Annotated in this window: 53 protein-coding genes (1 of these 53 running past the window's edge); 26 read left to right on the top strand and 27 right to left on the bottom strand. The window is 70.3% G+C overall.

Annotated features, from left to right (window positions below):
• The 4 genes from infB to truB form a co-directional block, all read left to right on the top strand.
• A partial coding sequence (gene infB / locus ACYVD1_RS04720; protein WP_460768253.1) for a translation initiation factor IF-2 occupies window positions 1-2,031 on the top strand: 2,031 nt, incomplete at its 5' end.
• 90 nt (window positions 2,032-2,121) lie between these two features.
• A complete protein-coding gene (locus ACYVD1_RS04725; RefSeq protein ID WP_460768255.1) occupies window positions 2,122-2,418 on the top strand; it encodes a DUF503 domain-containing protein in 297 nt (98 codons plus the stop codon).
• Window positions 2,419-2,420: 2 nt separating this feature from the next.
• Entirely contained in the window at window positions 2,421-2,861 is a 441-nt protein-coding gene (rbfA, locus tag ACYVD1_RS04730) for a 30S ribosome-binding factor RbfA (RefSeq protein ID WP_460750045.1), read from the top strand.
• A 66-nt stretch (window positions 2,862-2,927) separates the two neighbouring features.
• The gene (gene truB / locus ACYVD1_RS04735) at window positions 2,928-3,815 is read left to right on the top strand and encodes a tRNA pseudouridine(55) synthase TruB (RefSeq protein WP_460768257.1); all 888 of its coding nucleotides are present in this window, start codon (window positions 2,928-2,930) and stop codon (window positions 3,813-3,815) included.
• Window positions 3,816-3,888: 73 nt separating this feature from the next.
• Here the strand turns inward: truB and ACYVD1_RS04740 are convergent, their stop codons facing one another.
• From ACYVD1_RS04740 to ACYVD1_RS04755, 4 genes are all read right to left on the bottom strand, one after another.
• Entirely contained in the window at window positions 3,889-4,020 is a 132-nt protein-coding gene (locus tag ACYVD1_RS04740) for a hypothetical protein (protein WP_460768260.1), read from the bottom strand.
• Between the two features lie 45 nt (window positions 4,021-4,065).
• Entirely contained in the window at window positions 4,066-4,479 is a 414-nt protein-coding gene (locus ACYVD1_RS04745; protein ID WP_460768263.1) for a PIN domain-containing protein, read from the bottom strand.
• Entirely contained in the window at window positions 4,476-4,766 is a 291-nt protein-coding gene (locus ACYVD1_RS04750; RefSeq protein WP_460768265.1) for a hypothetical protein, read from the bottom strand. Before ACYVD1_RS04750 ends, ACYVD1_RS04745 begins: the two co-directional genes overlap by 4 nt.
• Before the next feature lie 166 nt (window positions 4,767-4,932).
• Entirely contained in the window at window positions 4,933-5,793 is an 861-nt protein-coding gene (locus ACYVD1_RS04755) for an alpha/beta fold hydrolase (RefSeq protein ID WP_460768269.1), read from the bottom strand.
• A gap of 167 nt (window positions 5,794-5,960) precedes the next feature.
• Between ACYVD1_RS04755 and ACYVD1_RS04760 the strand changes: the two genes are divergently transcribed.
• The 4 genes from ACYVD1_RS04760 (at window position 5,961) to ACYVD1_RS04775 (ending at window position 11,482) form a co-directional block, all read left to right on the top strand.
• Complete coding sequence (locus ACYVD1_RS04760; protein WP_460768273.1) at window positions 5,961-6,905, top strand: bifunctional riboflavin kinase/FAD synthetase; 945 nt, start codon at window positions 5,961-5,963, stop codon at window positions 6,903-6,905.
• Window positions 6,906-7,156: 251 nt separating this feature from the next.
• Window positions 7,157-7,426 carry a 30S ribosomal protein S15 gene (gene rpsO / locus ACYVD1_RS04765; RefSeq protein ID WP_460750078.1) on the top strand — a complete coding sequence of 90 codons (270 nt, stop codon included), beginning with the start codon at window positions 7,157-7,159 and terminating at the stop codon, window positions 7,424-7,426.
• 299 nt (window positions 7,427-7,725) lie between these two features.
• Entirely contained in the window at window positions 7,726-10,035 is a 2,310-nt protein-coding gene (locus tag ACYVD1_RS04770; protein WP_460768275.1) for a polyribonucleotide nucleotidyltransferase, read from the top strand.
• A gap of 112 nt (window positions 10,036-10,147) precedes the next feature.
• Window positions 10,148-11,482, top strand: coding sequence for a M16 family metallopeptidase (locus tag ACYVD1_RS04775; protein ID WP_460768278.1), 1,335 nt, complete (start codon window positions 10,148-10,150; stop codon window positions 11,480-11,482).
• 106 nt (window positions 11,483-11,588) lie between these two features.
• Here the strand turns inward: ACYVD1_RS04775 and ACYVD1_RS04780 are convergent, their stop codons facing one another.
• The 3 genes from ACYVD1_RS04780 to ACYVD1_RS04790 all read right to left on the bottom strand — a co-directional run bounded on the left by ACYVD1_RS04780 (window position 11,589) and on the right by ACYVD1_RS04790 (window position 14,438).
• Entirely contained in the window at window positions 11,589-12,056 is a 468-nt protein-coding gene (locus ACYVD1_RS04780; protein ID WP_460768281.1) for an Hsp20/alpha crystallin family protein, read from the bottom strand.
• 43 nt (window positions 12,057-12,099) lie between these two features.
• Window positions 12,100-13,671: a BCCT family transporter gene (locus ACYVD1_RS04785; protein ID WP_460768283.1), complete on the bottom strand. Its 1,572-nt coding sequence runs from the start codon at window positions 13,669-13,671 to the stop codon at window positions 12,100-12,102.
• A gap of 257 nt (window positions 13,672-13,928) precedes the next feature.
• Complete coding sequence (locus ACYVD1_RS04790; RefSeq protein WP_460768287.1) at window positions 13,929-14,438, bottom strand: MarR family winged helix-turn-helix transcriptional regulator; 510 nt, start codon at window positions 14,436-14,438, stop codon at window positions 13,929-13,931.
• Between the two features lie 228 nt (window positions 14,439-14,666).
• Here ACYVD1_RS04790 and ACYVD1_RS04795 point away from each other — a divergent pair, with 228 nt between their 5' ends.
• Genes ACYVD1_RS04795 through ACYVD1_RS04810 form a run of 4 tightly spaced genes read left to right on the top strand, consistent with a single transcriptional unit; the run spans window position 14,667 to window position 19,237 of the window.
• On the top strand, window positions 14,667-15,722 hold the full coding sequence (locus ACYVD1_RS04795) for a polyprenyl synthetase family protein (RefSeq protein ID WP_460768289.1): 1,056 nt from the start codon (window positions 14,667-14,669) through the stop codon (window positions 15,720-15,722).
• Window positions 15,723-15,748: 26 nt separating this feature from the next.
• The gene (gene crtI, locus ACYVD1_RS04800) at window positions 15,749-17,242 is read left to right on the top strand and encodes a phytoene desaturase family protein (protein WP_460768291.1); all 1,494 of its coding nucleotides are present in this window, start codon (window positions 15,749-15,751) and stop codon (window positions 17,240-17,242) included.
• Window positions 17,239-18,192 (top strand): phytoene/squalene synthase family protein, encoded by a 954-nt coding sequence (locus ACYVD1_RS04805; protein WP_460768293.1) that lies wholly within the window; start codon window positions 17,239-17,241, stop codon window positions 18,190-18,192. The genes crtI and ACYVD1_RS04805 overlap by 4 nt, the downstream gene beginning before the upstream one ends.
• A gap of 37 nt (window positions 18,193-18,229) precedes the next feature.
• The gene (locus tag ACYVD1_RS04810; RefSeq protein WP_460768295.1) at window positions 18,230-19,237 is read left to right on the top strand and encodes a DUF5914 domain-containing protein; all 1,008 of its coding nucleotides are present in this window, start codon (window positions 18,230-18,232) and stop codon (window positions 19,235-19,237) included.
• A gap of 7 nt (window positions 19,238-19,244) precedes the next feature.
• Here ACYVD1_RS04810 and ACYVD1_RS04815 read toward each other — a convergent pair whose 3' ends face one another.
• Both ACYVD1_RS04815 and ACYVD1_RS04820 read right to left on the bottom strand, forming a co-directional pair.
• The gene (locus ACYVD1_RS04815) at window positions 19,245-20,792 is read right to left on the bottom strand and encodes an FAD-dependent oxidoreductase (RefSeq protein WP_460768297.1); all 1,548 of its coding nucleotides are present in this window, start codon (window positions 20,790-20,792) and stop codon (window positions 19,245-19,247) included.
• Window positions 20,782-21,543 (bottom strand): class I SAM-dependent methyltransferase, encoded by a 762-nt coding sequence (locus ACYVD1_RS04820; RefSeq protein WP_460768299.1) that lies wholly within the window; start codon window positions 21,541-21,543, stop codon window positions 20,782-20,784. Before ACYVD1_RS04820 ends, ACYVD1_RS04815 begins: the two co-directional genes overlap by 11 nt.
• A gap of 61 nt (window positions 21,544-21,604) precedes the next feature.
• Here ACYVD1_RS04820 and ACYVD1_RS04825 point away from each other — a divergent pair, with 61 nt between their 5' ends.
• Window positions 21,605-22,816 (top strand): lycopene cyclase family protein, encoded by a 1,212-nt coding sequence (locus ACYVD1_RS04825; RefSeq protein ID WP_460768301.1) that lies wholly within the window; start codon window positions 21,605-21,607, stop codon window positions 22,814-22,816.
• A gap of 14 nt (window positions 22,817-22,830) precedes the next feature.
• Here ACYVD1_RS04825 and ACYVD1_RS04830 read toward each other — a convergent pair whose 3' ends face one another.
• Window positions 22,831-23,811 (bottom strand): MerR family transcriptional regulator, encoded by a 981-nt coding sequence (locus tag ACYVD1_RS04830; protein ID WP_460768303.1) that lies wholly within the window; start codon window positions 23,809-23,811, stop codon window positions 22,831-22,833.
• 92 nt (window positions 23,812-23,903) lie between these two features.
• Between ACYVD1_RS04830 and ACYVD1_RS04835 the strand changes: the two genes are divergently transcribed.
• Window positions 23,904-24,431, top strand: a complete 528-nt coding sequence (locus ACYVD1_RS04835) for a DUF4383 domain-containing protein (protein WP_460768307.1) — start codon at window positions 23,904-23,906, stop codon at window positions 24,429-24,431.
• Window positions 24,428-25,918 (top strand): SDR family oxidoreductase, encoded by a 1,491-nt coding sequence (locus ACYVD1_RS04840; RefSeq protein WP_460768309.1) that lies wholly within the window; start codon window positions 24,428-24,430, stop codon window positions 25,916-25,918. Before ACYVD1_RS04835 ends, ACYVD1_RS04840 begins: the two co-directional genes overlap by 4 nt.
• 37 nt (window positions 25,919-25,955) lie before the next feature.
• Here the strand turns inward: ACYVD1_RS04840 and ACYVD1_RS04845 are convergent, their stop codons facing one another.
• The 5 genes from ACYVD1_RS04845 to ACYVD1_RS04865 form a co-directional block, all read right to left on the bottom strand.
• Window positions 25,956-26,741 (bottom strand): aminotransferase class IV family protein, encoded by a 786-nt coding sequence (locus ACYVD1_RS04845; RefSeq protein WP_460768311.1) that lies wholly within the window; start codon window positions 26,739-26,741, stop codon window positions 25,956-25,958.
• 192 nt (window positions 26,742-26,933) lie between these two features.
• On the bottom strand, window positions 26,934-29,072 hold the full coding sequence (locus tag ACYVD1_RS04850) for a UvrD-helicase domain-containing protein (RefSeq protein WP_460768313.1): 2,139 nt from the start codon (window positions 29,070-29,072) through the stop codon (window positions 26,934-26,936).
• A 95-nt stretch (window positions 29,073-29,167) separates the two neighbouring features.
• The gene (locus ACYVD1_RS04855) at window positions 29,168-30,754 is read right to left on the bottom strand and encodes a serine/threonine-protein kinase (RefSeq protein WP_460768315.1); all 1,587 of its coding nucleotides are present in this window, start codon (window positions 30,752-30,754) and stop codon (window positions 29,168-29,170) included.
• 239 nt (window positions 30,755-30,993) lie between these two features.
• A complete protein-coding gene (locus tag ACYVD1_RS04860) occupies window positions 30,994-31,476 on the bottom strand; it encodes a hypothetical protein (protein ID WP_460768318.1) in 483 nt (160 codons plus the stop codon).
• On the bottom strand, window positions 31,473-32,015 hold the full coding sequence (locus ACYVD1_RS04865) for an ATP-binding protein (RefSeq protein WP_460768320.1): 543 nt from the start codon (window positions 32,013-32,015) through the stop codon (window positions 31,473-31,475). The genes ACYVD1_RS04860 and ACYVD1_RS04865 overlap by 4 nt, the downstream gene beginning before the upstream one ends.
• 353 nt (window positions 32,016-32,368) lie before the next feature.
• Between ACYVD1_RS04865 and ACYVD1_RS04870 the strand changes: the two genes are divergently transcribed.
• Together ACYVD1_RS04870 and ACYVD1_RS04875 are read left to right on the top strand one after the other, a co-directional pair.
• The gene (locus ACYVD1_RS04870; protein WP_460768322.1) at window positions 32,369-33,217 is read left to right on the top strand and encodes a helix-turn-helix domain-containing protein; all 849 of its coding nucleotides are present in this window, start codon (window positions 32,369-32,371) and stop codon (window positions 33,215-33,217) included.
• Window positions 33,214-33,456 carry a DUF397 domain-containing protein gene (locus ACYVD1_RS04875; protein WP_460768324.1) on the top strand — a complete coding sequence of 81 codons (243 nt, stop codon included), beginning with the start codon at window positions 33,214-33,216 and terminating at the stop codon, window positions 33,454-33,456. The genes ACYVD1_RS04870 and ACYVD1_RS04875 overlap by 4 nt, the downstream gene beginning before the upstream one ends.
• A gap of 58 nt (window positions 33,457-33,514) precedes the next feature.
• On the opposite strand, the gene ACYVD1_RS04880 is transcribed toward ACYVD1_RS04875, so the two are convergent.
• The 7 genes from ACYVD1_RS04880 to ACYVD1_RS04910 form a co-directional block, all read right to left on the bottom strand.
• Window positions 33,515-36,700, bottom strand: a complete 3,186-nt coding sequence (locus ACYVD1_RS04880) for a type I restriction endonuclease subunit R (protein ID WP_460768326.1) — start codon at window positions 36,698-36,700, stop codon at window positions 33,515-33,517.
• On the bottom strand, window positions 36,697-37,995 hold the full coding sequence (locus ACYVD1_RS04885) for a restriction endonuclease subunit S (protein WP_460768328.1): 1,299 nt from the start codon (window positions 37,993-37,995) through the stop codon (window positions 36,697-36,699). The genes ACYVD1_RS04880 and ACYVD1_RS04885 overlap by 4 nt, the downstream gene beginning before the upstream one ends.
• The gene (locus tag ACYVD1_RS04890) at window positions 37,992-38,435 is read right to left on the bottom strand and encodes a hypothetical protein (RefSeq protein ID WP_460768330.1); all 444 of its coding nucleotides are present in this window, start codon (window positions 38,433-38,435) and stop codon (window positions 37,992-37,994) included. Before ACYVD1_RS04890 ends, ACYVD1_RS04885 begins: the two co-directional genes overlap by 4 nt.
• Window positions 38,350-39,999, bottom strand: a complete 1,650-nt coding sequence (locus tag ACYVD1_RS04895; RefSeq protein ID WP_460768332.1) for a type I restriction-modification system subunit M — start codon at window positions 39,997-39,999, stop codon at window positions 38,350-38,352. The genes ACYVD1_RS04890 and ACYVD1_RS04895 overlap by 86 nt, the downstream gene beginning before the upstream one ends.
• Window positions 40,000-40,124: 125 nt before the next feature.
• On the bottom strand, window positions 40,125-41,012 hold the full coding sequence (locus ACYVD1_RS04900) for a nucleotidyl transferase AbiEii/AbiGii toxin family protein (RefSeq protein ID WP_460768334.1): 888 nt from the start codon (window positions 41,010-41,012) through the stop codon (window positions 40,125-40,127).
• Window positions 41,009-41,557 (bottom strand): type IV toxin-antitoxin system AbiEi family antitoxin domain-containing protein, encoded by a 549-nt coding sequence (locus tag ACYVD1_RS04905; protein WP_460768588.1) that lies wholly within the window; start codon window positions 41,555-41,557, stop codon window positions 41,009-41,011. Before ACYVD1_RS04905 ends, ACYVD1_RS04900 begins: the two co-directional genes overlap by 4 nt.
• A 413-nt stretch (window positions 41,558-41,970) precedes the next feature.
• Window positions 41,971-42,678 (bottom strand): GntR family transcriptional regulator, encoded by a 708-nt coding sequence (locus tag ACYVD1_RS04910; RefSeq protein ID WP_460768337.1) that lies wholly within the window; start codon window positions 42,676-42,678, stop codon window positions 41,971-41,973.
• A gap of 182 nt (window positions 42,679-42,860) precedes the next feature.
• Here ACYVD1_RS04910 and ACYVD1_RS04915 point away from each other — a divergent pair, with 182 nt between their 5' ends.
• The 5 genes from ACYVD1_RS04915 (at window position 42,861) to ACYVD1_RS04935 (ending at window position 47,390) form a co-directional block, all read left to right on the top strand.
• Complete coding sequence (locus ACYVD1_RS04915) at window positions 42,861-44,111, top strand: NRAMP family divalent metal transporter (protein ID WP_460768339.1); 1,251 nt, start codon at window positions 42,861-42,863, stop codon at window positions 44,109-44,111.
• 77 nt (window positions 44,112-44,188) lie between these two features.
• Window positions 44,189-44,965 (top strand): LamB/YcsF family protein, encoded by a 777-nt coding sequence (locus ACYVD1_RS04920; protein ID WP_460768341.1) that lies wholly within the window; start codon window positions 44,189-44,191, stop codon window positions 44,963-44,965.
• A 65-nt stretch (window positions 44,966-45,030) separates the two neighbouring features.
• Complete coding sequence (locus ACYVD1_RS04925) at window positions 45,031-45,642, top strand: 5-oxoprolinase subunit B family protein (protein WP_460768344.1); 612 nt, start codon at window positions 45,031-45,033, stop codon at window positions 45,640-45,642.
• Window positions 45,570-46,535 (top strand): 5-oxoprolinase subunit C family protein, encoded by a 966-nt coding sequence (locus ACYVD1_RS04930; protein ID WP_460768346.1) that lies wholly within the window; start codon window positions 45,570-45,572, stop codon window positions 46,533-46,535. Before ACYVD1_RS04925 ends, ACYVD1_RS04930 begins: the two co-directional genes overlap by 73 nt.
• Window positions 46,536-46,583: 48 nt before the next feature.
• The gene (locus ACYVD1_RS04935; protein ID WP_460768348.1) at window positions 46,584-47,390 is read left to right on the top strand and encodes a putative hydro-lyase; all 807 of its coding nucleotides are present in this window, start codon (window positions 46,584-46,586) and stop codon (window positions 47,388-47,390) included.
• Between the two features lie 49 nt (window positions 47,391-47,439).
• Here ACYVD1_RS04935 and ACYVD1_RS04940 read toward each other — a convergent pair whose 3' ends face one another.
• Genes ACYVD1_RS04940 through ACYVD1_RS04950 form a run of 3 tightly spaced genes read right to left on the bottom strand, consistent with a single transcriptional unit; the run spans window position 47,440 to window position 49,528 of the window.
• The gene (locus tag ACYVD1_RS04940; protein WP_460768351.1) at window positions 47,440-47,739 is read right to left on the bottom strand and encodes a hypothetical protein; all 300 of its coding nucleotides are present in this window, start codon (window positions 47,737-47,739) and stop codon (window positions 47,440-47,442) included.
• 29 nt (window positions 47,740-47,768) lie between these two features.
• Entirely contained in the window at window positions 47,769-48,434 is a 666-nt protein-coding gene (locus ACYVD1_RS04945) for an ABC transporter ATP-binding protein (protein ID WP_460768353.1), read from the bottom strand.
• Window positions 48,431-49,528 (bottom strand): ABC transporter permease, encoded by a 1,098-nt coding sequence (locus ACYVD1_RS04950; protein ID WP_460768355.1) that lies wholly within the window; start codon window positions 49,526-49,528, stop codon window positions 48,431-48,433. The genes ACYVD1_RS04945 and ACYVD1_RS04950 overlap by 4 nt, the downstream gene beginning before the upstream one ends.
• A gap of 166 nt (window positions 49,529-49,694) precedes the next feature.
• Here ACYVD1_RS04950 and ACYVD1_RS04955 point away from each other — a divergent pair, with 166 nt between their 5' ends.
• Together ACYVD1_RS04955 and ACYVD1_RS04960 are read left to right on the top strand one after the other, a co-directional pair.
• Entirely contained in the window at window positions 49,695-50,981 is a 1,287-nt protein-coding gene (locus ACYVD1_RS04955; RefSeq protein WP_460768357.1) for a sensor histidine kinase, read from the top strand.
• The gene (locus ACYVD1_RS04960) at window positions 50,978-51,619 is read left to right on the top strand and encodes a response regulator (RefSeq protein WP_460768360.1); all 642 of its coding nucleotides are present in this window, start codon (window positions 50,978-50,980) and stop codon (window positions 51,617-51,619) included. Before ACYVD1_RS04955 ends, ACYVD1_RS04960 begins: the two co-directional genes overlap by 4 nt.
• Before the next feature lie 43 nt (window positions 51,620-51,662).
• On the opposite strand, the gene ACYVD1_RS04965 is transcribed toward ACYVD1_RS04960, so the two are convergent.
• Complete coding sequence (locus ACYVD1_RS04965; RefSeq protein WP_460768363.1) at window positions 51,663-52,298, bottom strand: hypothetical protein; 636 nt, start codon at window positions 52,296-52,298, stop codon at window positions 51,663-51,665.
• A gap of 238 nt (window positions 52,299-52,536) precedes the next feature.
• Here ACYVD1_RS04965 and ACYVD1_RS04970 point away from each other — a divergent pair, with 238 nt between their 5' ends.
• Both ACYVD1_RS04970 and ACYVD1_RS04975 read left to right on the top strand, forming a co-directional pair.
• Entirely contained in the window at window positions 52,537-53,241 is a 705-nt protein-coding gene (locus tag ACYVD1_RS04970) for an ABC transporter ATP-binding protein (RefSeq protein WP_460768367.1), read from the top strand.
• Complete coding sequence (locus ACYVD1_RS04975; RefSeq protein ID WP_460768370.1) at window positions 53,238-55,835, top strand: ABC transporter permease; 2,598 nt, start codon at window positions 53,238-53,240, stop codon at window positions 55,833-55,835. Before ACYVD1_RS04970 ends, ACYVD1_RS04975 begins: the two co-directional genes overlap by 4 nt.
• On the opposite strand, the gene ACYVD1_RS04980 is transcribed toward ACYVD1_RS04975, so the two are convergent.
• Window positions 55,774-56,690 carry the 3' portion of an FAD-dependent monooxygenase gene (locus tag ACYVD1_RS04980; RefSeq protein WP_460768373.1) on the bottom strand. The gene runs 343 nt beyond the window's last position, so 917 of the gene's 1,260 nt are visible here — the last part of the coding sequence; the start codon falls outside the window, past its right edge; its stop codon occupies window positions 55,774-55,776. The genes ACYVD1_RS04975 and ACYVD1_RS04980 overlap by 62 nt on opposite strands.

Genomic DNA, 56,690 nt, shown 5'->3' on the forward strand with positions numbered 1-56,690 from the left:
GGCCGTGGCGGCGCTCCCGCTGGTGCGGGTCCGCGCCCCGGTGGCGTCGGTCGTCCCGGTGGTTTCGGTGGCCGTCCCGGCGGTGGCCGTGGCCGCGGTGGCGGAACGGCCGGTGCGTTCGGCCGTCCCGGTGGTCGTCCCGGACGCGCCCGCAAGTCCAAGAAGCAGCGGCGTCAGGAGTTCAACGATCTCCAGGCCCCGTCCTTCGGCGGCGTGAAGATCCCCAGCGGCAACAACCAGACGATCCGTCTGTCGCGTGGTGCCTCGCTGTCGGACTTCGGCGACAAGATCGACGTCAACCCGGCGTCGCTCGTCCAGGTCATGATGCACCTGGGTGAGATGGTCACCGCGACCCAGTCGCTGCCCGACGAGACGCTGCAGCTGCTCGGCGAGGAGCTCACCTACAGGGTCGAGGTCGTCAGCCCCGAGGACGAGGACCGCGAGCTCCTGGAGTCCTTCTCCATCGAGTTCGGCGAGAACGAGGGCGGCGACGCCGACCTCCGTCCGCGCCCGCCGGTGGTCACCGTCATGGGTCACGTCGACCACGGTAAGACCCGACTGCTGGACACCATCCGCAAGGCCAACGTCGTCAGCGGCGAGGCCGGCGGGATCACCCAGCACATCGGTGCGTACCAGGTCGCGACCGAGGTGGACGACGAAGAGCGCAGGATCACCTTCATCGACACCCCCGGTCACGAGGCGTTCACCGCCATGCGTGCCCGTGGTGCGAAGGTCACCGACGTCGCGGTTCTGGTCGTGGCGGCCGACGACGGCGTGAAGCCGCAGACGGCCGAAGCCATCGACCACGCCAAGGCGGCCGAAGTCCCGATCGTCGTAGCGGTCAACAAGATCGACGTCGAGGGCGCCGACACGCAGCGGGTGCGTGCCCAGATGACCGAGTACGGCCTGGTGGCCGAGGAGTTCGGTGGCGACGTCCAGTTCGTGGACATCTCCGCTCTCCGCGGCGACAACATCGACTCGCTCCTGGAGTCGATCGTGCTGACCTCCGACGCGGCCTTGGACCTCCAGGCCAACCCGGACATGTCGGCGCAGGGTCTGGCCATCGAGGCTTACCTGGACCGCGGTCGCGGTTCCATGGCCACGGTGCTGGTCCAGCGCGGCACGCTCCACGTCGGGGACTCCATCGTCTGCGGCGACGCCTACGGACGCGTCCGCGCCATGCTCGACGAGCACGGCGAGAACGTCCAGAGCGCCGAGCCGTCCCGTCCGGTCCAGGTACTGGGTCTGACCAACGTGCCCAGCGCCGGTGACAGCTTCCTGGTCGTCAAGGACGACCGTGTGGCCCGTCAGATCGCCAACCAGCGTGAGGCGCGCGAGCGTTTCGCGCAGCAGGCGAAGTCGGCCCGCCGGGTCACCCTCGACAACTGGCAGTCCGCCATCAAGGAGGGCGAGCGCTCCGAGCTGCTCCTCCTCATCAAGGGCGACATGTCCGGTTCGGTCGAGGCGCTCGAGGAGTCGCTGCTCAAGATCGATGCCGGTGGCGAGGAAGTCAGCATCCGGATCATCGGCCGCGGTGTCGGTGCGATCACGCAGAACGACATCAACCTGGCGTCGTCCGCCGAGGCGATCATCGTCGGCTTCAACGTTCGGCCCGAGGGCAAGAACAGCCAGCTGGCCGACCGCATGGGCGTCGACATCCGGTACTACTCGGTCATCTACCAGGCCATCGACGAGGTCGAAGCCGCCGTCAAGGGTCTCCTCAAGCCCATCTACGAGGAGGTCCAGCTCGGCAGCGCCGAGATCCGCGAGGTCTTCAAGGTGCCGAAGATCGGCAACATCGCCGGTTCGATCGTCCGCGACGGGATCATCCGCCGCAACAGCAAGGCGCGTCTCATCCGCGAGGGCCGGGTTATCTCGGAGAACCTCAACGTCGACTCGCTGCGCCGTTTCAAGGACGACGCGACCGAGGTCCGCGACGGCTTCGAGTGCGGTATCGGCGTCGGATACAACGACATCCGGGTCGAGGACGTCATCGAGACCTACGAGATGCGGGAGAAGCCCCGCGACTAGCTAGTCGCGCGGACTGATCCACCTGGGGCCCCGGACGAGCGTGTCCGGGGCCCCGCCTTTGACGGCTCACACAACACCACAGGTGATCACTTGTACGTTGGGGCGCTGACTCTGGACGTCCTCCTCGGAGACGTCCACTCGCTCAAACAGAAGCGTTCGATGGTCCGGCCCGTCATCGCCGAACTGCGCCGGAAGTTCTCGGTGTCGGTCTCGGAGGTCGGGGATCACGACCTCTACCGTCGGGCGAAGATCGGTGTGGCGGTGGTCGCGCCGACCGCCGCCCACGCACGGGACCTGATGGACACCTGCGAGCGTTTCGTCGCGGGCCGTCCCGAACTGGAGCTGCTCTCCGCCAGGCAGCGGCTCTTCAACGAAGAGGAAGACTGACGATGGTTGACGCCGCACGCGCGCGCAAGATCGCGGACCGTATCCAGCGGATCGTCGCTGAGATGCTGGACCGGCGTATCAAGGATCCGCGCCTGGGATTCGTCACCGTGACCGACGCCCGCATCACCGCGGACCTTCGGGACGCGAAGGTGTACTACACGGTGTTCGGTTCCGAGGAGGAGAAGGCGGCCAGCTCGGCCGCCTTGGAGAGCGCCAAGGGTGTGATCCGAACGGAGGTCGGTCGGCAGACCGGTATCCGGCACACCCCGAGCCTGACCTTCATCATCGATGAGGTCCAGGAGAACGCCCAGCACATCGAGAAGCTGCTGGTCGACGCGCGCAAGTCCGACGAGGAAGTGGCCCAGCGGGCCACCGGAGCCGAGCCCGCGGGTGAGGCGGACCCGTACAAGGTCCCCCGCGAGGTCGAGGACGAAGACCAGTAACACCCCTTCGGGTGGCGGTGCGACCAGCACCGCCACCCTTCCCTTTCCACATCCCTGAGGAGTCCCATGGCCGAGAGCGGTGTCCTGGTCGTCGACAAGCCCGCCGACTGGACGTCACACGACGTGGTCGCCAAGACCAGGGGTCTGGCGCGCACCCGACGCGTGGGGCACGCGGGCACCTTGGACCCGATGGCCACCGGGGTCCTGGTCCTGGGGATCGAGAAGGGCACCAAGCTGCTCGGTCACCTGACCCTGACGGAGAAGACCTACGAGGCCACGATCCGGCTCGGCCTGGTGACCAACACCGACGACGCCGAGGGCGAGCCCGGTACCCGAGCGGACGCCTCCGGGGTGTCCGACGAGGACGTCCACGCGGCCGTCGCCAAGCTCACCGGCCCCATCCAGCAGGTCCCGCCGCAGGTCAGCGCGATCAAGGTGGATGGCAAGCGGGCCTATAAGTCGGCCCGTGAGGGCAAGGAAGTGGCGCTGAAGTCCCGCGAGGTCACCGTCACCGGGTTCGAGGTGACCGGCATCCGCCGCACCCCGGACCCCGAGGGTGCCTTCGTGGACGTGGACGCGGTCATCAGCTGTACCAGCGGTACCTACATCCGCTCGCTCGCCCGTGACATGGGTGAGGATCTGGCGGTGGGCGGCCACCTCACCGCGCTGCGCCGCACCCGGGTGGGCCCCTACGACCTGTCGCAGGCGCGTACCCTCGACCAGCTCGCCGAGGAGTTCACCCAGGTCCCGCTGGCCCAGGCCGTCGCGGTGGCCTTTCCGGTGCGCACCATGGACGAGGACGAGACCCGCGCCATCCGGCACGGCAACCGCATCGGGGCGAGCTCGCTCGGAGAGGGGCCGATCGGCCTCTTCGCCCCGGACGGGACCGTGGTGGCCTTGGGCGAGAACCGCCCCGGCCACATGAAACCCGTAGTGGTCTTCGCCCCGGCCTGAGCCCTGGGGGCCGGGGTGTGCGGCGCGAGGCCAGTTCAACCGCCTTCCTGACCACACTGGAGATGACCGGTGGCTACTGGTCCAGCTTGTCAGCGTCTGGTTCTGTGGGCTCTTCCCACTTCTTCAGGTCGGCGGTCGCGATCTCCGCACTGATGTCACGGGTGTCGTAGTACTCGGCCAGCTCCTCAAGCTTCTTCTCATCCACTCTCAACAACACCTCCGCTGATGACACCCCATATGCGTAGCGGCGTCATAACTTGATGATCGCGGCTCTACCCGCGCACAGGGCCCGAAGGTCGTCTGGATCAGATGTCAGGATGACGGCGGGGGCCTCAGCGTTGAGCGCGGTTGCGCACAGCATGGCGTCGATCGCGTGCTTGTGCCCATGCTGACCGGCCCCGGAGAGCAGGGCACACGCCGTTCGTGCAACTTGGTCGGTGACCGGTTCCACGACGATCCGGGAGAGTGTCCACTCCAACGCGGGGCGCTTGATCTTGGGATGCACCACCTCCACGAGCGTGGCCGCGCTGGTCGAAACAGTCATGTCATTTCGATGAGCGGTGGCGATCCACTCGCTGATCAGGCGGTCTCTCCGGACCGCCCCGGCGAGACCCTCGCTGTCCAGTACCAGGGACCTGGCCGGTGTACGGGGGGTGGCGTTCACGCGGCCTCGTTCTCTTTTCGTTCCCGAGCGGGGTCCGGTGGGATGACGCCCTGCGCCAACAGCGCTTGGTGCATCTCGTCGCGAATCTCGCTCATCCGCTTGTCACTAACAGGCCCGTTCTCTGCCTCCATCGCCTCGACCAGCTCAGCTAGCTGGTCGCGCTGTAGCTGGCGTCTGACCGCGTTGGTGACGTAGGCGGAAAGGCCGGATCCACCGCTACGGTCGCGCGCGTCCTCGGCGAGGTCCTCGGGCAGCGTGACTGAGTACTTCTTGGTGTTACCACTCATGACACTTATGCTACCTGGCATGCCACCATTATGCGGAGGTGGCTGGAAGGTCACTTCTTCGAGCTCTGATGTCTGTGTACTGCTCACATGGGTGAAGTTAGCGGGATGTCACCGGCTGTGTGCGGACCTTGCGGAAGTTCAGCAACCTCAAGGTCGTACCTGCACGTCAAGGGTGCCGGGGAGGTTCCTTGAGGAACTCGGACAGGGCGGCGGTGAGTTCGCCGGGGCGCTCGATGGACGGGAGGTGGCCGGTGTCGGGCATCTCCAGCAGCCGGGACCCCCGAATGCCCTTCGCGTAGCGGTCGGCGACCTCCTGGACCTGGGGGACCTCGGACAGGCCCTTGACCACGAGGGTGGGGACGCCGATCTCGGCCAGGCGGTCCGCCGCCGGGTGTTCGGGCCACTCGGTGTGGTTGGCCGGGCTCGCCCAGCGGCGCGTGTACATCTCGCGGAGCATCAGCAGCGACAGGTCCCAGGTTTCGGCGGGCATCTCCTCGTCGAGGCGCCCCGGGCCCAGCACCATGAACCGGGCCTGCGCCTCGGCCATGGCCGCCACGTCGGCCTGGTCGGGTGTCGCGTTCCCCGCTTGGTAGGCGGCCAAGCGATCCTGCGCCACGGCGGACAGCGCCATCTCCTGGCCGGCCCGTACGAAAGCCTCCGGCCACACGTGCCCCGACATCCCCGGGCACACCAGCGCCAGGCGGTTGACCCGCTCGGGGGCCTGCAAGGCCGCATCGACCGCGTAGGCGCCGCCGTAGGACGCGCCGACCAGGGCCGCCTCGCCGATGTCCAGCGCGTCCATCAGTGCCAGCAGGTCCTCGTGGTGGCGGACACCGCCCTCGTGGTCGGCCGAGTCCCCGTAGCCGCGCCAGTCGTAGCGCACCACCCGGTGGTCCTTGGAGAACTCCGCGAACTGGTGGTCCCACATCCGGCGGTCGGCCACACCCGCGTGCACGAAAACGATCGCGGGCCCGGTCCCGGACTCGTCGTAGGCCAGCCTCGTCGTACCGGTGTCGATCATCGCCATCCGGGCACGGTAAACCGGGTGTCCACGCAACGCCAACCCTTCTTTGCCTACGGCAGAGCGGTGGCCGAGTGCGGTGGGCCACACCGGGTGCGTGTCGGATGCGCGGTCTCCGACGTGGCAGGCTTGAGGCGGACGAATATCACGACCACGAACAAGGGGAGCCGAACGTGCGGCGATGGGACGGGCTGGAGGACATTCCCGCCGACTGGGGGCGGTCCGTGGTGGCGGTCGGTGTCTTCGACGGTGTGCACCGCGGACATCAGGCCATCCTCGCCACCGCGGTGGCCCGCGGGCGCGAACTGGGGCTCCCGGTGGTGGTGGTCACCTTCGATCCCCACCCGCAGAGTGTGCTGCGCGGGGCCACACCCCCGGTCCTGACCCAGGTCGAGTGGCGCATCGAGCTACTGGGTTCGTACGAGGCAGACGCCGTGTGCGTCCTGCCCTTCACCAAGGAACTGTCCTCGCTCAGCGCCGAGGAGTTCGCCCAGCGGGTGCTGGTCGACCGCCTCCACACCGCGGCAGTGGTGGTCGGTGAGGACTTCCGCTTCGGCCACCGCGCGGCCGGGAACGTCGCCGCCCTGGCCGAGCTGGGGGAGAAGTACGACTTCACGGCGGACGGGGTGCGCCTCGTCGTCGAAGGGGACACCATTACCTCCACCCGGGTCCGCGCCCTCCTCGAGGGCGGCGACGTGGCGACCGCCGCCGGCCTGCTGGGCCGCCCGCACCGCGTGGCCGGCGAGATCGTGCACGGTGCGGCCCGCGGGCGCGAACTCCTGGGCTTCCCCACGGCCAACATGGACCTGGCCCCGGACACGGCCGTTCCGGGCGACGGGGTCTACGCCGGTTGGCTGAGCCGGCTGGACCGGCCGGAGGGGCACGAGACCAAGTGGCCCGCGGCCATCTCGGTGGGCACCAACCCAACGTTCGACGGCGCGGAGCGAACGGTCGAGGCCTACGCCTTGGACCGCGACGACCTGGAGCTCTACGGGCTGCGCATGGCCGTGGACTTCACCGCGCGTATCCGCGGGCAGGAGCGGTTCGACAGTATCGACGAGCTCATCGTGGCGATGCGCCGCGACGTCGACCGCTGCCGGGACACCCTGGGCGTCTGAGTCCGCCGTCACCCTGTACACAGGCGTGCCACCTCCCGGTTTGCGGTAGGGTTGGTCTGTCCACGTGTGCCCGCTGTCGGCCGCGCCCCTCGGTGCGCGGATCCTGCGGGAGCGCGGTGCACCCACGCCATCGGCGGCGGGCCGCGCACGCCACACGCGACGGTGACTGTTCGTACGCGCGGTCACCGCGTCTGAACCCTGTCATGTACCGGGGTTCGCCCTGCGTACCGACTCTCATGTGAAGGAGCGCCGTGTCGATCGACACCGCCACCAAGGAAAAGATCATCGCCGAGTACGGCAACTCGGAGGGTGACACCGGCTCCCCCGAGGTCCAGGTCGCGCTGCTGACGCACCGGATCACGGAGCTCACCGAGCACCTGAAGGACCACAAGCACGACCACCACAGCCGTCGTGGCCTGCTCCTGATGGTCGGCCGCCGCCGCCGTCTGCTCAAGTACGTCGCCAAGCAGGACATCACCCGCTACCGCTCGCTGATCGAGCGCCTGGGTCTGCGCCGCTAGGTTGATCGGAGGGAGTGGCTTCGGCCGCTCCCTCTTTGTTAGTAAGGTGTAACCGGAGTGGAGTCCGACACCGGACGTCACCCGCGCACCACCCGCGCCGCTTCCCCGGTCCACGGGGTCGGTCCTCGGTAGTGGTCTCCGGAATACCGCCCGTACCAGTACGGGCGGTGCCGTGGGCTTCGATCGATGACCGGCCGTCATCAACTCCGGGGCACGACGCGGGAGTAAGAATGCGCCGCGCCTTCGGCACAGCTGTGTCCGGCGCGTCGAACCCGAATACGTGTAGTAGGAGGTCGCCCATGGAGGGCGTTTACTCAGCCGAAGCCGTCATCGACAACGGCAAGTTCGGTACCCGCAACATCCGCTTCGAGACCGGTCGCCTGGCGCGCCAGGCCGCCGGTTCGGCCACGGTCTTCCTGGACGACGAGACCGTCGTCCTGTCGGCCACCACCGCCTCGAAGCGCCCCAAGGAGAACCTCGACTTCTTCCCCCTGACGGTGGACGTCGAGGAGCGGATGTACGCCGCCGGCCGCATCCCCGGCTCCTTCTTCCGGCGTGAGGGCCGTCCTTCCGAGGACGCCATCCTCACCTGCCGCCTGATCGACCGTCCGCTGCGCCCCTCCTTCAAGAAGGGCCTGCGCAACGAGATCCAGGTCGTCGAGACGATCCTGTCGCTGCACCCGGAGCACCTGTACGACGTCGTCGCCATCAACGCGGCCTCGATGTCCACGCAGGTCGCCGGGCTGCCCTTCTCCGGCCCGCTCGGCGGTGTCCGCGTCGCGCTCATCGACGGCCAGTGGGTCGGCTTCCCGACCCACAGCGAGCTGGAGAACGCCACCTTCGACATGGTCGTCGCCGGCCGTGTCCTGGACGACGGCGACGTCGCGATCATGATGGTCGAGGCGGAGTCCACCGTCCACACCCTGAAGCTGGTCGCCGAGGGGGCCGTCGGCCCCAACGAGCAGACCATCGCCGAGGGCATCGAGGCCGCCAAGCCCTTCATCAAGGTGCTGTGCAAGGCCCAGCAGGCCGTCGCCGACCAGGCCAGCCGCGAAGAGGGCGAGTTCCCGATCTTCCTCGACTACGAGGAAGACGCCTACGCCGCCGTCGAGGGCGCCGTGCGCGAGGAGCTCTCCAAGGCGCTCACCATCGCCGACAAGCAGGAGCGCGAGGGCGAGCTCGACAAGATCAAGGCCTCCGTCACCGAGAAGCTGGCCGAGGACTTCGAGGGCCGCGAGAAGGAGGTCAGCGCCTCCTTCCGGACCCTGAGCAAGCAGCTCATGCGCGAGCGCGTCCTGCGCGACCAGGTCCGCATCGACGGCCGCGGCCCCAAGGACATCCGTCAGCTGAGCGCCGAGGTCGGCATTCTGCCGCGGGTGCACGGTTCGGCGCTCTTCGAGCGTGGCGAGACCCAGATCATGGGTGTGACCACGTTGAACATGTTGCGCATGGAGCAGACGGTTGACACGCTCAACCCGGACAAGACCAAGCGCTACATGCACAACTACAACTTCCCGCCCTACTCCACCGGTGAGACCGGCCGGGTGGGCTCGCCCAAGCGGCGCGAGATCGGGCACGGCGCCCTGGCCGAGCGGGCCCTGCTGCCGGTTCTGCCCGCCCGCGAGGAGTTCCCGTACGCCATCCGCCAGGTGTCCGAGGCCCTCGGGTCCAACGGCTCCACCTCGATGGGTTCGGTCTGCGCCTCGACCATGTCCCTGATGGCGGCCGGTGTGCCGCTGAAGGAGATGGTCTCCGGTATCGCGATGGGTCTGATCAGCGAGGGCGACCAGTTCGTCACGCTGACCGACATCCTCGGTGCCGAGGACGCCTTCGGTGACATGGACTTCAAGGTCGCCGGTACCCGTGAGCTGATCACGGCCCTGCAGCTGGACACCAAGCTCGACGGCATCCCCGCCGAGCAGCTGGCCCTGGCCCTGCAGCAGGCCCGCGGCGCCCGCCTGGCGATCCTCGACGTCATGCAGGAGGCCATCGAGCGTCCGGCCGAGATGAGCCCGCACGCTCCGCGCATCCTCACCGTCCGGGTGCCCACCGAGAAGATCGGCGAGGTCATCGGCCCGAAGGGCAAGATGATCAACTCGATCCAGGACGACACCGGCGCGGACATCTCGATCGAGGACGACGGCACCATCTACATCGGTGCCACCGACGGGCCCTCCGCCGAGGCCGCCCGGGACACGATCAACCAGATCGCCAACCCGACCATGCCCGAGGTGGGCGACCGCTACCTGGGCACCGTCGTGAAGACGACCGCCTTCGGCGCGTTCGTCTCGCTGCTGCCCGGCAAGGACGGTCTGCTGCACATCTCGCAGATCCGCAAGCTGCACGGCGGCCAGCGGATCGAGAACCTCGACGACGTCATCGGCATCGGCGAGAAGATCCAGGTCGAGATCCGCGAGATCGACGACCGCGGGAAGCTCTCCCTGGTCCCCGTCGAGGTCGTCGAGTCCGAGGCCGCCCCGGCGCCCAAGGCCGACGCCGACGAGGCTTCGGACGAGGACTCCGGCAACGGCAACGGCGATGACAAGGGCGAGGGCGCCCCGCGCCGCCGCCGTCGCCGCAACTCGGGCGGGCGTTCCGAGAACACCTGATCCTCAGGCCTGAGCCCGGTACGGGGCGGTCGCGTCTTCACGATGCGGCCGCCCCGCCGTCGTTCGCCCCCGTATGCTCTCCTGGACACCCCGACGCGAAGAAGAAGGATTCATGAGTTCTGTCCCCACCGCCGCCGAGCAGGAGCCGGGTACGACCGCGACGCTGCTGGAGCCCGACGGGGGCTCCGGTCTGGTGCGCCGGACGGTACTGCCCGGCGGTCTGCGGGTGGTCACCGAGAACATCCCCGGGGGCCGTTCAGCGGCGTTCGGGATCTCCGCCGCCACCGGGTCCCGCGACGAGGACTCCGCGCACGCGGGTTCGGCGCACTTCCTGGAGCACCTGCTCTTCAAAGGGACCAAGACCCGCACCCCGATGCAGATCTCCGCGCTGCTGGACGGTGTGGGGGCGGACCACAACGCCTACACCAGCAAGGAACACACCTGCTACTACGCGAAGGTCCTCGACCGGGACCTGCCCCTCGCGGTGGACGTGGTGGGCGACATGGTCGCCAACTCCGTACTCGACGCGGACGAGGTGGAGACCGAGCGCGGCGTGATCCTCGAGGAGATCGCCATGTACGAGGACGAGCCCGCCGACCTGGTGGACGACGTCTTCGCGGAGCACTTCTTCGGTGACACCCCGCTGGGCCGCCCCATCCTCGGGACCATCGACACCATCAAGGCGCTGCCGCGCGAGCGCATCGCCGAGCAGTACCGGGACGCCTACGTGCCCTCAGAGCTCGTCGTCACGGCGGCGGGGAGCCTGGAGCACGACAAGGTCGTCGAGCAGGTGCGGGAGATGTTCTCCGGCCACCTGGCGGCGGCGGGCGACGCCCGCCCGGTCGGGCCCCGCGGGTTCCGGGAGCCGGTGCCCACGTACGGCGGCCAGGTCGTGCAGTCGCGTGAGACGGAGCAGGCGCACATCATCCTGGGTTCGGAGGGCCTCACCCGCACCGACCCGCGCTGGCACGCCCTGAGGCTCCTCAGCGCCGCCCTGGGCGGCGGTATGTCGTCCCGTCTCTTCCAGGAGGTGCGGGAGAAGCGCGGGCTGGCCTACGCGGTGCACGCCTACCACACGGCCTACGCCGACACCGGGACCTTCCAGATCTACGCCGGGTGCCTGCCGGAGAAGGCCGACGAGGTCATCGGTGTCTGCCGTGAGGAACTGGCCAAGGTGGCAGCCTCCGGTATCACCGCCGAGGAGCTGGCCCGCGCGAAGGGCCAGATCCAGGGGGCGATGGTGCTCGGCAGCGAGGGCACCAACGCCCGTATGGGCCGCCTGCTCGCCCACGAGCTCACCCAGCCGCGCCACTTCTCCATCGACGAGGACCTGGCACGCTTCGACGCCGTCACCGCCGGCGACGTGGCCGCGGTCGCGGAGGAGATGCTGGGCCGCCCGCGCGCCCTGGCCGTGATCGGTCCGTACGAGACCGACCGCGTCTTCTAGAGCCCGCTCCGGGGACGCTGGACCCCGGCCCGGGGCCGTCTCAGGCTCCGGACGAGAAGAACCCCGCCGGAGCGTGCTCCGGCGGGGTTCCCTATTGGTACCTGTGTTACTTGCGCTTGCGCCTGCGGACGGCGATCTGCGCGGGTCCGGTGGCGTGCGCGGCACCGTGCACCGTCACGACCAGCAGACCCTCGTCGAAGCTGGCCTGTATGTCGTTCTCGTCCACCCCTTCGGGCAGGCTGATCTCCCTGCGGAAGGTGCCCATGAACCGCTCCGAGGAGTAGTAGACGACGTCGACCTCGTCCCGCTGGCGCTCACCGGTGATGGTGAGGACCGAGTGGCTGAAGGTGACGGACACGTCCTCCTCCTGCACCCCCGGGACCTCGCAGCGGACCACCAGGTCCTTGCCTCGGGCGAGGATGTCCGTTGGCGGGCTCCACGCGTCGGCGTAACCGCGTTCGCGCTCGCCTGCCTGGCTGGTCTCTATCGTCGACATGGTGTCGGAGATGCGGTTCATCTCGGTGATCATGTCGACGACCCCGTGGAAGGGGTTGCTGAACCTCTTCGGCGCCATCGGCCGCCTCCCTACTTGCGCGTGCTGTCAGTGGTCCGTGGAGCTAAGTGCGTCGGACGGGTCGTCGTTCGGGCGGTCGCTGGTCCTCTGCCCGGGTCGTCTTGGGCGCCCCCGGCTTGGGTTCGTTGCTGAAGGCCCTGAACAGACCCCACAGCATGAAGATCAGGATGACCGCGAACGGCAGGCCGGTGACGACGGATGCGGCCTGGAGAGCATCGAGTGCCTGCTCTCCGCCAAGCACAAGCAGAACGAGTGTCACCGCCCCCAGGCTGGCTGCCCAGAAGCCGCGCTGGAGCTTCAGCGCCTTGGTGCTGCCGCCGTTGGTGAGCATGTCGACGACGATGGATCCGGAGTCCGCCGAGGTGACGAAGAAGATCGCCACGACGAGGATCAGCAGGATCGAAGCGATGACCGCGACGGCCGGGGCGATGGGCAGCGCCTCCAACAGGTGGAAGGCGGCCTGCGCCTCGTCGCCGTCCTGGAATCCGCCGTCACCGAACAGCTCGTAGAACAGACCCGAGCCGCCGAACACGCCGAACCACAGGATCGACACGACGACGGGGGCGAACAGCGCGCCCATGATGAACTCGCGGATGGTGCGCCCGTAGGAGATCCGTGCCAGGAAGATTCCCACGAACGGCGCCCAGGAGATCCACCAGCCCCAGTAGAAGACGCTCCACGCGGTGGTGAAGCCCGCGGCCTGTTCGTCGGCCAGCGGACTCGGGAAGGACAGGCTCCACGGGATCAGGTTGGCCAGGTAGTCCCCGGCACCCGAGGTCATACCGCTGATCATCCACAGCTTGGGCCCGACCGCGAAGACGAACACCAGAAGGAGGAACGCCAGCCACAGGTTGAGCACCGAAAGCCTGCGCAGGCCCTTGTCGATCCCGGACAACACGCTGACCAGTGCGATCGACGTGATGCCGATGATGATGACCGACTGGGTCACCGAGTTGTTGGGGATTCCGAACACCTGGCCGAGACCGCTGTTGATCTGCAGGGTGCCCAGGCCCAGCGAGGTCGCCAGACCGAAGATGGTGCCGAACACGGCGATGATGTCGACCAGGTTGCCGGGCCAGCCGAAGGCGCGCTCGCCCAGCAGCGGGTAGAGCGCCGAAGCGGGGCGCAGCGGCAGGCCCTTGCGGTAGGCGAAGTAGCCCAGGGACAGTCCCACCGCGATGTAGATCGCCCAGGGGTGGAAGCTCCAGTGGAAGAAGCTCGCGGCCAGCGCCTCGCTTGCCCCCTCGACGGCGGGCGACTCACCCTCGGGGGTGGCGAGGGCACCGTCACGGGGAGCGTGTAGGTGGTTGACCGGTTCGGCGACGCCCCAGAACACCAGGCCGATACCCATGCCGGTGGTGAAGAGCATCGCGAACCAGGCCATGGTGCTGAACTCGGGCCTGGAGTCGTCTGGACCCAACCGTAGACTCCCGAACCTGCTCAGCAGTAGGAAGATCGCGGTGCCCAGGAAGAACGTGGTCGCCAGGACGTAGAACCAGCCGAGTGTCTCGCCGATCCAGTCACGTGTGCCTTGGGCGGCCTCGAGCAGCGGATCGGTGAAGGCGACGCCCAGAATCACGAAGGCGACGATCACCAAGCCGGAGGTGAAGAACACCGGGGGATTGGTGCGTTCTCTTATGAACTCCTGCAGGGATGAGATGGTAACTCCTTCCCAGCCCCGACGGATTGGCGGACGGGGGTTGGATCGCCGGTTCCTGCTGCCGGCCGTGAACATGTCTCGTGGGATCGTAGAGGCTCCGTGGCCAGCAGTAAAGCGGCCGCCCCATCATGGAGTACTGCCGACAAGGGGTGTCGTGTCGGCCGCAGTGGGTGAGGTCCGGTTCCGGGGTTGGATCCCGTCGGAGAGAGGACTCAGCCCCGGCGTTCGATGAGGGTGTCCAACGTCATGCCGATGCGGTCCAGCCAGCCCACGATCAACTCCAGGTCCTCCATCGAGTAGTCGGAGTGCAGGGCGGTCATCGCCTCCCCCATCCCGGGAGCGGTGGGCCCGATCCTGCCGTCCGCACCCTCGGCCAGACGAACGGCGACCTTGCGCCGGTCCAGCGGATGCGGTGCGCGTTCGACCAGGCCGTGGGACTCCATCCGGTCGACCACGCCGGTCACGGACCCGGTGGACAGGCAGAGGCTGTCCGCGATCTCTCCCGGGGTCAGGGACCCGGCCACGCGTAGCAGTGTGTAGCACTGGAAGTCGGTCGGGTTCATCCCGGAGCGGTCCGCCATCCGATGCAGTAGGCGCACCAGGCGCACAGCTAGCTGCTGGCCGTCGGTCTGGAGCGCCATGTAGAGCTCCTCGCGCGATCGGTGCCCGTGGCCTTCCCCGGCCGCTTTCCCAGGGGTCTCCGTACTGGGCACGGTGTCCATGGATCTCCCTACCGCTCCGTGAACGGGCCCTCCGATCACTTCTCCCGAGTCTAGGTGTCGCCCCACGTGTCGGTTGGCCCCGGAGGTGTGCTCCGTGAAATAGTTTCTTTTACTAGAAGCACGGATTTCGAGGTATTTATGGTGAGAACGGACACCGGTCGGGAGGTAGCCATCTCGGTCTCTCCAGTGCAACCGCATGAAAAACCGTTCCCGACTGACGTAGAAGGCGTGCGTGCAGAGGTGGGCGCCCAGCTGTTCGAGTACCTCGAGCGCAGGGTCACCCAGGCGGACAAACTGGACCAGGACTTCGCCGTCTCACTCGGCGAGCAGCTCGCGGCCTTCACCTTGGAGGGCGGGAAGCGGCTGCGTTCGGTCCTGGCGTGGTGGGGGTGGCTCGCCGGGGGCGGAGCCGACAGCGGCTCCGACGCACTGGCCGCACTGCGCGCCTGTTCGGCCATCGAGGTGCTCCAGACCTTCGCCCTCGCCCACGACGATGTTATGGACGCTACTCCGATACGCCGCGGCAAGCCGTCCTTCCACGCCGCGCACACCGCGGAACACCGGGACAGCGGGTTCCACGGGGACGCGCGCCGCTACGGGGAGTCCATGGCGATCCTGGTCGGCGACCTCGCCATGGCCTGGGCCGACGACCTGCTCCACGAGTCACTGGAAGGGCTCGCCACCCGGCCCGCCGCGCACGCGGTGTGGCGGGACATGCGCACCGAGGTCATGACCGGGCAGTTCCTCGACCTCCGGGCACAGGTGCGGGGTGATCGCTCCGAGGAGGGCGCGGTCCGCATCGACCTGCTCAAGACCGCCACCTATACGGTCGAGCGACCGCTCCACCTCGGGTGCGCCATGGCCGGTGCTGCAGACACGACGGCCGAGGCCCTGCGGGGGTACGGCGCCGACGTTGGTGTGGCCTTCCAACTGAGGGACGACCTCGCGGACGTCTACGGAGACCCCGCCCGTACCGGGAAGGAGACCGGGGAGGACCTGCGCGAGGGCAAGAACACCCTGCTCCTGGCCACCGGTCTGCGGCTCGCCGAGGAAAGCGGTGACCGCGCGGCGCTGGCGCTGCTGCGCCGCGTCGGCGGCCCGCCGGAACTGGTGGACGCCACGGGCGCCGCACGCGCCCTCGAACGGGTAGGCGCTCGGGACATGGTGCACCAGCGCTGTCGCGAACTCGCCGAACGCGGGCTCTCCCGCCTCGGCCCTCTCGACCTGGAACCCACCGTCGCCGAGGGCCTGCGGTACTTCGCCGAGACGGCGGCGCGTACGTGAACCTGACACCGAGAGGAGCCGAGAACATGGCTCGGCGAAACGGACGAGACCCCGTGGTCGTCGTGGGAGCCGGACTGTCCGGGCTCTCCTGTGCACTGCACCTGCTGGGCGCCGGGCGCGACGTGGTGGTGGTCGAACGGGACGACCACCCCGGCGGCCGCGCCGGCCGCATGGACATGGACGGCTTCAAGGTGGACACCGGGCCGACCGTGCTCACCATGCCCGAACTCCTCGACGAGGCGTTCGCCGCGGTCGGCGAGTCCGTCCGCGACCGCCTAGAACTACTCCCGTTGGCGCCCGCCTACCGTGCGGCCTTCGCCGACGGGTCCACGATCGACGTCCACACGGACCGGACGCGGATGGCCGCGGAAGTGGCCCGCGCGGCCGGAACCCGGGAGGCGGTGGGCTACCTGCGGCTGCGCGAGTGGCTGACCCGGCTGTACGACGTGGAGATGCGATCGTTCATCGACGCCCAGTTCGACTCCCCGCTGGACCTGCTCGGTACCGACCTGTTGAGGTTGGCCGCGATGGGCGGGTTCGGCCGCTTGGCCCCCGCCGTGGGCAGGCACCTCAAGGACGAGCGCCTGCGCCGGATCTTCTCCTTCCAGTCCCTCTACGCCGGGGTCGCTCCGGACCGGGCGCTCGCCGCCTACGCGGTCATCGCCTACATGGACACCGTCGCTGGCGTCTACTTCCCCAAGGGCGGGATGAGGACGGTCGGCGAGGCCATGGCGGGCGCCGCGGCCAAGGCCGGTGCGGTCCTGCGCTTCGGGGAGTCGGTGCGCGCACTGGAACGGAGCGGCGACCGCGTCACCGCCGTGGTCACCGACCGGGAGGAGCGCCTGCCCTGCGACCAGGTGGTGCTGACCACCGACCTGCCCGCCGCCCACCGGCTGCTCGGCCACCGCTCCCGGCGTCCGGTCCCGCACCGGTTCTCGCCCTCGGCGGTGGTTCTCCACCTGGGCACCGACCGCACCTGGGACCAGCTCTCCCACCACACCATCTCCTTCGGCGGCCAGTGGGAGCGCACCTTCACCGAGATCATCGACGAGGGCCGGACCATGAGTGATCCGTCGCTCCTGGTCACCCAGCCCACCGCCAGCGACCCCTCCCTGGCACCGGACGGCCGCCACCTCCTCTACGTCCTGGCCCCGGCGCCCAACCTGGCCGCCGCGGCCGTCGACTGGGACCGGGAGGGCCCGCGCTACCGCGACCACATGGTGGCCACCCTGGAATCCAGGGGCATGACCGGACTGGACGCGTCCGTGCGCGCGGAGCGCTTGGTCACCCCGGCCGACTGGGCCAGACAGGGCATGGCGCGCGGTACACCCTTCTCCTTGGCGCACACCTTCGCGCAGACCGGGCCCTTCCGGCCGCGCAACACCGTTCCGGGCACCGCGAACGCGGTCCTGGCGGGCTGCGGAACGACACCGGGCGTGGGCCTGCCGACGGTCCTGCTCTCGGGAAAGCTGGCGGCCGCGCGCGTCGTGGCCCGGACCGAAGCACGGGGCCCACGATGAGTACCGGGACCGGCGAACTCGACGCGGCGGGCATCGAACCGGAGCGCCTGCGCGGCGACTACCTCCGCTGCCGGGCCCTGCACGCCCGCCACGGCCGCACCTACTACACCGCGACCCGGGTCCTGCCGCCCGGCCGCCGCCCCGGCATCCACGCCCTGTACGGGTTCGCCCGCTGGGTGGACGACATCGTCGACGAACCGGCACCGGACACCGGTGTGGAGGACCAGCGGGCGCGGCTCGCCGAGATCGACGCCGGCCTCCGCCGCGTGTTCCGGGGCGGGCATCCGGACGAGCCGGTCCTGCGGGCGCTGGCGCACACAGTGGAGCGGTACGAGCTGCCGGAGGAGTACTTCACCGCCTTCATGGCGTCCATGCGCATGGACCTCGACGTGCACGCCTACCCGGACCTCGCCCACCTGCGCGAGTACATGTACGGCTCGGCCGCGGTGATCGGGCTCCAGGTCCTGCCGGTGCTGGGTACCTCCGCTCCCAGGGAGGAGGCCGAACCGCACGCCGCGGCGCTCGGGGAGGCCTTCCAACTCACCAACTTCCTCCGCGACGTGTCCGAGGACCTGCGCCGCGGCCGCGTCTACCTGCCGGAGGACGTCCTGGCCGAGCACCGGGTGGACCGCGAGCTCCTGGAGCACTGCGCGCGCACCCGTACCCCGGACCCGAGGACTCGCCGTGCCGTCGCCGAGCTGGTCGGCGTCAACCAAGGGTTCTACCGGGAGGCCGAACCGGGCGTGGCGATGCTCGCACCGGTCGCCCGCCCGTGTGTCGCCACCGCCTTCCGCCTCTACCGCGCGATCCTGGACGAGATCAGCGCGGCCGACTTCGACGTGTGGAGTGTCCGGCACCGGGTCTCCGACAGCCGGAAGCTGGCCGCGGCGGTTCCCGCCCTGGCCCGTTCGCTGTGGGCGCGGACGGTGCCGCGTCCGAGAGCTGGTTGAGCCGGATCCCCACCCGGTACCGAGGCGAGGAGGCCCCATGCCGCTGCCCGACCCCGAACCCCGCCGCCTGCCACTGCGCCGCATGCCCAAGAGCACTTGGTCGCGCCAGGAACCGACCTGGCGGGAGGCCTCGCCGCCGGTCATCGGAGCGGCGCTCAAGCGAGCGCTCGCCCGCCCCTCCGGGAACTGGTTCGTGCTGGCGGCCAGCGCGGAGGTGCGCCATGACCGCCCCTTCGGTCGTGTGGTGGCCGGAACGGAGCTGGTCGCCTGGCGTACCCCGGACGGCACAGCGCACGCGGGCCCCGGGGCCTGCCCCCACCTGGGAGCGCCGCTGTGCCGGGGCGCGGTGGCCGAGGGGCGCCTGGTGTGCCGCTGGCACGGACTGTCGCTGGGCTCGGGCGGTTTTCCGGGGTGGAGCCCGTACCCGGTGCACGATGACGGCGTGCTCGTGTGGGTCCGCCTGGACGAGGCCGGGGGAGAGGAGCCCTTGGACGCGCCTGTCGTCCCGCGCCGCCCGGAGACGGCCGGGAGCATCACGGCCGTGGAGAGCCTGGCGGGGCGGTGCGAACCCGAGGACGTGGTGGCCAACCGGCTCGACCCGTGGCACGGGTCGTGGTTCCACCCCTACTCGTTCGCGGGGCTGCGGGTGACCGAGGTTCCGGAGGGCGCCGACCCGGTGCGGGACCGGATGGTGGTGGACGTGGGCTTCAAGGTCGCGGGCCGGTGGGGCGTACCGGTGCGCGCCGAGTTCACCTGCCCCGAGCCCCGCACGGTGGTCATGCGCATCGTCGAGGGCGAAGGGTCGGGCAGCGTGGTCGAGACCCACGCGACCCCGCTCGGTGTCGACCGCGGGGGCGTGCCGCGTACGGCGGTGATCGAGGCCACGGTCGCCACGTCCGAGCGCACCGGCTTCGCGCTGGCCCGCCGCGCGGCCGGTGCGGTCCGACCGGCCATGCGGATGGTGGCGCGCCGCCTGTGGAAGGACGACCTCGCCTACGCCGAACGGCGTTACCTCCTGCGTGCCTCCGGCCGCTGGCCGGGCTGACGCGGTGCTACGTGCTCCGCGCGGCGCGGGCCAGCGCGCGGAAGGCCGCGTTCCGGCCCCGTCGGGGCACGGTCCAGAGGGTGTGCCCGGACCGTCCCCAGCGGGATAGCAGTGCATTGGCGGCCAGCAGTCCGCTGGTGGCCGCGCCCTCCATGAGCGCGACCGGCAGGTCCACGCGCACGTGGTCGCCCGCGACGACCAGGAAGGGGTCCGGGGTGGCCACCTCGCACCGGTCCGCGTAGCCGCCGGGCGGGAAGAGCGCGCAGTCGGCACGCAGTTCGTGCCGCGCGTCCACCCGCCGTGCCGCGGCCAGTTCCGGGTAGACGGCGGCGGCCTGCTCCCACAGCGATTTCCGTTCGGCCCCGGCGTCGCACCCCTCGGGCAGCGCGTAGGCGTGCAGTTCCACCACGGAGCCGCCGGTACCCCTCGACCACTCCCGCGCCTGGTCCTCGTAGCGTTCCAGCACGCTGATGTTGTCCAGGGTGGCGTAACCGGCCGTGCCCAAGAACGCCTGCCGGTGCGGGCGCACCGGGCGGTCCAACCAGTAGCGCGACACCAGGAACGGGGGCGCGGAGGGGATACGGGACACCCGCTCGCGCCACCCGGCCGAACCCAGGCCGGGCGAGTCCGCGACCAGGGAGCGCAGCCCGCGGGGGTCCGCCGACAGGACCACGGCGTCGAACTCCGCGCTGTCCCCGCCTTCGGCGTCCGACCAGTGCACGGCGTGGCGCAGGCGGTCCCCGGGGCCGACGCGATCCACCGCGACCCCGGTGCGGAACCCGGCCCCGGACTCGCGCAGGTACCCCTCCATGGGGTCCCACAGGGCCTGGGGGAAGGGCGAGCGCGGAACGTCGAACACCAGGCCCTCGGAGGAGCCGAGGAAGTACAGGTGGAACATCACCGCCATCTCGGCGGCGGAGAGCTGTTCGGGCGCGGCGAAGAAACTGCGGCTGAACACCTCGAAGGCCAGATGGCGTGCGGTGCTCGGAAAGCGGGTGACCTCCAGCAGCTCCCGGGCGCTGCGGTGGCCGAGGCGTTCGTGGACACCGGGTACGTCCGCGTCCAGGAGCTGGAGCACCGCGGGCAGGTTCACCCCGGCCAGCTCCGTCCAGGGGAAGCTCGGGCTCGTGGCGGCGAGCGCGAACGCGTTCCACGGCGGCGCGGTCGGCAGCCCGGAGAAACGGTCCCGCGCGCCGTCGCGCTGCACCAGCGGATAGTCCGGCAGCGGAACCAGTGAGCCCAGCTCCGGATCGCCGCGCCGGAGCAGCCCGCGCAGGTTGTAGTACTGGCGGAAGAAGGCGTGGAAGCCACGGCTCATCGTGGCGGTGCTGCCGTCGGCCAGGGTCGTGTCCCAGCCGCGGAGGCGGCCCCCGAGACCTGTTTCGCGCTCGAACACCACCACGTCCACCTCGCGCTCGGCCAGCCCGCAGGCGGCCGCCAGCCCGGCGATGCCCCCGCCGACCACGGCGACACGGGGTTTCCGCCCCGGGCGGGGGCCGACCGGTGGGGGAGCGGGGACCGCTTCGGCGCGCGGGTCGTTGACGTCAGCCCCCATCCGCGCCCTGTCCCGCCAAGGGCCTGCGGCCCACGAAGGTGTGGGTGATCCCGTACTGCCAGCCCGGCAGCGGCGCGCTGGCCACGGACTCCAGGCCCGCGCCGCGCAGCCTGCCCAGCAGGGCGGTACGCCCGTCGAACTCCAGAACGCTCCGCCACAGGTAGCGGAACAGGTCCGCGCGGCCGACCAGGGCCCGCCCGACGGGGATGACCACGCTCCAGCACACGGCGGTCCACACTGCCCGGGCCGAGGCCGAGTCGGCCACCGAGTACTCGTGCAGCGCCGCCTTCCCACCCGGGCGCAGCAGCGCGCGCACCGTGGACAGGAGAGCGTCCGGGTCGGGCACGTTGCGCACCAGGTACGCGGCGAACACCGCGTCGGCGGGGCCGCCGAGCAGCCCTTCCGCCCAGGCCTGGGTGACGTCCTCCGCGCGTGCCAGGTGGAAGGTGACGTTCTCCGGCCACTCCTTGGCCGCCGCGGCGTCGAGCATCCCCTGGGAAGCGTCCACCCCGGCGATCCGGGCCATCGGGTACTCCGCCAGAAGGGCGGCCGTGGAGGCTCCGGTGCCGCACCCCAGGTCCAGCAGGAGCAGTCCCGCGCCCCGGCCGGGCAGCCGCAGGCGGCGCGCCGACGTGCGCAGGTCGCGGTGGTAGCCGGGGTTGGCCGCGACCAGGCGGTCGTAGGCCGCGGCGGCGTGGTCGAACTCGTCGGTGACCGTTCCGGTCTTCATCCGCCCGGTCGGGCTGACCATTGCTCCTCCAAGTGGCGGCAGGGGGCGGGACCTTCGTCGCCCGGACGGGCATGCTGGGGGCATGGCCGACTACGACGTGCTGATCATCGGAGCCGGGGCCGCAGGGCTCACCCTGGCCCATCGCATGGGCGGGGTCAACGAGCGACGCGTGTCCCCGCTGCGGACGGCCCTCCTGGAACCTCCTCCGGGCCCGCACACCCCGCCGCCGAGGACCTGGTGCTTCTGGGAGCCCGACGGAGGGCAGTGGGACCCGCTGCTCGCGGCCCGGTGGGAGGACCTGTCCGTACTGGGGGCCGACGGGGCCGAACACCGGTCGTCGGCCGCGCCCTACGTCTACAAGATGCTCCGCTCGGCCGACGTCGAGGCGCACGTGCGTGCCACCGCCGACGAACACCTCGACCAGCGCGGGCTGTTCGTCGAGGACGTGGCCGACGGCGACGGGCACGCCACCGTCCTCGCCGTGTCGCCCGACGGTGAGCGGGTGCGGTGCACCGCCCGCTGGGTCTTCGACTCCCGGCCGCCCGCCCCGCCGTCCGGTGGGCGTACCCGGCTCCTCCAGCACTTCCGCGGGTGGTTCGTGCGCACACCCGAGGACGCCTTCGATCCGGCCGCGGCCGTGCTCATGGACCTGCGGCCGCCCCAGCCGCGGAACGGGGTGGCCTTCGGCTACGTGCTTCCGCTGTCGCGCCGCGAGGCCCTCGTGGAGTACACCGAGTTCGGCCGCTCCGCGCTCACCACCCCCGAGTACGAGCGGGCGCTCAAGGACTACTGCGACCGGGTGGGCCTGCCCGACGTGGAGGTCACCGCGGCCGAACAGGGCGTCATTCCGATGTCCGACGCGCGCTTTCCGACCCGCACCGGGCGCCGCCTGTTCCGAGTGGGCACGGCGGGAGGGGCCACCCGCCCCTCGACCGGCTACACGTTCAGCGGGGTGGCCCGGCAGACGGCGGCGATCGCCGATGCCCTGGTCGCGGGCCGGGTGCCGGTGCCGCCGGTCCCGCACCGGCGCCGCCACTTGGCGATGGACGCGATCATGCTGCGTGCCCTGGACAGCGGCCGGGTGTCGGGCGCGGACTTCTTCACCCGGCTCTTCGCCGCCAACCGCCTGGGCGACGTGCTCGCCTTCCTGGACGGTGACTCCCGCCTGCCGCGCGAACTGGCCATGGGCCTGACCACCCCGGTCGCCGCGATGTCGCTGACCACCGCCGAACACCTGTGGCGCTCGTTCGGACCGCGGGCCCCGGGGTTCCCCAGGCGCGCCCGTAAGTCCTAGGGCTCCCGCAAGCCCTACGGCGCCAGGACGGCCATGGCCTCGGTCAGGGAACCCAGGTGTCCGTCCGCGATCCGGAGAGCGTTCCCGGTCTCGCGCCAGCCGGGCCCGGCCGTGTAGAGGGCCGTGCGTTCTGGGGCGGAATGGGTGGTGCGCGCGGTCGCCACGAGGGTCTCCGCGTCGCGCTCGCCACCGGAGTGGCACCAGAGGACCACGGCGCGCGGGCCGACGCGCCGTACCGCCCGTACGGTCGCCTCCGTGGGAGTGCAGGAACCGAGGACGCGGTGGGCCAGACCGGCTTCGCGCAGGGCGGCGGCCAGCGCTTCCACCGGCAGGCTGTGCATCTCTTGCGGCACGCAGGCGAGGACGACGGAGCGGTCGCGGGCGCTGGGGCTCCGGTCCGGGGCCGGCGCGGGGACGCGGCGCAGCACCGAAGACACGCTCCACGAGAGCAGGTGCTCCACCTCCACGTAGCGCCGGGTGTCCTCCCACTTGCGGCCCATCCCGTACAGGAGCGGCATCGCCAGGTCCTCCCAGGCGGCGACGGTGCCGTGGGTCTGGACGGCCTTCTGGAGGAGGCGTTCCACCAGGTCCGAGTCCATCCGCATGGCGGCGCGGGCGACGCCCTGGAGGGTGGGTGTGGCGGCGCCGAGCGGGAGGGTGTCGCCCCCGGGTCGCCAAGCGGGGCCCGGGGCGGGTGTCCGAGGCGCGGGCGGTACCGGCACCGACTGTTCCGGTACGGCCGGCTCCGGTACGGCCGGGAGCGGTGTGGCTCCCGGGGCGAGCACCTGTCGGGCGGCTTCCGCGGGCGGCATGCCCTCACCCACCAGGCGGCACAGCTCCCGGAGCCGGGCGACGTCGGCGGGCGAGTAGCGCCGGTGGCCCCCGGGACTGCGCTCCCGGGGGCCGATCCCGTAGCGCCGGTCCCAGCTGCGCAGGGTGGTCGGTGCGACCCCGAGGAGGCGTGCCGCGGCCCCGGGGGTGAGTGCGTCGGTCATGGCACCCCAAGACGTTGCGAAAGCGGTGCGACTTGTGGCGCAGGCCGCTGACCTCTGACTCTAGTCATGAGAGCACCGAAAGGGGCAGCATCATGGATCTTGACACGACGCGCCGGGCGGACCGGCGGCTGGACCTCGTCTACCGGATCGGTGCGGGACTGACCGGTCTGGTCCTGGTGGGGTTCGGGACCGCGGGGCTGCTGGTGCGGATCCCGCTGTTCGACACCCAGGGGGAGGTCATCGCGGGCCTGTCCACGAACGGCGCACTGAGCTTCATCTCGGTCGCCATCGGCTCGCTCCTGATGGGAGCGGCGGTCCTGGGCGGCACGTACGCCTCCACCATCTGCGTCCTGGTGGGTGCGGGGTTCGTGGTGAGCGGGCTGGTCAACCTGTACCTGATGAGCACCGACTTCAACATCCTGGCCTTCTCGATGCCCAACGTGATCTTCAGCTTCGCGGTGGGACTGATGGTGATGACCTTCGGGATGTACGGGAGGTTCAGCGGCGGCCTAGCCACCGACAACCCGTACCGCAGGCACCGGGAGGAGCGGCACGGCGGGAGTGTTCCCCGGCCGAGGGCCGAGCCCGCTGAGGACCGGTCCGAGGAGTTGCGCGGATGAAGGGTGGACCGGAGGGCCGGCTGGCCCTGGTGACCGGGGCCAGCGGGTACATCGGAGGGCGGCTCGTGCCGGAGCTCTTGGACGCCGGTTACCGGGTGCGCTGCTTGGCCCGCACCCCGAACAAGCTCCGCGACCACCCCTGGCGGGACCGGGTGGAGGTGGTCCGGGGCGACGTGGTCTCCGGTGACGGGCTCGCCGAGGCACTCGCCGGAGTGGACGCGGCCTATTACCTCGTGCACTCAATGGGCGGCGGGAACGGTTTCGTGCGCACCGACGCCGTGGGCGCGGAGCAGTTCGCCGAGGCGGCCGGCGCGGCCGGGGTGGGCCGCCTGGTGTACCTCGGCGGTCTCGCCCCGCGGGACACGGAGTTGTCCGAGCACATGGCCTCGCGCGAGGAGGTCGGGCGGATCCTGCTGGAGGGGCCGGTGCCCGCGGTGGTGCTGCGCGCCGCCGTCATCCTGGGGTCGGGTTCTGCGTCCTTCGAGATGCTGCGGCACCTCACCGAACGGCTTCCGGCCATGACCACGCCCAGGTGGGTGCGCAGCCGGGTGCAGCCGGTCGCCGTGCGCGACGTGCTGCGGCTGCTGGTGCGCGCCGACGAGCTGCCCGAGGGCACGAACCGGCCCTTCGACATCGGCGGCCCCGAGGTCCTCAGCTACGCGGAGATGATCCAGCGGTTCGCCGCCGCGGCCGGACTGGCCCGCAGGCTGATCATCCCGGTTCCCGTCCTGTCTCCGGGGCTGTCCAGTCTGTGGGTCGGCCTCATCACCCCGGTGCCGCCCTCGGTGGCCCGCCCTCTGGTGGAGTCGCTGCGGCACGACGCGGTGGCGGGGGAGGACGACCTGGCGGCGGCTGTGGGCGACCGCGACCGGGTCGGCTTCGACAAGGCAGTGAGCCTGGCTCTGCGCCGGATCGGCGAGGAGCGGGTGGACACGCGCTGGTCGTCGGCGGCCTGGCCGAGCGCCCCGTCCGATCCGCTGCCCACCGACCCCGACTGGACCGGTGGCAGCTTGTACGCCGATCGCCGGGCCCGCCAAGTGAACGCCTCCCCGGAAGCCCTGTGGCGGGTGATCGAGGGCATCGGCGGGGAGCGCGGCTGGTACTCCTGGCCGCTGGCCTGGGCGGCGCGCGGCTGGATCGACCTGGCGGTGGGCGGGGTCGGGCCGCGCCGCGGGCGCCGCGACCCCGAGCGGCTGCGCGCGGGTGACTCGCTGGACTTCTGGCGGGTGGAGGAGATCGTTCCGGGTGAGGTGCTGCGGCTGCGCGCCGAGATGCGCCTGCCCGGTCCCGCCTGGCTGGAACTGCGCGTGGGCCGCCGCGAGGGCCGGACGGTCTACTGCCAGCGGGCCCTGTTCCACCCGCGCGGGCTGCTGGGCCACCTGTACTGGAAGGCGGTCACCCCCTTCCACGGGGTCGTGTTCGGCTCCATGGCCGGCAACATCGCGGCCCGGGCCGAGCAGGACCCGATGGAGGCACCCGAGCCATGAGGGTTCAGCGGATCCGGCGGCCGGGCTGCACGGTCGGCTACAGCGCCTGTCCCGGCAACTCCTGGTACGCCCGGCCGAGTTTGCCGAGTAGTTCGGGCTGCGGGAGGTGTACCCCGTCGATGGAAGCGACCGGGCGCACGCCCGTGGCGGCGTTGGTGACGAAGGCACCGGCCGTCCTGGTTGCCGCGACGGCCGCGAGAGGGCGGGTGGACACTGGGACCCCGAGGCTCTCGGCGACCTGGTCGACCAGGCGCATGGTCACCCCGGGGAGGCAGGGTGCCTGCGGCCAGACCAGGCCCGAGCCGTCCAGGAATCCGATGTTCCATGTCGGACCCTCGGAGACGCGGCCGTCCACGCCCGTGAAGAGGGCGTCGTCGAACCCGTCCAGCTGGGCCGCGCGCCGCTGCCGGATCACCCCGAACAGGCCGGTGCCCTTGACCGTGGGGGTGTCCCGCGAGAACAGCCGGGTGCCGAGGTGGACCGGTGGCGGCGCAGAGGCGGGCGCGGAGCGGGTCGTGACCAGGATCTGCGGGAGGGCCTTCCCGGAGGGGCGGCCGAGGTCCAGTGAGGGGTCGTAGACGGTCACGCGGACCACGGAGGGGGAGGGGTGCTCGCGGGCGGAGCGGCGGGCGAGTTCGCGTACGCGCGGGATGTCGAGTTCGGTGCCGAAGAGCGTCACGCAGTCACGGCTGAGGCGTTCCATATGGAGGTCGAGGCCGCGTACCCGCAGGTCCGCGACGAGCATGGTCGTGAAGTGCCCGTAGCCCTGCAGGGCGAGGCCGGCGAGTTCTCCCGTGCTGACGGGGCGTCCGTTCAGTTCCATTACGGGTCCCATTCTGGCACTTCGGGACCTCTGGCAGGAGGTGGTTGCGGGTCTGCGGGCCTGCTGATGACCGGTGTCGGATGGTGTGTGTCGGCTTCGGGGCCGGTGGCCGCTTCCGATCCTGTCGGGGGCGGGGCCGGGGTCCGCGCGGTGCCGTCCGCGCGACGGCTCGGGTTCCGGCCCCGCCAGGGCTCAGGCGATACCCGCTTCCGTCAGGAAGGGGCTCGGCCTGCCGTTCCAGGACAAGTGCAGGTGGTCCCGGGCCCTGGTGCAGACCACGAAGAGCAGGCACCGCTCGGCCATCATGTCCGCCCTGTGCTGGAGCTCGTCCACCTCCCGCGGGGTGATCGCCTTGGGGTTGGGTACCGACCCGTCGGCGACCCCCAGCGCGGCGATGCACCGGAACTCCAGCCCTTTCAGTGAGTGCATGGTGCCCACCCGCACGCCCGGGGTGTCGTCGTCAGCCTCGCGCAGCCCGCACGTCTCGATCCCCGCGCCGTTCAAGGCCGCGACGGCCTTCTTGCCCACCCAGCCGGCGCGGACGGCGACCGCCACCGAGGAGGGCTCCACCCCCGCCTCGATCCAGTCGCGTACCCGTTGCACCAGCGCGTCCAGCTCCCCGTCCAGGTCATCGGCTGCGTGCGTGGTCGGCGCCGGGCCCTGGAGCGCCGAGCGGTACCCGGACAGGGATTCGGTGCCGCCGTCGGCAAGGGACTCCACCTTCTCCCCGTCCAGCAGCGGCCGGGACCAGGTGAGGATCTGCTGGGTGCTGCGGTAGTTGCGGCGCAGCCGCTGCGAGCGCCCCACCACGTTGATGCCCAGCGCCTTCAGGGAGACCTTGGCGTCGTAGATGCGCTGGTGGGGGTCGCCGGCGATGAACAGGTCGTCGGGTGCGGGGGCCACGGCCGCGCGCAGGAACCGCCACTGGGCGGGGTGCAGGTCCTGGGCCTCGTCGACCACCACGTGCCGGAAGCGGGGCCCGGTCTCCTCCAGGACCCGGGCGGCCAGGTCGCAGCCGCGCAGGTGGGTCTGCACCCCGTCGTTGTCCAGACCCTCGACGAAGGCGGCCATGGCCTTCCACACCGGTTCGCGTTGGGCGGCGGCCAACCGGCTGCCGCGTCCGCTGCGGGTGGCGGCCTGGTACTGCTCCAGGGTGTCCAGGCGCTGGGCGAGCACGACGTGCCGGTACTTCTGCTGGAGGAACTCCGCGGGCCACTCCAGCCCCCGGTCCGAGGCGATGCCGCGCCAGCGGTCGAGCTCCTGGGTGTCGCTGATGAAGCGGGGGTAGCGCCCGCCGTTCGCCTCGGCCAGGACCTTGCTGGCCTGGGAGTTGACGGTGGTGATGTCGAGCCGGTCCAGTCGGGCTACCTCGTCCGCGAGCTGGCGGATGCCCGTGCCCAGCGCCGTGGCGAGGGTGTTGGTGAAGGTGGTGAGCAGGATGCGTTCGTCGGGGCGCAGGTAGGCCAGCAGGTGTTTGACCCGGTGCATGGCCACGACGGTCTTACCGGTGCCGGGGCCGCCGGTGACCTGGTAGCTGCCGGGGTAGCTGGCCTTGTAGGCGACCTTGCGCTGCGCCGGGTGCAGGAAGGTCCGCCAGGCGGCGAAGGGCTGGGAGAGGATGTCCTCCAGCTCGTCGAGGCCGGAGACCAGGCGGACCCGGGTGGGGGTGTTGCGGATGGCGGTGTCCAGGTCCGTGCTGACCGCGCCGGACGGGCGGTGGGCGACGATGTCGCGCCAGACCTCCTCCACGCTGAAACCGGCGGCCAGGTACTGCAGCACCTCGGCCTGGTCCTCGGGCAGGAACGGGACGATGTCGGCGAGCGCGCCCGCATCCACGGCGGTGCGGGCGGCCCGCAGCACCTTGTCACGGATGCCGAGCGCGGTGAGGTCCCCGTCGGAGACCCGGGCGAACAGCCGCTGCTCGGGCGAGGTGGGAGCGGCCCTCTCCTCCAGCTCGGGGGTCAGGCGCTCCAGCCCTTCGGCGTCCCAGATCTCCACCGAGCCGGTGAGCCGGTTGACGCCCGCGTCCTGCTTGTTGGCCCAGTCGTAGGCGGGGTCGTGGTTCATGACCTTGAGTAGCACGTAGCTGTCGCCGCTCGCGGGGGCCAGGACCACGCCCCGGTAGAAGTTGTCCACTTTGAAGGTGAAGATGCTGCGGTTGCGGCGGCCCTGGGGGTTCTTGAAGTTGAGGCCCTTGTCGGCCTTGAGCTCGGCGGGGGTGAGGAGGCCGAACTTCTCCATGGCGAGCCGGACGTTCCTGCGCGCAGACGGGGGGAGTCCGTCGTATTCACCGCTCTCGAAGAACTGCTTTCCCAGGGCGAGTTGGGGCATGGGGGAGGGGTCTCCTTCTGGCTGGGTCTGCTCGGTTCCGACCGGTTCGGCCGGGTCCTGGCGGGGGTGGCTCGGCTCTGGCTGGGGTCCGTGGCTCAGCCGCGGCCGTGTCCCAGCCTTCCCAGGAGGTCGGCTACCTGGAGGGTCTCGGGGGCGTTGGGTCCGTAGGCGGCGCGCAGGTCGGAGTAGAGCGGCCGCAGTTCCGCGGAGGCGCGTTCGGCGTCCCCCGAGCGCAGGCGCCACAGGGCCATCTCCAGGCGCAGGTCCAGGACCGCCTCGGAGTGTTCCCCGCTGGTCGCCCTGATCCTGGTGAGGACGTCCTCGGCCGCCCGCAGGGCGCGGGTGGTCTCGCCCAGCCGGGCCATGCAGTAGGCGGCCTGCTGGCGGCAGAGGAGGGCGCGTTCGCTGTCCTGCCCGGCCTGCCGTTCGAGGACGTCGGCGAGGCCGGTCAGTTCGGGCAGGGCCCGGCCCGCGTCGTCGCCGAGGACTAGGGCGGTGGCGCGCAGCAGGCGCAGTTCGACGACCTGTGCCGACTCGGTGCCCAGCGCGGCCGCGGCGGGCTGGATGACGTCGTCGAGGACGCCCACGGCCTGGACGAAGCGGCCCTCGTCGATGAGTGCCTGGGCGTGGCCGTCCGCTTCGGCCAGCTCCCCGGGTGCCAGTCCGGGCACCGCCTGGCCGGTCGGCTCGACGAGTGTGGGCGGCAGCGTCCGGGCCGGGGCGGGGGAAGCCGCCCGGGGCCGGGGCCCCATGGGGCGCCGGTACGGGCGGGTGGGGTCCGGCAGCGCTCCGGGAGGCAGGGGCTGGTCGGGGGCGGCGGGGTCGGACTGGGGCAGGTGCGGGGCGAGCCGTTCGTAGACGTCCTGTGCGGTGGCGGGCCGGTCCTCGGGGTCCTTGGCCAACAGGTCCAAGACGAGCCGGTCCAGGTCCTGGGGCAGGTCGGGGCGGTGCTTGGACGGCGGACGGGGCTGCTCCTCCACGTGCGCCCGCTGCAGGGCGAAGGGGGTGTAGCCGGAGGAGAAGACCTTGTGGCCGGTGAGGGTCTCGTAGAGCACGCAGCCCAGCGAATAGAGGTCGCTGCGCGGGTTGACCCCTCCGGCCAGGACTTGTTCCGGGGGCATGTAGGCGCAGGTGCCCAGCTGGCTGCCGGTCATGGTGATCCGGGTCGTGTCGGTGCGCAGGACGGCGGCGATGCCGAAGTCCAGAACCTTGACCGTCCCGTCGTCGGCGACCATGACGTTGCCCGGTTTGAGGTCGCGGTGCACGACGGGGACGGCGTGGGCGTGGGAGAGCGCCGAGCAGATCTGCGCGGCCACGGCGACGGCCGCCGCGACGGGCATCGGGTCCGGGGCGTGCTCGTTGATGACGTCGCCCAGCGGGACCCCGCGCACGAGCTGCATGACCAGGTAGAGGAGCCCTTCGTCGGTGTCCACCGCTGCGTCGTAGACCGCTGGCACGTTGGGGTGTTCGATGCGGGCGGTGATGCGCGCCTCCCGCCGGAAGCGGCCGGCCATCTCCGCGTACTTGGCGGTCTCGCCCACCAGGTCGGGCCGGATGACCTTGACCGCGACCTGGCGGTCGAGGACGGTGTCGTAGCCCCGGAAGACCTGCCCCATCCCGCCCGTGCTGATCGGATCGGTGATCTCGTAACGGTCGGCGATCCGCTCGGGTGTGGCGTGCACCGGGCCCCATTCCGCCTCGGGCGCGGCCGTCGCCCTCCCGGCCCGGCCGCGCGGCTGTCGCGTCCTTCCGGTGGCGATCCTACGGGGGCGCGGGGTGGGGATGGCGGCCCGATGGTCCCCAACCGGACAACCGGCTCGTGGCAGGGCCGAGAAGTGACGGGTGGTCGGAGCGGGTAGAAGGCCGCGCCGGGCTTTGGGGCCGGGCGCGGCCCTATGCGCTATGGGTTGCTGGCGTGTGGTTACAACAGGCCTGCGCTGAGGTGGTGGGCCAGTGCTCCCTCGAGGGCGGCGAGGGTGTTGCCGGTCAGGCGCCAGGCGGCGGGGCCCAGTCGGCGGGGTCTGCGGGGGCGGGGCGGGCGCCGGAGGTGTCGCGGGTGCGGCTGGCGCACCGGGTGGGGCCGGGGCAGTGGCGGTCCGTCGTCGGGGGCGGGCCGGGGAGGCGGAACCGGGGGTACCGGCGGGGGCTGCGGTGGTGGTGGGGGTCGGCGCTGCTCTTTGAAGGGCTGGTTGTCGCGTTCGGCCAGCCGGGCGGCGTGGGTGTGCATCCAGGCGGGCAGTGTGCCGTGTGCCTGGCGGTGGGCCACCCGGGGGTTGTCGGCCATCTGGGCCAGCAGGCGCTGTTCCCGGGTGGGGGAGGGCGGGGTGCCGGGGCGCGGGAAGCGCCGTCCCCGGGGTGCGTCCAAGACCGCACGGACCCCGGCGGAGACGGGTTCGGCGGTCATCGCGCACCCTCCCTGTCGGCGGGCGCGGCCACGGCAGGCAGGGTGAACTCGGCCCACACTGCGGTGCCCAGGCCGCCGCAGAAGGGAAGGTCGACAACCGCCCGACTGCCCCACCGGGCGGCGAGGGCGTCGACGATGAGCAGGCCCCGGCCGCGTTCGGCCTCCTCCCACTCGGCCGCGGTGCGCTGGCGCGGGATCTCCGGGCGGGTGGGGGCGTCGTCCCGGGCACCGTCGTCGACGATCGAGAGGTGCAGGGTGCGGGTGGTGGGCATGGCCAGGGTCCGGATGACGCGGCCGCCCGGCTGGCCGGAGCGGGAGTGGTCGGCGGAGTTGGCGAACATCTCGCTGGCGCACAGGACCACGGTCTCGGTCAGGTCGGGGCAGAGGTCTTCCAGGCGGAACAGGTCGGACCGCAGGTCCTCGCGCACCCAGGCGGTCTGGGAGAGGTCGCCGGGGTAGACGCGGGACGGCCAGCGCCGTCCCTCGAAGCCCGGGGTGGGCGTGTGGAAGGGCACGCGGGGACGAGGCACAATGGTCATGACGCACAGCTCCTTCGAGCAGGGGTCTGGTGTTGTCTGAGGGCTCTGGGGGCGCGGCATTCGCCCCCAGAGCCCGCTTTCATGTGGTCACCCATCCGCAGCCAGGCGACCTCCACAACCTGAAGAGAAACCGAAGTCGCCTGGCACCGGCGACGTCAGCTTCCCGGCCGTGATTCACGGCTTCGGCACCACGGAGTGTGTGAAGCCGACTACAGTAAAACCCAGCAGGCATCAACTTACAAGCCTGCAAGTTAAAGGCGTGTAGATTATCCAAGAAGATCCGTTTTGGGCACAAGAACGCAGTTCACAGGCATGCCAGAGTCAGAACACGATGCTGAAGAACGAAGGATGCGATGGCTGAACCGATCCCCACCGTGCGGCAGTACCGGCTCGCTCAGGCCCTGCGTGAACTCCGGGCCGAGGCGAATATGACCCAAGAGCAAGTCGCCGCCCACATGGACTGGCACGTCTCCAAACTCTTCCGGCTAGAGAACGCGCGTAGCCCTCGGGTGAACTGGTTGGACATCCAGGGGCTGCTCGACCTCTACGGTGTGGCCAGCCCTCAGCGAGAAGCCCTCATCCAGTTGGCGAAGGATTCCAAGAAGCGGGGGTGGTGGACTTCCTACCAGGATGTCTTCACCGGATCGTTCGTCGCCCTGGAAGACGAGACCCACTTGATCCGGTACTACTCCTCAGAACTCGTCCCGGGTCTATTCCAGACAGAGGAGTACGCACGCGCCATCATCCAAGCCCTACGCCCCGGGTATGACATGCAGAGCGTCGAGCGCCGTGTCTCGGCACGCATGGCACGGCAAAGAATCTTCGAGCGGGAAAAGCCCCTCCACCTGGACTTCATTCTCAACGAAGCCGTGGTCAGGCGTGTTGTCGGCGGCAGAGAGGTCATGGCCGAACAGCTGGAGGTTCTGCACAAGATCGCAAGCAGTCAATCAGCGACGCTACGCCTGCTCCCGTTCAGTTCAGGCGCGCACACGGCCATGGAAGGTGCCTTCACCATCTTCTCGTTCCCTGAGGACCAATACCCCGATGTGGTCTACATCGAGGGCATGATGGGCGACTTGTACCTTGAGAGTGTCGAGAGCGTCAGCCGCTACAGAGAAGCCTTCAGGAACCTGAGCCAGGCCGCGCTTTCACCGTCTGACACGATGGACCGCATCGACTCGTTGGCAAGGGAGTACCGGTGATCCAGTGGTTCAAGTCCAGCTACAGCGGAGGCGACAACAACTGTGTGGAGGCGGCACACCTACCGACTGATTTCCGCAAGTCCAGCTACAGCACCGGATCAGCGAACTGTGTGGAGGTAGCGGACGGGGCGACGGTGGCTGCCATGCGCGACACCAAGCATCGCGAGCTCGGCGCACTCTTCTTCGGTGCCAGTGAGTGGCGAGGCTTTCTGAACGCCGCGAAGGACGACCTTCGCTAGAGCAACGAAGACAACTTTCGGCCCCGCCTGCTGACTTCCGGCAGGCAGGGCCGAGTGCTCAGACGGAGCTGAGGCCGTTGCGCTGGCGCAGCAGCCGATAAGCGGCCCGGCTCATGGCCCGGTTGATGGAGCTCTGGAAGTCCTGCTCGCCGAAGTAGCGCTCGGTGAACTCGACCCCGCTCTCGTACCGCTCCATCACGGCCTCCTTCATCGCGGGTTCGAACGCGTGCCGGAAAGCGCCCTCGTCGTTGTTGACGGCGGCCATCTCCAGGTCGGGTTGGTCCACGACCGACTGGAACCGTTCCTCCACCATGAGCTTGTCAGCCGCGTTGAGGTTGTGGCCGAAGTGCTCGTTGAAGACCTCGATGATCTCCGACAGCAGTTCCTTCCTCCCCTCATTTGCCCCGCCCGCGCCATCGGAGAAGCCGGGTAGCTCCTGATCGCCCTCCGCCTGCAGCCGTAGGTCGTCCTCGGCTTTGCGGTACAGCTTCAGGTGGCTGAGGTCGACATCCCCGAGGTCCACCCCGCCGTCCTTGCGCGCGGGCAGCTTCCGCAGCAGGAAGCGCCCGTAGAGGTAGAGGCGCTCCAGTTCGGCGTCGGGGTAGCGCATCACCTGGGCCAGGAAGGCGTACTTGGTGACGTAGTCGTTCAGGTCCGCCCGGAACTGGTCGGCGTCCTCCCGGTCCGCCTCGTCCTCGCTGTTCTGCAACGTGGCGAAGCGCTCCACCGCTGTGTCGGTGAACCGGGTGAGCTCGGGGTGGTGGCGCAGGTCGTCGGCCCCGGGCTCGGCGTCGAGCCGGTGGAAGGCGTCGGCGAAGCCTTGCAGCTCCTCCTTGACCAGAACGTTCACCCCGTGCACGACCCGGTGGGCGATGGTGTGCAGGATGTCGGGGTCGGCTTCGGCGGTGACCGCCTGCTCGTAGTACGGCAGGAAGGCGGCCCGGATGTCCTCGCCGTCGTTGGCGAAGTCCAGCACCCGCAGGTCGCTCTGCGACTTGAGGGGGTGGGTGCGGTTGAGCCGGGACAGGGTCTGCACGGCCGCCACGCCCTTGAGGGACTTTTCCACGAACATGGTGGTGAGCAGCGGCTGGTCGAAGCCGGTCTGGTACTTGTCGGCGACGATGAGCAGCCGGTACTCCTTGCCGTTGCGCGCCACGGCCGCCGGATCGTCGGCGCGGGTGGCGGCGAAGCGCTTGGGCAGCTCGCCCTCGGAGAAACCGTTGATGCCGTGCTCGGTGACCTCCTCGCCCGCCCTGTTCTTCAGGGAGCCGGAGAAGGCGACCAGGGTGCCGGGGTCGGGTGCGCCGCTGTCCTTGAGGTAGCTGGCCACGGCCTCGTACAGGTGCAGGGCCGCCTGCCGTGAGCGGGTGACCACCATGGCCTTGGCCCGTCCGCCCATCTGGCCGCGGGTGACGGCGTTGAAGTTCTCCACGATGGTCTCGGCGTGCTGGGCGAGCGTGGAGTCGTGCAGCAGCGCGAACCGGGCCAGCTCCGACTTGGCCTTGCTGGCGTCCACCTCGGGGTCGTCGGTGTTGCCGTTGAGCAGCCGGTACTGGGCGCCGTAGGTGATGTAGCTGCGCAGCGGGTCGAGGATGAAGCCCTCCTCGATGGCCTGGCGCATGGAGTAAGTGTGGAAGGGCTCGTACTTGCCGGTGGCCCCGTTGCGGACGCCGAACAGGTTGAGGGTCTTGTGCTTGGGGGTGGCGGTGAAGGCGAAGTAGGACAGGTTGGCGCTGCGGCCACGGAGGGCCGCCGACTCGCGCAGTGCGTCCTCGGTGGACTTGGGGGCGGCCTCGACGGTGTCCTCGGCGTTCTCGCCTTCGTCGGAGTCGTCGTCGGTGTCCAGGCCCAGTTCGCGCAGGGCCTTCTTGACGTCCTTGGCTGCCTCGCCGCTCTGGGAGGAGTGCGCCTCGTCCACGACGATCGCGAACCTGCCGCCGCGGATCTCGGCGGGCTCGCGCCGCAGGTAGTCCAGCAGGGCGGGGAAGGTCTGGAGGGTGACGACGATGATGCGCTTGGAGGAGGTGGACAGCGCTTCGGCGAGCTGGGCGGACTTGGATCCGCCCTTGCCGCCGATCCGCCCGACCAGCCCCTCGACCTGGGAGAAGTCGCCGACGGTCTCCTGGAGTTGGCGGTCCAGGACCGAGCGGTCGGTGATGATGACGGTCTTGTCGAAGACGGGGGTGTTGGGCTCCAGGCCCTTGGCGACGGCGGCCGGGTCCATCAGGGCGGGGTCGGCGGGGGTGTGGAGGGAGGACAGCCGGTGGGCGAGCCAGGCGATGGTGTTGGACTTGCCGGACCCGGCCGAGTGCATCACCAGGTAGTTGTTCCCGGCGCCGTGCCGGGCGGCGTGGCCGACCAGGCTGCGCACGGCGTGCCACTGGTGGTAGCGGGGGAAGATGACGGTCTCGCGTCGGCGGCCCCGGTCGTCCTTGTCGCGCTTGACGTGGACGAAGCGCTCCAGCAGGTCGAGCCAGTTGTCGGTGTCCCAGACCTGTTCCCACAGGTAGGCGGTGCGGTAGCCGCTCCGTTCGGGTGAGGGGGGAGGGTTGCCCGCGCCGCCGGTACGGCCCGGCCCCTCGGAGCCGGTGTTGAAGGGCAGGAACCGGGTGCTCTTGCCCGCGAGCTTGGTGGTGAGGAACACCAGCTCGGTGTCGACGGCGAAGTGCACGAGGGTGCGCTTGGTGAAGAGCAGTTCGCGCGGGTCCCGGTCGCGGGCGTACTGGTGCTTGGCGTCGTTGACGTTCTGCCCGGTGAGAGGGTTCTTGAGCTCGGCCGTGGCGACGGGCAGGCCGTTGACGAACAGCACCAGGTCCAGGGAACGTCCCTGGTCGCCGTCCTTGGCGGCGTAGCGCAGCTGCCGGGTGACGGTGAGCCGGTTGGCCTCGTACTCGTCGAGGGCGTTCTCGGCGATGGTGTGCGAGGGCTTGAAGTAGGCAAGGCGGAACTTCAGGCCCTCGATGGTGACGCCCTGACGTAGGACGTGCAGGGTGCCCTCGGTGTCGATGCGCTTGGCCAGGGTCTTGGCGAAGGTGGCCTGGGCCTTGTCGCTGGAGCCGCCGCAGCGGGAGACGAGTTCCTCGAAGGCCTCGGCCTGGGTCGCGCCGAGGAAGACGAACAGCTCGGAGGTGTCCAGCGCGAGCTCGGGGTCGTAGTGGTGGTTGGCGCCCTGGGACCAGCCGCGCTCCAGCATGGCGGAGACGATGCGATCCTCGAAGGTTCTCTCGTCGTAGACGGGGCTCATGACAGGTCGGCTCCTCGCGCGGTAGTGACGTCGATCTGCCCGGTGACGGCGGCGGTGATCAGGGCCTGGCGCCGTTCGAGCAGCAGAGAATTTGAACGATGAATCTTCTGCTGTAGACGCCGCTCAGGTTCCAACTCCTCTTCCAGCGTTCGAATAATATTTTCCTGCTCCTCCAGCGGCGGAACAGGGACACTGAGAGCAAGAAATGATTCGGGATATAGGCGCAGGCGGGATGACCAGACACCCTTGGAGTGACGAGTCATTTCACATATATACTCCGGGGTCCGGTATAGCAAATCAAAATAATCCGTAAGAAGGTCATCGGATGTGAATCGATAAACACCGTACGCCGGGCTGACAATTCCATTGAACTTGGAAAATCCCAGCGCCCCCATCCACGCCCACAGGGTGTTAATGGCAAGGTCGCCCGGCCGACATTTCTTGTATCCAACCATGGACTCGGCCATAAACATGTAAACGTTCTTCTCGGACCTAGGGGTAACGCCCGTCAGGTGGGAAACTGTCAAAAGTTCTTCAGATCCATCCACCGAGGGTTCATTGACTTCTCGAATAATGTTCTTATTTCGAACGATGCTCCAGTGTGAAGGGGTCTGACCCAGTGGGCCAATCCCGCTATCCTTTGTGTCAACTCCTTTGTGCGTGCCGCGAAGACATCGCTGTGACGTAAGCGCCACCCTGCGCTCGTCAATTAGATTAGAAGCGCGCTCTTTAGAACTCACAAGGGAATCGATGTGCCCTACCTGAGCATCGAGGAAGTCGGCGATGCGCCTCTGCTCGCCCAAACTGGGTAGCGGAATCACAGTCGAACCCAGGCGCTCCCGGCTCAGCTCGATCTGGTTAGTCGATCCAACTACCATCGAGGAATACATAAAGTCATAGAACTGCGAACTAGAAAGCACATAATAGGCGTAACGCTCCAAGAGTTCGTTCTCTCGCGCACGCACAATTGTCACATGTCCATCAGCGATCGCTGGACGATCATCTGGTGATCCATCAAAGAATCCAACCCTGCCGAGGGTTCCCGTTCCCGTTGAGTTGATGATGACGTCCGACTTTTTCAGAAAACCTTTCAAGGCCTTGGGGTTCGATGAGGTCCCATGAAATTTTCCCTTAGACCAGTCCAGGTGACTTCCGCGGTTGACTGCCTGGTTCACAACATGAACCGGGCCATCGTCGGCATAGTCAGGAGCCGATCCTCGGCCCAAAAACTCCGTGACCAGCTTCAGTGGTGAAGTCCGCCACTCCTCTGGAATGCTCGCGAAAAAGCTCGTCACTTCGTCACCTCGCCCAGCAGCCGCTGGATCTCTCCCTCAAGCTCCTTCAACTCCGCGTCGATCTCCTCAAGCGGCCTTGGCGGCGTGTAGACATAAAAGTGTCGCGTGAACGGAATCTCATAACCGATCTTCGTCTTCGTGTAGTCCACCCACGCATCGGGCACGTGCGGCAACACTTCCCGCTCCATGTACGCGTCGATGTCCTCGTCCAGCGGGATGTTCTCGAAGTCGCGCAGATCCGCGTCCGGTTCCGGCTCGCCCTTCTTCTTCTGCACCTCGCCCTCTGGGTCGCGCACCGACACCGCGTTCCACACGGCCTTCATCACCGGGGTCGGCGGCTTGGAGACACCGCCCTCAGCCAACGCCACCTGAACCCGGTCGGCGAACTCCGTCTTCTTGAAGCACGGCTCGCCACCCACCAGCGGCCTCAGCGCCTCCACCAGCTCCGCCTTCTGCTCGTACTTGGCGGTGCTCTTGCCCTTGTCCAGCGCTGCCGCCAGCTCCACCAGGGTCTCCTCGGTGACCTCGAAGCGCAGCTTCAGCGGCCGTTCCACGGTGATGCGCTGGTAGCCGAAGTCCTCGTTGCGGAACACCTTCACCTTGCCGTGCAGCGGGTGCTCGGCGTCCTCGGCCACACCCTGCGCGTCCGTGTACAGCCGGGTCAGCTCGGTGATCTGCTCCCTGCCGATCTCCTTGCGCTTCTCGCCCAGGGACTTGCGCATCTTGGTCCAGTGCTCGCGGGCGTCGACCAGCTTCACCTTGCCCTCGTGCGCGGTCCTTGCGGTTGGTCAGCACCCAGAAGTAGGTGGAGATGCCGGTGTTGTAGAAGAGCTGGTCGGGCAGGGCGACGATCGCCTCCAGCCAGTCGTTCTCCAGGATCCAGCGGCGGATCTCGGACTCACCGGACCCGGCGGCCCCGGTAAACAGAGGGGAGCCGTTGAAGACGATGGCGATCCGGCTGCCGCCCCTCTTCTCCCCCTCCTCGTCGAGCTTGACCGGCTTCATCTTGGAGATCATGTGCTGCAGGAACAGCAGCGACCCGTCGTTGATGCGCGGCAGCCCGGCCCCGAACCGGCCCGAGTGCCCCCGCTCGTGCTCGGTCTCGACCTCGTCCTTGACCTTCTTCCACTCCACGCCGAAGGGCGGGTTGGCCAGCATGTAGTCGAACGTGCCGTAGCGGTGCCGGTCGTCGCTGAACGAGTTGCCGAACCGGATGTTCGTGGGGTCCTGGCCCTTGATCATCAGGTCGGACCGGCAGATCGCCCACGACTCGGGGTTGAGCTCCTGGCCGAACACCACCGCCTTGGCGTCGGGGTTGTGCGCGGTGATGTAGTCGTACGTCTCGGTGAGCATGCCCCCGGTCCCGCAGGCCGGGTCCAGGATCTCCTTGATGACACCGGGTTCCCGCAGGGAGTCCTTGTCCGGCTCCAACAGCAGGGCCGTCATCAGCTTGATGACCTCTCTGGGGGTGAAGTGCTCACCGGCGGTCTCGTTGGAGATCTCCGAGAACTTGCGGATGAGCTCCTCGAACACGTAGCCCATCTGCACGTTGGAGACCCGCTCCGGGCTCAGGTCCAGGTCGGCGAACTTGCCCACCACCTGGTAGAGCAGCCCCGAGCCGTCCAGGCGCTGGATCTGGCGGGGGAACTCGTACTTCTCCAGTACCTCGCGGGCGTTCTCGGAGAAGGCGTTGATGAAGTGGCCGAGGTTGTTGGCCGCCTGGGAGGGGTCGGCCGCGATGCGCTCGAAGGTGAGCGGGCTGGTGTTGTAGAAGCTGCGGCCGGACGCCTTGAGCAGGAACTCGTGGTGGACCGGCTTGTCCTTCCACTTCTCGTGGGCGGCCAGCACCTCCTTCTTCTTCGGCTCCAGGACGCAGTCCAGGCGGCGCAGCACGACGAACGGCAGGATGGCCTTGCCGTACTCGGACTGCTTGTAGTCACCACGGAGCAGGTCGGCCACCGACCAGATGAAGCTCACCAGCTCCTGATGGGTACTCGAATTCACCGAAGTCCTTCCGAAAGGGGTTGCGGAGCGGGGGTGTCACAGCGGGGTCGGTTCAAGTCTGTCTGATTCGGGGAGCCAAGGCCATTTGAGGCCCTTTCCTGGTCGCTCCGTACACCCGACTCTCGCTAGATTCTTGTGGGCGATGTCTTTGTGTTGGCGGTTCCCGGACCATGCGAGAACACGGGGTCGATCACTTCTGCGACCTTCGCCATCTGGTCGTCGAGGCTGGCCTCGCTGATGTCCTCAACGCCTTCCTTGCGCCGCCACGCCTTCCACTTGGTCTGGCCGACGGCGCCGTACCCCTCTACCACGGGTGAGACCGGCCCGAGTCCGACCTTGCGGTAGCGGGCGACGGCTCGCGCGGACTCCAGCAGTTGCTCCTCGTCGAGGCCGTGTTGCGCGGCCAACTGGACGATGTCGATGAAGTCGCGCCAGCGGGTGCTGGCGATGCCGCGTTCCAGGATCGTCACGCCCTTCTCCGCCACCGTTGTCTCGGGGGCGTAACCGAGCATCTCGATCTCGTCCCCGAGGATGCGGGGCACTTTGACCGGCTTCGGTGACGGGACGATCGGGTCTCCTGTCGAGATGTCCCAGGCGACGACGGTCTTCTGGGAGCCGATGTAGGCGGTGACCCGCATGCGCAGACCCGGGTAGTCCGCCTGGTCTCGGATCTCCTGCACGTTCATCGTGTCGAGGCCGAAGACCAAGCCGTCGGAGACCTGGACTTCAGCGACGTCACGGATGACCTGCGTTATGACCTCAGGTGTGACCGTGGTCCTGATCGCCTCCGCGTCGACGTCCTTGGTCGGGCGGCGAACTCCGTAGACGGCCAGCAGGATGCCGCCCTTCAATACGAAGTCGTCCTTGTGCGCCGTTCGGGTCAATCGGTCGAGGAAGGATTCGAGCGCGTGCCTGGTGAGGTATTCGGCGGTCGGTGCGGGTCTGCCTTCTGTGACCGAGGCGGCCCTCGCCTTCTTCTGGATCTGCCGGAACACCTCGTCGCCACTGGTCACGTGAGCACCTCCAGGGCTTGTAGGACCGGTCCCTTTGCCCGGGGAAGGCGGGCGGCGACCGACATGAGTTGCGCTGGCTTGCCACCGCGGCGGAGCCATTCGCGCAAGGCGTCTCTGCCCAGTTCGTACCCGAGGTCGCCTCGAAGCCGGAACGCGTCCGCGATGCTGCGCTCGGGCGAGTAGATGCCGATGCGCAGCTCTGATCCTGGAATGGGCATCTCAGAGCGGCCGAGGCCGAAGGTCTGCTTCGTGAACAGGTGCCACTTGATCGCGGCCTGGGTTGCCGGCATGCGGGTGCCGCGCGGGATCGCGATGTCCACGGCGTCCGGGATGGAGTCGGTCAGGTCGTGGTAGGCCAGCGCGGAGGTGAGACAGATCGTTGCCTCGGGTCGGCGGGTCGCTGCTTCGATCCAGTCCCAGTCCGCAGCCGGTGCGTCGGCGGAGCGGTAGATGCCTCGTGCGATGCGCTCGTACTCTCCGTCGTGGGCGGCGCGGTACAGGGTGCTCTTGGACATGCCGAGGTCGGGCGTCTGATGGGGTCGCACGATCTCCAAGGCGCTCACCTCCGTGAACCGTTCCGTATACAGGTAACATTATCTGTATACGTTTTGTTTCACAAGCCAGAAGTCCGGCCTGGGAGATCCACGGACCCGCTTGGACGCGGGTAGAGAAGGGAGCGGGCGGCGGTTCTCGACAATCCTTCCACAGGCCAGCAGGGGTGTCCGGTCCATCCGCTGATCGCTGCTGATGGCCGGGATGCGGGGTTCGGTGCCGGGTCATGGTGGGTTCGTACACCCGGGTGCACCCCTGCCGCATCGGTGAGTGGCGGGACTTGAACCCGCACTCGCTCCGACCGCGGAGAAGAACCACCGCCGGACCGCAAACCAGCCGACTCCGGCCGACCGCGGTCGGCCGGGTCCCGGCTCAGGGCCGCCCTCTCAGGCCCCCGCCCGCACCCTCAGGCCCGGGTGCCGCTCTCGATCTCGGTGAACGCCGTGGTCAGCTGGTGCTCCGAGGTGTCCAGGTACTCTGTGAGCTCCTCGAACGCGGTGGCCGCGTCCCCGCGCTCCAAGGCCCGATGGATGCGCCGGTTCCACTGGAGGTAGGGGTCGTGGAACTCGCGGGGCGCGGCCATCACGTGGAACACCAGCCGGGTCTCGGCGAGGACCTGCCGCATGAACTCGTTGATCCGCGCGCTGCCCCCCAGCGCGGCGAGCGCCTCGTGGAAGTGCATGTTCGCGCTGCCCATGCCCCACCAGTCCTCCTGGTCGCGGGCGGCCTCGCCCGCGTCGACGGCGGCGCCCACGGCCCGGACCAGGTCCTCCGGTGCCTCGGCGGCACCGCGCACGGCGGGAAGTTCCAGCGCCCTGCGCGCATTGAACAGGTCGCGGACGTCTTCGCTGGTGGGACGGCCGACGAACACGCCCCGGTGCATGTGGTGCACCAGTAGGCGCTCGCGGCTGAGCAGCCGGAAGGCCTCGCGCAGCGTGTTCCGGGAGACCTCGTACTTGCGGCTGAGCTTCTCCTCGGAGAGGCGCACCCCGGGGGCGAGCTCACCGTCGATGACGAAGGCGCGGAGCATGTCGGCGACGCGCTCGGCCTGGCTGGAGGGGCGCGCCAGGGCGGGCGCGGGCAGCCGGTCGATGTGGTCGTCTGTCGCCGTCAAGTGAGCTCCTCCGGGTGCTTCGCGCGCCCACGCCAGGCGGGGTGGTCCCACCAATGTTACGTACAGGGGAACCGGGGATTTTACTGACCCGCCCCTTACCAAGCCCCCATGATTGAAGTATTGTTCAACAATCCAACGATGAGGTTGGCGTCACACACCTCCGCACCCCTGGAGAACCAGCCATGGGAGACAACCCCCCAACGCCAGCACCGGTGCGCCCCCGCTTCGGCCGCATCGCCCTGAGCAGCAGCCTGCTCGGCGCCATGTTCCTGATGGCCACCAGCGCCGTCGGACCCGGGTTCATCACGCAGACCACGACCTTCACCGCCCAGCTCGGCGCCGCGTTCGCCTTCGCGATCGTCGTGTCGATCCTGGTCGACATCGCCGTCCAGCTGAACATCTGGCGGGTCATCGGCGTCTCCAACATGCGCGCCCAGGACCTGGCCAACAAGGTCCTCCCCGGCGCCGGCTACCTGCTCGCCGCCCTCATCGTCTTCGGCGGCCTGGTCTTCAACATCGGCAACATCGCCGGAACCGGACTCGGCCTCGACGCCATGATCGGCCTCGACCCGCGGATCGGCGCCGTCATCTCGGCCGTGATCGCGATCGTCATCCTGGCCGTCAAGAAGCTCGGCGTGGCCCTGGACCGCGTCCTGGTCGTCCTCGGCCTGCTCATGATCGGCCTCACCGCCTACGTGGCCGTAGTGTCCAACCCGCCCGTGGGCGAGGCCGTGCGCCAGTCCGTCCTCCCCGAGGCCGCCAGCAGCGACCTGTTCCTCGCCACCATCACCATCATCGGCGGCACCGTGGGCGGCTACATCAGCTACGCGGGCGCCCACCGCCTCATCGAGAGGGGCAAGGGCGGCCGCGAGAACATCTCCGCCATCACCCAGACCTCGGTCACCGGCATCATCATCACCGGGATCATGCGGGTGCTCCTCTTCCTCGCCATCCTGGGTGTGGTGACGGGCGGGGTCGCCATCATGGACTCGCCCAACCCCCCGGCCGAGGCCTTCTACCAGGCCGCCGGCGAGGTCGGTATGCGCCTGTTCGGCATGATCATGTGGGCGGCTGCCGTCAGCTCCGTGATCGGCGCGTCCTACACCTCCATCTCCTTCGTCACCACGTTCTCGCCGTGGCTGGAGCGCCACAAGGGCAAGCTCGTCACCGGATTCATCGGGATCTCCCTGGCCATCTACCTCGTCTCCGGGCAGGCACCGGGAACGCTGCTGGTCCTGGCCGGCGCGCTCAACGGTGTGATCCTCCCGGTCGGGCTGGGCCTCCTCCTGTGGGTCGCCGCACGCCACTCCGAGACGCTGCTCAACGGCTACCGCTACCCGCGCTGGCTGCTCGGCACGGGTGTCGCGGCGTGGGCCCTCACCGTCTACATGGCGGTCAACTCCCTCGGCGGCATCGCCGAGCTCTGGCAGTGACAACTTCCGGGAGTGAAGGCTTCCGGGAGTGACAGCGTGGTGGTGCCACCACGGGTAAGAGAACTTTGGAGGATGACGTGCGCATCGACCTCAACTCCGACCTCGGCGAGAGCTTCGGCCGCTGGGAACTCGGCGACGACCAGACCCTGCTCTCCACCGTGACCAGTGCCAACGTCGCCTGCGGCTTCCACGCCGGTGACCCGTCGGTCCTGCGCCGCACCACAGCGGAGGCCGCCGCGCGCGGCGTCGCCGTCGGCGGCCACGTGGCCTACCGCGACCTCGCCGGATTCGGCCGCCGCTTCGTCGACGTCCCGCCCGCCGAACTCACCGACGAGGTGGTCTACCAGCTCGGCGCGCTGTCCGCCTTCACCGCGCTGGCCGACGACCGCGTCCGCTACGTCAAACCGCACGGCGCCCTGTACAACGCGATCGTCCACCACGACGAGCAGGCCGCCGCAGTCGTCGAAGCGGTACGCTCCTTCGACCCAGGCCTGCCCGTCCTCGGCCTGCCCGGCTCGCGCTTCCTGGAGCAGGCCGAGAAGGCGGGCCTGCGCACCTACCGGGAAGCCTTCGCCGACCGCGCCTACACCCCCCAGGGCACCCTCGTCCCGCGCCGCGAACCCGGCTCCGTGCTGCACGACCCCGACGCCATCGCCGCACGCTGCCTGCGCATCGCCCACGGCGAGCCCATCGAGGCCGTGGACGGCACCAGGATCCTCGTCCAGGCCGACTCCCTGTGCGTGCACGGCGACAGCCCCGGCGCGGTGGACATCGCCCGCGCCGTGGCCGACCGGCTGCGCACCGAGGGCGTCACCATCGCCCCGTTCACCACGGCCCCCTCCGTCCTGCCCTGAGACCCTGTCCGCCCCGAGACCCCGTCCGTTCCTGAGACCACCTCCGTTCTGATTGGAAGCCGTCCGTGCGCGTCCTGAAGTGCGCAGACACCGGCGTTCTGGTGGAGGTCGCCGACCTCGCCCAGGTCATCGCCCTGGGCGCCGCCCTCGAAGCGCGCCCCCTGCCCGGCGTCACCGACGTCGTCCCGGCCGCACGCACCGTCCTGCTGCGGCTGGAGCCCGGCACCGACCCGGCCGGGGTCGCCACCGCTGTCACCGGACTCCCGCTGACCGCCGAGACCGGCCAGGCAGCGGGGGAGACGGTCACCATCCCCGTGCACTACGACGGGGAGGACCTCGACGACATCGCCGGGCTCACCGGCCTGAGCCCGAGCGGGGTCGTGCGCGCACACACCTCCGCCACCTGGACGGTCGCCTTCTGCGGGTTCGCGCCCGGCTTCGGCTACATGGTCTGCGACGACCCCCGCCTGCACGTGCCCCGCCGCGGCGAGGCCCGTACCCGGGTACCCAAGGGATCCGTGGCGCTCGCCGGCGAGTTCACCGGGGTCTACCCGCGCAGCTCGCCCGGCGGGTGGCAGCTGCTCGGCCGCACCGACGCCGTCACATGGGACCTGGAGCGCGACCCTCCCGGCATCCTGCGCCCCGGGGTCCGCGTGCGCTTCGAGGAGGTCGCGTGAACGACGAGACCAAGGGCGCATTGGAGAACACCGAGACCAAGAGCGCCCTGGAGATCGTGGCGACCGGGCCGATGACCACGGTGCAGGACGCGGGCCGCTTCGGACACTCCGCCCTGGGCGTGGGCCGCTCCGGCGCCGCCGACGCCCGCTCCTACACGCTGGCCAACCGGCTCCTCGCCAACCCGCCGGGGGCTGCCGCACTGGAAGCCACGCTCGGCGGGCTGCGGGTCCGGGCGCGCGGTCCGGTCACGGTCGCGGTGACCGGTGCCGAAGCGCCGGTCCGGGTGGACGGCCGCGGAGCCTCCGCCAACGAGGTCCTGCACCTGCCCGACGGCGCCGAACTCGCCCTCGGCACCCCAGCCCGCGGGCTGCGCTCCTACCTGGCCGTACGCGGGGGAGTGGCGGTGCCTCCCGTCCTGGGATCGCGCAGCACCGACGTGCTCGCCGGGCTCGGACCCGACATCCCCGGCCCGGGGGACCTCCTGCCGGTCGGGCCGCCTCCCGAGGGGTTCCCGCACCTGGACCACGTCCCCGCCGGTCCGGTGGGCGGCGACGAGGTGGCGCTCCGGGTGGAGCCCGGCCCGCGCGACGACTGGTTCACCGGCGAAGCGCTCGCCGCCCTGCTCTCCGGCGCCTACGAGGTGACCCCGCGCAGCGACCGGGTGGGCGCCCGGCTGGCCGGACCGGCCCTGGAACGCGCCCGCGACGGCGAGCTCCCCAGCGAGGGCATGGTCGCCGGATCGCTCCAGGTCCCGCCGGGCGGCGAACCCGTCCTGTTCCTGGCCGACCACCCGGTGACCGGCGGCTACCCGGTGATCGCGGTGGTGCGCTCCGCCGACCTGCCCGAAGCGGCCCAGGCCCGCCCGGGAACGCGCATCCGATTCGTACTGTGAGGCGCGCCGTGACCGTACTGTGAGGCGCACCGTGAGTGGAGGAACCCGATGACCGGAGCAACCCCGAAGCGTCCCGAGGACCCCGCCGGACTCACACCCCGCGAGGCCCGCGCGCTGTTCCGCGCCGGGCTGCGAGTGCCCACCTCCGGGTACAGCGCCGGGTACGCACAGGCCAACCTGATCGCCCTCCCGCACGACCTCGCCTTCGACTTCCTGCTGTTCGCCCAGCGCAACCCCAAGGCCTGCCCGGTGCTGGACGTCACCGAGCCGGGAGAGGTGTCCACTCCCGACTTCGACGGCGACCTGCGCACGGACCTGCCCGCCTACCGGGTGTACCGGGACGGGGAGTTCGCCGAGGAGCGCACCGACGTCACCGACCTGTGGCGCGACGACCTGGTGGGCTTCCTCATCGGGTGCAGCTTCACCTTCGAGGCCCCGCTGCTGGAGGCGGGCGTACCGGTCCGCCACATCGAGGCGGGGACGAACGCCGCGATGTACGAGACCAACCGGGCCTGCCGCCCCGCCGGACGGTTCTCCGGCCCACTCGTGGTGTCCATGCGCCCGGTCCCCGCCGACCGGGTCGCCGACGCCGTCCGCGTCACGTCCCGCTACCCGGCCGTCCACGGGGCACCCGTCCACGTGGGCGACCCGGCGGCGCTGGGAGTCCAGGACCTGGACCGCCCCGACTACGGCGACCCGGTCGAGGTCCGCGACGGGGAGGTCCCCGTGTTCTGGGCCTGCGGGGTTACCCCGCAGGCAGCGGTCATGGCCTCCGCCCCCGACTTCGCCATCGGCCACGCCCCCGGCCACATGGCCGTCACCGACGCCCGGGACTCCCGGTACCAGGTCCCTTAGCGCCTGCTGACACAGGCAGGGGAGCCCAACATCCCTTGTCAGAAACCTCTTAGGACGTGTCCGGTGGCCGCATCCCGTCCGGGAAGGACAGGTGGGAGCGGTTTCGGCCGCCCCGGAGGCGGACACCCGGCCTGCCCCGGGGCTCCTGACGCACCGGTCGGTCCGCTGAACGGTCCGGTTCCTCAGCCCGCTCCTCCGGCTCCTCGTCCCGCACTTCCGAGCGGCGGGCCCGGCCGGACCCGCCGCCAGCGGTCGCGGCGACCACCGCGACCACCGCCAGAAGGGCGAGGACGGAGACCGGGGCGTTGCGTGCGGGGACCTGCGGTCCCCGCCGTGCTGACAGGCGCATGCGACCGCTCCAGAGCTCTCGGCTGGCCCTCAGCTTAGGCAGCCGTCCCGCATCTCCAACACCTGCTTGGCCGCACCGAGGTACTCGGTGTCGTGGGTGACCATCAGCGTCGCCACGTCGAACGTCCTCGTCGCCTCGCTCAGCAGGTCCACGATCCGGGCGCCCCGGTCGTGGTCCAGCGCCGCCGTCGGCTCGTCCACCAGCAGCGCGCTCGGGCGGCCGGACAGGGCACGGGCGATGTTCACCCGCTGGCGCTCGCCTCCGGAGAGCTGGTGCGGGCGCCGGTGCTCCTTGCCGGACAGCCCCACCGCCGCCAGGGTCTCCAGCGCCGAGGTGCGGGCCTTCCGGAGGGGGCGGGCGCGCATGTGCTCGGTGACCATCAGCTGCTCCACAGCGGTGAGCGAACCGATCAGGTTCGGCTGCTGGAAGACGATGCCCACCTCGCTCAGGCGGAGCTCCGCCAGTTCACGGGGCCGGAGGCCCAGCGTTTCCCGTCCGCCGACGCGCACGGTGCCGGAGTCCGGCCGGATGAGGGTCGCGGCCACTGCCAGCAGGCTGGACTTGCCCGAGCCGGACGGGCCGACCACGGCCGCCAGCTCACCGGCGTCCACCCGGACCGACACCCGGTCCAGGGCCTTCACCACCCCGTCGCCGTCGGGGTAGGTGAGGGTCGCGTTGTTCAGTTCCAGGCTCATCGGACGCCTCCCAGGGCAGTCAGCGGGTCAACGGAGGTGATACGGCGCACGGCCAGGACCGCGCCGAGCATGCCCAGCACGACCATGGCGGCGACCGGGCCGAGCGTGGTGGCCGCGGTCAGGGAGAACGGCAGGACGGACCCGGCGAGGGCGCCCAGCCCCACCCCCGCGGCGCCGCCGACCGCGGTGCCGACGAGCATCACGATCAGGGCCTGGGCCAGGGCGTCGCGCAGCAGGTAGCGGGTGGAGCCGCCGAGCGCCTTGAGGATCGCGATGTCCCCGCTGCGCTGGATCGTCCACACGGTCAGGAAGGCACCGATGACCAGGGCGGAGATCGCGTACAGGAAGCCCTGCATGGTCATCAGCGAGCCGTTCTCCGAGGAGTACGAACTGATTGCCTGGAGGCTGGCGGACAGGGTCGCCGAAACGGTGCCCGCCTCATCGTCGGCGGCGCCCGCCGCCTCTTCGAGGCTGACCTGCGAGGCGACCACGTTGGCGACCGGTGCGTCATCGCCCTCGGCGTGCCGTACCCGGGGGTCGACGTCCTGCCAGACCCCGATGTCGGTCCACACCGCAGGGGCGTGGCTGTAGTGCTCGGTCGGGGCGATCGCGTCGACCACCAGGTCGGTCCCGGCGACGGTGAGGGCGTCGCCCTCGGAGATACCGAACTCCTCGGCGATCTCCTCGCTCACCACCGCTCCGTCGCCGGTGCCCAGCCCCTCGGGTGCCAACGGGCCGCCGGCGGCCACACCGAACAGCGCGGCCGCGGTGCCGTTGCCGTCGTCCAGCTCCACCCGGCTCTGGGTGATGCCGACCGGCTCCGCCCAGTCCACGCCTTCGGTGCCGGACCAGGTGTCCAGCTGCTCACGGGTGACGGTGCTGTCCGCGTAGGACTCCTCGGGGGCGCCGTCACCGGACGTCCCGAAGGCGATGTGGGTGGCGGCCAGGTTCCTGACCGCCGACGTGGACTGGTCGGCCAGCCCCGCCGTCAGCCCCGACAACAGGACGATCAGCAGGGTGATCAGGGCGACGACCGAGCCCATCAGCGCGAACCGCCCCTTGGCGAAGCGGATGTCACGAAGGGCGACGAACACGGCGGCCCTCCTTCCGGGAGAGGGAATGCTTCAGTGCTTCCAGCCTCGCCGGATCCAAGATCACCGGCATCGGGCGAACGGAGCCTTCCCGCGCGGGCCGGGGTGGAGAAAAGACTCAACCGAACGATGGATGTACCGGCGGCCACGCCCGTCGTACGCTGCACTGATGCGGTACAGCGGAGGGTGGGCGCCCGAACTGCCCGGGGTGACGACGGTGCTCCAGGTGCTCAGGCTGCTCCTGCACGCCTCCTTCCTCTTCCTGCTCGTGGTCGGCACCGCCCGGTACATGGCCACCCCGCCCGGCACGGACACCGCCCATCCGCACTGGGTGTACTGGACGGTCGTGTGCGTGGCGGTCCTGCTCGGGGTGGTGTACTGCGCGGGGGCCATGGCCGCCCGGCACGACGTGCACCGCACCCGCTCCCTGGTGTGGCTCGCGGCCGTCACCCTGCTGTGGGCCCTGCTGGCCTGGGCGGGCCCGGACTTCGTGTGGCTGGCCTTCCCGCTGTTCTTCCTCCACCTGCACCTGCTGCGCGGCATCCACTCGGTGTTCGCGGTCGTGGTCATCACCGCCTCGGTGATTCTCGGCCAGGTGCTGCACAGCGGGGACCTCACCGCCGGGATGGTCCTCGGCCCGGTCCTCGGCGCGGTGACCGCGGTGGCGATCGCCGCCGGGTACACGGCCCTGCACCGGGAGAGCGAGCGGCGCCGGGAACTCATCGACACCCTCACCCGCACCCGCGACGAACTCGCCGCGTTCCAGCGCCGCACGGGTGTCCTCGACGAACGCGAGCGCCTGGCAAGGGAGATCCACGACACCCTCGCCCAGGGCCTGTCCAGCATCGTCCTCCTGCTGCGCTCCGCTGAGAGCGCCCTCCCGGACGACCCCGACCGCGCCGCCCTCCGTATCGGCGAGGCCCGGGAGAGCGCCTCCACGAACCTCGCGGAGGCCCGAAGGTTCGTACGGGACCTCGCCCCGCCGTCGCTGACCGGGGCCAACCTCCCCGAGGCCCTGGAAAGGCTGAGCGAACGCGTGGGGCGCACCGAGGGGATCGACTGCCGGTTCCGGACCGACGGGACCCCCGCCGAACTCCCCGCCGGCTACGAGGTCGCGCTTCTGCGCGCCGCCCAGGCGAGCCTGGCCAACGTGGCCGCACACGCCGGGGCGGGCACCGCCGTGGTCACGCTCGGCTACCTGGGGGAGGAGGTCACCCTGGACGTTTACGACGACGGGCGGGGCTTCGTGCCCGAGGATGTCCAAGCGCGCCGGGACGGCTCCGGGTACGGGATCGCCTCGCTGCGCGAACGCGTGGCCGCGCTGGGCGGGCAACTCGAGGTGGAGTCCGCCCCGGGAGAGGGCACCGCCGTGGCCGTCCGGCTGCCCCTGACCCTGGAGACGAACCAGTTGGAAACGACCCTGTTGGAAGAAGGCCAGATGGAGGAAGGCCCGTGACCGACCGGCCCCTGCGCATCCTGCTCGTGGACGACCACCCGGTCGTGCGCCACGGCCTCAAGGCGATGTTCGCCGAACGCCCCGACATGGACGTGGTGGCCGAGGCGGCCGACGGCCAGGAGGCCCTGGACGGGCTCCGGTCCGGGACGGGCGTCGACATCGTGCTCATGGACCTGCGCATGGGCGCGGGCATGGACGGCGTCACCGCGATCCGGCGGGTCACCGAACTCGACGCCCCGCCGCCCGTCCTCGTGCTCACCACCTACGACACCGACGCCGACATCCTCGCGGCGGTCGAGGCCGGCGCCACCGGCTACATGCTCAAGGACGCACCCCCGGACCAGCTGTGCGACGCCGTGCACGCGGCGGCCCGCGGCCAGACCGCACTCGCCCCCGACGTCGCCAACCGGCTCATGGACCGGCTGCGCTCGCCGCGGCCCGCCCTGAGCGGCCGGGAGCTGGAGATCCTCCGGCTGCTGGCCAAGGGGATGTCCAACCGGGCGATCTCCCGCGAGCTGTTCATCAGCGAAGCGACGGTGAAGACGCACCTCGTTCACGTGTTCGACAAACTCGGCGTGGACAACCGCACCGCGGCCATCACCACTGCCCTGCAGAGGGGCATCATCCGCGTGGACTGAGCGGACCGGGTGGTTCGGCCGTCCTTCTGGGCCGGGTTTCGGGTCATCCGCGCGGACCGGGCTCCGGGGACGGTTCGGGGCGCAGGCCGAGCCGGCCCAGTTCCAGTCCGGCCAGTTCGGCCACCACTTCCCGCTCGCCCGTGTGCCAGGCCCCGGCGGGGTCGCCGTGCACCGCCATGAGCCGGGTGGAGGGGGCCGAGGACAGGGCGCGGAGGGCGAGGAGTCGGGCACGGGCCTCGGGGGCCAGCCCGCTGAGCCGTTTGGTGTCGGTGGCGCGTCGGATCCACCGCATCCGCATGGGCAGCCAGGTCCCCGCGAGCAGGAAGAGCGGCAGGACCGCTACCAGCATCGGAAGCGTGAAGGCCAGCGTTCCCACGGACTCCTGGAAGGAGCCGCCCGCCGCGCTGAGGGACTCGCCGGTCTCGCCGAGGCCGCTGAAGGGCGTGGCGAGGGCCTCTCCGGCGAGGGGGACCTGCTCGACGTTCTCGGCGGCGGTGTTCATGTGTTCGGTGACCCCGTCGCCGGTGCTGGTCATCAGCTCGCCGGGGCGGTTGAGGGCCATCAGGACCTCGCGCAGCGACAGGGCGGCCGCGACCCAGAGGAAGGCCCAGGTGAGCGCGAAGAGGTCGGAGGCGAGCTGGAGGCAGGCGCGGGCGGGGGTATCGGCGTACAGCTTCACGGTCGGACTCCCGGGGGTGGGTGGGGCGGCTGGGGGGGTGAAGTCCTCGTTCCGTGCGTTACCCGTTCCCCTCGCCGGTACGCCCCGGGTATGCCGTGCCCTACCCGAGGTTGGTGCCGCGTCCCAGTGCCCCGCCCACCGCCGCTTGGAACCCTTGTGGGGAAGCCCGGCCGGACCGGGAACCGAGCAGTAGGTGAGGACGGTGGAGGCCCTGATGCGCTCAGCGACCCTGTCTGGTGTGAGCCGGACGTACGGAGAGGGCGAGGTGGCCGTCCCGGCGCTCAGCGATGTGAGCTGGACGTTCGAGCCGGGCACCTTCACGGCCGTCATGGGGCCCTCCGGCTCCGGGAAGACCACGATGCTCAAGTGCGCCGCGGGTCTGGTGCAGCCGAGCGCGGGGACGGTCCACCTGGGGGACACCAGGTTGGACGACCTCCCGGAACGGGAGCTCGCGGTCGTCCGCCGCGAACGGGTGGGGTTCGTGTTCCAGGAGTTCAACCTGATACCCGCCCTGACCGCGCGGGAGAACATCACCCTGCCGCTGCGGCTCGCCGGACGCGGGGTCGACGGAGACTGGCTGGAGGAGATCACCGGACGCGCGGGGATCGCCGACCGCCTCTCCCACCGGCCCGACGAGCTCTCCGGCGGCCAACAGCAGCGGGTTGCCCTCTGCCGGGCCCTGGTCAACCGGCCCAGTCTGCTCTGCGGTGACGAGCCGACCGGTGCACTGGACAGCGAGTCGAGCCGCCAGGTGATGACCCTCCTCAGGGAGGCGGTGGACGGGTTCGGCCAGACCCTGGTGCTGGTCACCCACGACCCCTTGGCGGCGGGCTACGCCGACCGGGTCCTGTTCCTCGTGGACGGGCGGCTGGCCGACACGATGGAGGACCCCACCTCCCAGAAGGTGGCCGAGCGGATGACCTCCCAGGGAGGTGCCCGGTGACCGGTATCGCGTGGCGCATCCTGTGGCGGCAGCCCGGAACCCTGATCGGTGCGCTGGTGATGACCACCGCGGGTGCGGTGCTGCTGACCGCCTTCATGGTCCTCCAGGAGTCGGTCGCCCAGACACGCGCCCCGGTGGAACGCTTCGCCGGCGCCGAGGTGGTGGTGGCCGGAGAGGACGGCCTGCTCACCGAGGAGCTGGTCGACGGTTTGGAACGGCTGCCCGGGGTCGCCGAGGCGGTCCCCGAACTCTCCTTCACCGCCCTGGCCCTGGACACTGACGGGGCGCCCGCGGTGGACCAGGAGGAGATCCCACAGCTGGGGCACTCGTGGTCAAGCGCGCCCCTCACCCCGATGACGGTCGACGAGGGGTCGCCGCCCGCGGCCGACCACGAGATCGTGGTGGACGGTGCGCTGGCCGAGGCCGTCGACGCCGAGGTCGGATCCGAGGTCGCGGTCGAGGTCGCGGGCACCGCCCGGACCTACGAGCTCGTCGGCCTGGCGAGCCCCGGCGGGGGCGAAGCGGCAGGCGCCGACGGGGGCGGGGAGCTGGAACACCAGCACGCCGTCTTCTTCCACCCCGGCGAGGCTGAGCGCCTGGCGGACCGGAGCGGGGGCCGCTCCGACGGCGCCGGCCTCTTCCTCGACCCCGGTACCGACGCGGACGAGACCGCCGCCCTGGCGCACGAGCACGTGGCCGAAGGGCTGGCCGGAGACGCCCCCACGCCCGGAGACACCGAATCCTTCCAGGTCGCGTCCGGGGCCGACCGGGGAGAGCTGGAGGGGACCTGGCCGGACCACAGCGCCACGGCGGGGGCGCTCACGCTGCTGGTGTGGATCGTGGCGTTCATGGCCGTCGCCGTGATCGGCGGCGCGCTCGTCACGTCCGTGCGCCGCAGGGCCGGGCAGTTCGCCCTGCTGCGCGCGATCGGGGCCACCCCCGGCCAGACACGGCTCCTCTGCCAAGCCGAGACACTGCTGATCTCGCTGGTCGCGGTGGTGTTGGGGAGCGTGCTGGGGGTGCTCCTCGGCTGGGTCCTGGTGGGCGCGTTCCGTGAGCTGGGTGTGGTCAGCTCCGTCCTGACGGTCGGCTTCGGCGCCGCGCCGCTGCTCACCTCGGCGGCGCTCCTCATCGTGGTGGCCCAGGCCGCCGCGTGGCTGTCCGCGCGGTCCGCGCTGCGCATCCGTCCGGGCGAGGCACTGGGCGGGGAGGCCGAGCGTGCCGCCCGCCGCTCCCGGGTGTGGCCGCGGGTGGCGTGCGGTGTCCTCCTGCTGGCCGCGGCCGGTGTCCTCCAAGCGCTGGGCATGGTCGGCCAGCTGCCGACGGCCCTGTACAGCAGTTACGGAATGATCGCCAGCGGACTGGTGATGGTCGGCATCGGGCTACTGGGGTCCTGGATCATCCGCGCCGTGTCCGTCCTGCTCCGCCGCCCCGTGGCGGCCGTGTCGGGGGTCGGGGGCTACCTCGCCGCGGCCAACGTCCGCTTCCACCACCGCCGCTACGCCGGGGTGGCCGCCCCGCTCGCGGTGGGCGTCGCCATCTCCGGCTGGGCGCTGAGCGGCCTGCCGCTCTTCGCGCTCAACAACGCGGACGAGACTGCGGACCGCTTCGACGCCGAGTACGTCCTGAAGACCCCGATCGTCCGCGAGGCCCACACCGGGCTGTCCGAGGAGGCGCGGGAGCGGGTGTCCGAGGTCAGCGGAGTGGACGTCACGGCCGGGCTGCGGGACACGTGGGTGCACGCCCAACCCGCGGGTTCCGAAGGACCCGCCGACCCCGGTGACGCGACCCGGGGGACGGTGGTCAGCGGGGCCGCAAGCCAGGTGCTGGACCTCGGCGGTGTCCGGGGTGACCTGACCCGGGTCGACAGCGGCGACGGGGTGGCGCTCGGGGCCGCCTACGCCGACCTGCGCGGCCTGGACGTCGGCGACGGCGCGGAGGTCCGGGCCTCCGGGGCCTCCCACATCACCGAGGTCGAGGTCGCGGCCGTCTTCGAACGCGACCAAGGAGGCCAGAACGGCCTGGTCATCGCGGAGACCGCGCTGGGGAACGGCAGCGGCAGCGGATGGCACGACTTCGTCCTCGTGTCGGGCAACGGTGGGGGAACGGCGGACGGTATCGACCGCGGGGCCTTGGAGAGCGAGGTCTCGACGGCCGGAACGGTCGCCGTGGAGGACCGGACCGGGTTCCGCCAGACCTACGTCGCCGAACGCGAGGGGGCGATCGACAACCTCGGCACCGTCGCCACCGTGCTGGTCGGCGTGTTCCTGGTGGTGGCCGCGGTCAACGCGCTCGCCCTGTCGGCCTCGGACCGCAGGTCGGAGCTGGGGTCGATGCGCCGGCTGAGCATGACTCCCGCGCAGATCAACGGCGTGGTCGGCTGGGAGATGGTGCTGACCGTGGTGCCGGCGTGGCTGTTGGGCGTGGCCGCGACCGCGTGGATGGCGCTGGCCATGGCCGGCGGCGACGTGGAAGCGGCCCTCTGGGCGTTCCCCTGGGCGGTGCTGTCGCTGCTCGGTGCCTTCGGCCTGCTCATCGCGGTGTGGGGCGCCCGCACCGCGGCCCGGGGCGTTCTGCGCTCCGTGTCGGCCTGACTGAGGTGCCACCCACCAGGAGGGCCGGGTAGTCACGGAGCTCGACGGCGTCGGCGAAGTCGTCAGTGGACCGCATGAGCGCGTCGCGCAGCGGACGGAACCGGAACAGGGCGTTGCGCGCGCGGATGCCCGAGCGGGTGCGCGGCGCGAGGAAGCGCCCGGCGTTGCCCTTCCGGGCGACCCGGGCGTAGCCGTGCATGATGCGGTCGTAGGCGCGGTAGGCGGCGCGGTGGTCCCCGTCGGCGGCGAGAAGCTCACCGGCCAGTACGTAGGCGCCGACGACGGAAAGGCCGCTGCCGAACCCGCCCAGCGTGTTGCCGTAACCGGCGTCTCCGACCAGCGCCACGCGGCCCCGGGTGAAGGAGTCCAGCTCGACGCGGGAGAGCGTGTCCAGGTGGAGGTCCTCTGAGCCGGGCAGGTCCGCGAGCAGCCGGGGGACCTCCCAGCCCGCTCCCGCGTAGGACTCGGCCAGGAACCGTTTCTGTGCGTCCGGGTCCGCGTGCCGGTCGCGGGGCCGCTCGGAGGCGAACACGAAGAAGGCGGGTGCGTCGCCGCCGGCGGAGACCATGCGTCCGGGTTCGTTGTACATCAGCCCGGGACCGGTGGCGGAGGGCGTTCCGGGGAGGGCGGGCAGGTGCGGGAGGTCGGCGAGCGCGTAGTGGTAGCCGAGGAAGCGCACGTGCTCCTCCTCGGGCCCGAAGGCCAGGCGGCGCACGTTCGAGTGGATGCCGTCGGCCCCGACCACGAGGTCGAAGGTTCGCTCCTCCGCGCGCTCGAAGGCGACTCGCACGCCGTCGTCGCCGTCCCGCAGCGCCGTAACGGAGTCGTCGAACAGGTACTCGCAGCCGGTCCCCA

This window comes from Nocardiopsis nanhaiensis, assembly GCF_054778635.1.

Bases quoted from the DNA above. Each gene is read 5' to 3' on its own strand.
- rbfA (WP_460750045.1), top strand. From the start codon at position 2,421: ATGGTTGACGCCGCACGCGCGCGCAAGATCGCGGACCGTATCCAGCGG.
- truB (WP_460768257.1), top strand. From the start codon at position 2,928: ATGGCCGAGAGCGGTGTCCTGGTCGTCGACAAGCCCGCCGACTGGACG.
- ACYVD1_RS04750 (WP_460768265.1), bottom strand. From the start codon at position 4,766: ATGAGTGGTAACACCAAGAAGTACTCAGTCACGCTGCCCGAGGACCTC.
- ACYVD1_RS04755 (WP_460768269.1), bottom strand. From the start codon at position 5,793: ATGGCGATGATCGACACCGGTACGACGAGGCTGGCCTACGACGAGTCC.
- ACYVD1_RS04770 (WP_460768275.1), top strand. From the start codon at position 7,726: ATGGAGGGCGTTTACTCAGCCGAAGCCGTCATCGACAACGGCAAGTTC.
- ACYVD1_RS04775 (WP_460768278.1), top strand. From the start codon at position 10,148: ATGAGTTCTGTCCCCACCGCCGCCGAGCAGGAGCCGGGTACGACCGCG.
- ACYVD1_RS04780 (WP_460768281.1), bottom strand. From the start codon at position 12,056: ATGGCGCCGAAGAGGTTCAGCAACCCCTTCCACGGGGTCGTCGACATG.
- ACYVD1_RS04790 (WP_460768287.1), bottom strand. From the start codon at position 14,438: ATGGACACCGTGCCCAGTACGGAGACCCCTGGGAAAGCGGCCGGGGAA.
- crtI (WP_460768291.1), top strand. From the start codon at position 15,749: ATGGCTCGGCGAAACGGACGAGACCCCGTGGTCGTCGTGGGAGCCGGA.
- ACYVD1_RS04805 (WP_460768293.1), top strand. From the start codon at position 17,239: ATGAGTACCGGGACCGGCGAACTCGACGCGGCGGGCATCGAACCGGAG.
- ACYVD1_RS04810 (WP_460768295.1), top strand. From the start codon at position 18,230: ATGCCGCTGCCCGACCCCGAACCCCGCCGCCTGCCACTGCGCCGCATG.
- ACYVD1_RS04815 (WP_460768297.1), bottom strand. From the start codon at position 20,792: ATGGGGGCTGACGTCAACGACCCGCGCGCCGAAGCGGTCCCCGCTCCC.
- ACYVD1_RS04820 (WP_460768299.1), bottom strand. From the start codon at position 21,543: ATGGTCAGCCCGACCGGGCGGATGAAGACCGGAACGGTCACCGACGAG.
- ACYVD1_RS04825 (WP_460768301.1), top strand. From the start codon at position 21,605: ATGGCCGACTACGACGTGCTGATCATCGGAGCCGGGGCCGCAGGGCTC.
- ACYVD1_RS04830 (WP_460768303.1), bottom strand. From the start codon at position 23,811: ATGACCGACGCACTCACCCCCGGGGCCGCGGCACGCCTCCTCGGGGTC.
- ACYVD1_RS04835 (WP_460768307.1), top strand. From the start codon at position 23,904: ATGGATCTTGACACGACGCGCCGGGCGGACCGGCGGCTGGACCTCGTC.
- ACYVD1_RS04840 (WP_460768309.1), top strand. From the start codon at position 24,428: ATGAAGGGTGGACCGGAGGGCCGGCTGGCCCTGGTGACCGGGGCCAGC.
- ACYVD1_RS04845 (WP_460768311.1), bottom strand. From the start codon at position 26,741: ATGGAACTGAACGGACGCCCCGTCAGCACGGGAGAACTCGCCGGCCTC.
- ACYVD1_RS04850 (WP_460768313.1), bottom strand. From the start codon at position 29,072: ATGCCCCAACTCGCCCTGGGAAAGCAGTTCTTCGAGAGCGGTGAATAC.
- ACYVD1_RS04860 (WP_460768318.1), bottom strand. From the start codon at position 31,476: ATGACCGCCGAACCCGTCTCCGCCGGGGTCCGTGCGGTCTTGGACGCA.
- ACYVD1_RS04865 (WP_460768320.1), bottom strand. From the start codon at position 32,015: ATGACCATTGTGCCTCGTCCCCGCGTGCCCTTCCACACGCCCACCCCG.
- ACYVD1_RS04870 (WP_460768322.1), top strand. From the start codon at position 32,369: ATGGCTGAACCGATCCCCACCGTGCGGCAGTACCGGCTCGCTCAGGCC.
- ACYVD1_RS04880 (WP_460768326.1), bottom strand. From the start codon at position 36,700: ATGAGCCCCGTCTACGACGAGAGAACCTTCGAGGATCGCATCGTCTCC.
- ACYVD1_RS04915 (WP_460768339.1), top strand. From the start codon at position 42,861: ATGGGAGACAACCCCCCAACGCCAGCACCGGTGCGCCCCCGCTTCGGC.
- ACYVD1_RS04930 (WP_460768346.1), top strand. From the start codon at position 45,570: ATGGGACCTGGAGCGCGACCCTCCCGGCATCCTGCGCCCCGGGGTCCG.
- ACYVD1_RS04935 (WP_460768348.1), top strand. From the start codon at position 46,584: ATGACCGGAGCAACCCCGAAGCGTCCCGAGGACCCCGCCGGACTCACA.
- ACYVD1_RS04940 (WP_460768351.1), bottom strand. From the start codon at position 47,739: ATGCGCCTGTCAGCACGGCGGGGACCGCAGGTCCCCGCACGCAACGCC.
- ACYVD1_RS04945 (WP_460768353.1), bottom strand. From the start codon at position 48,434: ATGAGCCTGGAACTGAACAACGCGACCCTCACCTACCCCGACGGCGAC.
- ACYVD1_RS04955 (WP_460768357.1), top strand. From the start codon at position 49,695: ATGCGGTACAGCGGAGGGTGGGCGCCCGAACTGCCCGGGGTGACGACG.